We start from the raw sequence: 57,671 nt of genomic DNA on the forward strand, positions 1-57,671 counted from the left end.
ACATGCGGTGAGCGGTCTGCAATCGCAAACGGAGAAGGGAAAACGATGCGTTTGGAAGCCGATGTGATCGTGGTGGGTGGCGGCTTCATGGGCGTCGCCACCGCCTTTTTCCTGCGTCAGCGCGGGCGTTCGGTGATCCTGCTCGAACGTGGGTTGATCGGGCAGCAGGCAAGCGGTGTCAACTTTGGCAACGTGCGTCGTCAAGGACGGTTCCTGCCGCAATTGCCGCTTGCCAATCGCTCGCGCGAGATCTGGGGAAAGATGCCCGAACTCATCGGGCATTCCGCCGAATTCCTGCAATCGGGGCATTGCCGTGTCGGCTACCGACAGGAGCAGGCCGACGCGTTCGAGGTGTACGCGAAAGAGGCCGCGCACTATGGGCTGAAGCTCGATCTTTACACCGGTGACGCGCTGCGTGCCAAATTCCCCTATCTCGGGCGCGAGGTAAGGACGGTGTCGTACTCGGCGATGGACGGCCATGCCAATCCGCGTCTCGCCGCGCCGGCGTTCGGCCGCGCGGCGGCGCGCGCGGGCGCGCAAATCGTCGAGAACACCGAGATCGCCACGGTCGAAAAAGACGGTCGCGAGTTTCGCGCGACCAGCACCGACGGTCGTGTGTTTTGCGCGCCGAATATGGTGATCACTGCCGGCGCCTGGGGCAATCAGCTCAGCACGCAGTTCGGCGAACCCGTGCCGATCGCTGTGCATGGTCCGCAGATGGCGGTGACCGAGCCGGTCCCTTACCGGATACGCGAGGTGGTCGGCGTGTCGTCGCCGATGATGGAAGAGGTGCTTTATTTCCGTCAGGTGGAGCGCGGCAATATCGTGATCGGCGGTTGTGCGCGGGTTCAGGCCTATCTGGACGAGCGACGGGCCAAGGTGCTTCCCGAGAACACGCTGCTGCAATTTCGTCAGATGGCGAGGCTCGCGCCTGCGTTGTCGCGCTTCAACATCATTAGGGTGTGGAGCGGCGTAGAGGGCTATATGCCCGATGAACGCCCGATCATGGGGCCGAGCGCGAAGGTGGACGGTCTGTACTACGCGTTCGGCTTTTGCGGGGCGGGCTTCCAGCTTGGACCGGGCGTCGGCGACGTGATGGCCGAACTGATCGACATCGGCACCACGAGCACGCCCATCGAACCGTTCTCGATCAGTCGTTTCGCGTCCACGGCCGACGCGAGCATTGCACGCGCGGCGGCCTGAAGACGTCGCGAAGCCCGTGGCGCTTCGCGAGGCCGCACGTGTGAGCGGCCGATCTGCCATCCCTTCCTGTCTGTTTTCTCTCTGAAAGGCGCCCGACCGGGCGCCTTGACTCCTGCTTAATACATCGCCTGATTGACGATCGCGAACTGCCTGACGCGCGTGTCGGCCTGAGGTGCCGTTGGTGCATTGCGCACCATCTTCAGCGGCGTATCGACGTGCGCCATTCCCAGCGCGACGAGCCATTCGGCGAGCCCGCATTCCGCCGGAATATCGATGCGCATGAACTCGTCCGGCATGGCCGCGAGCCAGTGATGCACCAGCGCCTTCACCCCACTCAGATCGCCGGGCTCGGCAGCCACGACCGGGCCGATCACATGACCCCGGCCGAAGCGTCGCAGGATCGAAAAGCCGATCAGTTCGCCGTCACGTTCGAGCCCGATTCCCTGCGCGACTTCCAGCAACGCCGGCAAAACCGCACTGCGGTCCAGACCGCTCGCACGAGACGCGAGTTCGATCACGCGGGGCAGATCTTCCGCGCTGAGCGGGCGCAGGCGCTCGCCGTCCGGCAGCGCGGCGAGCGGCGGCGGCGAGATCGTGCCCTGGTGCTGCTGCGTCCAGCCGAATGCCTCGAAACCGAGCTTTTCGTAGAGCGGCTTGCCGGCGGGCGTTGCGTGCAGGAATGTGATCCGCCCGGCGGTTTGTTCGAGCAGCAGTTCCATCAGCTTGCGCCCGATGCCGTGTCCCTGATAGTCGGGCGAGACGATTACCATCCCGAGCGACGCGCGATCCGCGCCGAATGCCCAGAACAGCGCGGTGCCGATCACGACGCCGTCCAGCTCGGCGACAAAGCCCGCGCCTGCCTCCAGCGCAAAGCGCCAGTCTTCGGCGCGATGCGGCCAGCGTACGGCGATGGAAAGACCGTGCGCCGCGTCGATATCGGTCACCGTGAACGCCCGGTAGCTAATGTGCAGTGTTTCTTTCGAAGCGGACATCGGGTCCTTCTCCATCGTTGATTGAGCTTGAGGCTTACTTTCACACCGCGCGTCACGCGTTGATAGGACATTCCTGTTGCGTGACGCGCGGCGCGGCTTGCGCCGGTTCGATGAGTCAGAAAATCACGTAGATCTTGCGCATTGCTTCGCGCACTTCCCACAATCCTTGGGTATTGGCTTCGAAGAACAACGTGTCGCCGCTGGCGAAATGCACCGTCTCTTCACCGTCCGGCGTGAACGAACCCGAACCGGCAATGAAATGCATCACTTCGGCCTCTTTCACGACGCGTCGATAGGTGCCGGCCGAGCATTCGAACACGCCGGTATCGACGGCTTCGAGGCCCGGAATCACGACCTGACGACCGGTCACGCGTGACGGCTCGGTGCCGGGCAAACCGGCCGTGCCCCAATCCTCCGGCAATTCGCAGTGGACGGCTTGCCTGATCTGCTGAACCTTCATCGATCTTTCCTTTTACGTAGTTGGCGCGAGCGATCGACCGCCCGCCTGATTCACTGTCGCCCGCTGGCGGATTGTTCGACGCGTTGCTCGATCTTCCCGAGCCGCACGACGGTCACGCCGGGGCGCAACTGACGCAGCGACGGCATCACCAGCATGCAATCGTCGTAGGGCGTGACGACCGGCTTGCCGTCCGACCAGCCAATCACCGAACCGGCCTTGTCGAAGACTTCGAGGCCCGTGTACGGTCCAGCGAAACGAAAATCCATGCTCTGCGCGACGACCGGCTCGGTGACCCGAACCACGTGCATCGTGGCCGGTAACGGCGCTATCCAGTCTGGCGGAAGGTCTTCCTGATCGACCACGCCGGCGAGCAGCAGGAAGCGCGCAGTGCTGTCGCGCGCCACGGTCACCGCGCTTGTTTCCCAGTGCTGACCGCATTCGATCAGCAGTGCATTGCGCGCACTGTTCTCGCGACCGAAGTCCTCGTAATCGCGCATCCGGCGGCCTTCCGGATGGCCTTCATCGCAGATGACGGTGGCGGGCGTGCCGAGTTGCAGCGACAACGCGATGCCTTTTTTCAGCGGACCGGCGACGATCAGCGGTGCGCTTTTTTCGTGCATCGAATGCAGATCGAGCAAGGTATCGACGGTATCGATTACCGGGCGCATCTGACGGGCGCGGCTGAGTTCGCTCGATGTGCGTGAGAGGTCGTCGAGCACGGCCGTCGTCCACACCCGGTTGAAATCCTGATCGACGAAACGCGCGGCGTCGGGACGTTTGGGATCGAAGCGCGCATACGCATCGACGTTCGCGAATGCGAGTGTCAGCGTGCCGCGTCGGGGTCGCAGACCGGCGCGCAGCAAGTCGTCGACGACAATCGCGCCGCACACTTCGTTGCCGTGCGTCAGCGCGTTGATCATCACGTGCGGGCCGGGCACGCCGGAGTCGAACGTATGCACGTAGGGAATGCCGGTATTGCCGTCGGCGTGCGCCGAAATGTCGGGGAATTCGATCTCGACCGGATACGGTTCGATGTTGTTGGGGTCCAACGCGTCGGCGTTCATTCGAGTCCTCCCTGGCACAGGTATTTGATCGACAGATAGTCGTCCAGTCCGTACTTCGAGCCTTCGCGACCGTAGCCGGATTCTTTCACGCCGCCGAACGGAGCCGCTTCCGACGACAACCCGCCTTCGTTGATTCCGACGATGCCCGCCTCGAGTGCGCGTGACACCCGCTCGATCCGTCGCAGATCCTGGCTGTAGAAGTATGCGGCGAGCCCGAACGGTGTGTCGTTCGCGGCTTCGACGGCCTGTTGTTCCGAATCGAAACGAAACAGCGGCACGACCGGACCGAAGGTTTCCTCCGCGCATAACGCCATCGTCGCGTTCGCATCGCCGAGCACGGTCGGCGCGTAGTAATGCGCGCCGAGCGCGGACAGACGACTGCCGCCAGTCAGAACGGTGGCGCCATGTTGCAGCGCATCGTCGACATGACGCGCGATCTTGTCGACCGCGCGAAGATTGATCATCGGGCCGATCTGCGATGCGTCGTCCGACGCGGGACCGACGCGCAATGCCGCGACGCGCGTGGACAGCAACGCCGCGAAGCGCTCGTACACGCCCGCCTGCACATACACCCGATTCGGGCACACGCAGGTCTGTCCGCCGTTGCGGAATTTTGCGGCAAGCAAACCTTCCACCGCCGCGTCGAGATCGGCGTCGTCGAACACGATAAACGGCGCATTGCCGCCCAGTTCGAGCGACAGTTTCTTGAGCGTCCCCGCCGATTCGCGCGCCAGATATTTGCCCACCGGCGTCGATCCGGTGAACGTGATCTTGCGCACGCGGCTGTCGGCGAGCCAGTCGGCGACGGTTTCGACGGCCATCTCGCGCGAGCTGGTGATCAGGTTGAGCACACCGGGCGGCACGCCCGCTTCGTGCGCAAGCTGAACCAGCGCAAGCGCCGTCAACGGCGTATCTTCAGCCGGTTTGCCGACGACCGTGCAACCCGCCGCGAGCGCCGGCGCGATCTTGCGCGCGATCATCGCGAGCGGGAAATTCCACGGTGTAATGGCCGCGACGACACCGACCGGCTCTTTCACCGCACTCATTTTCTTGCCGCGTTGCTGTGCCGGAATCAGGTCGCCGTAGATCCGGGTCGCTTCGTCCGCGAACCACGCAACATACGACGCGCCATAGGCGACCTCGCCACGACCTTCCGCGAGCGGCTTGCCTTGCTCAAGCGAGATCAGCGCGCCGAGCGCGTCCTGATTTGCCAGAATCAGCGCGTGCCAGCGACGCAGCACGGCCGCCCGCTCTGCCGGCAGCCGCGCGCGCCAGTGCGGCAGCGCACGCGCGGCGGCATCGGTGGCGGCGCGCGCGTCGGCGGCGGAACTGTCCGCGACCAGAGCGATGCGTTCGCCGGTCGCGGGATTCGTCACGGCGAACTGCCGGTTACGCTGCGCCGGAACCCAGCGGCCATCGATGAAGTTGTCCGTGCGAATAAGCGGACCCGCTTGCTGTTCGAGTGTCATGCGCGAATCCTTGATGAATCGTCGGGCATTCCGGCGATGCGGGCGGCGACGGCCTTGCCGACTTCGGCCGTGTTGGCGTTGCCGCCGAGGTCGCCGGTGTGCGGACCTTCTTTCAGCACGCTTTCGATGGCCGACAGGATCGCGTCGTGTGCTTCACGCTCGACGCCTTTGCCGTGGCCGAGGAAGTCGAGCATCATCGCCGCCGACCAGATCATCGCGACCGGATTGGCGATGTGCTTGCCGGCGATGTCAGGCGCCGAGCCGTGAACTGGTTCGAACAGCGACGGGAAATTGCGCTCGGGATTCAGGTTGCCCGACGGCGCAATGCCGATCGTGCCGGTGCAGGCCGGGCCGAGATCCGACAGGATGTCGCCGAACAGGTTGGAGGCGACGACCACGTCGAAGCGGTCCGGGTTCAGCACGAAGCGCGCGCACAGAATGTCGATGTGCTGCTTGTCCCACGAGATCTCCGGATAGCGCGCGGCCATTTCGGCGGCGCGCGCGTCCCACCACGGCATGCTGATCGAGATGCCGTTGCTCTTGGTCGCGACGGTGATTTTTTTCTCGCGACGCTGCGCGAGTTCGAACGCGAACTTCAGCACGCGCTCGGTGCCGTGACGCGTGAAAATGGCCTGCTGCATCACCACTTCGCGCTCGGTGCCTTCGAACATCGTGCCGCCCACCGACGAATATTCGCCTTCGGTGTTTTCGCGGACGATCATGAAATCGATATCGCCTGCCTTGCGTCCTGCGAGCGGTGACGGCACGCCTTCGAACAGGCGCGCGGGGCGCAGATTGATGTACTGGTCGAACTCGCGGCGGAACTTCAGCAGCGAACCCCACAGCGAGATATGGTCCGGCACGCGATCGGGCCAGCCGACCGCGCCGAACAGGATCGCATCGCAATCCTGCAACTGCGCTTTCCAGTCGTCGGGCATCATCTGACCGTGCTGCTCGTAGTAGTCGCAGCTCGCCCATTCGATGTGGCGGAAATCGAACTGGATGCCGAAGCGCTGACTGATAGCTTCGAGTGCGCGCAAACCTTCGGGCATCACTTCGACGCCGATGCCGTCGCCGGGAATCACCGCGATCCGGTAAGTGCTGCTCATAACGACTCTCTCCTCATGGGCTCGCCTGCAGGCGCGAGCGTGAACGGTGAGACTCATTCTATGCGGGCGGCCACAGCATAAAAAATCGCATTTGAAGCGCAGACGCAGCGGACGTTCCGAAAAAAGCGCGCGAACGGAACGCGCGTCGCAGGATGGCGGCGCGGTGTGCTGTTGAAAGAGAAGGGGATTGGATGACGCGACACTGAAACCGGACGCGGTGAAAACACCCGCTATGAAAACCGCGTCCGTCGATCAGTTGTGGTTCTGCGAAAACAGTGTTTCGAGCGGGTAATGCGTCTTGATGAACGGCGTCTTGATGATGACGTAGCTGAAGTACTTTTCAATGCCGATATCGCGTTCGAGCAGTCCTTCGATGATGCTCTGATAATGGCTCACGCTGCGCGTGACGAACTTCAGCAGATAGTCGTAGCCGCCGCTCGCCAGATGGCATTCGACGATCTCGTCCACATCGCGGATCGCCGCGACGAACTTGATGAAGTCTTCGCGGCGATGGTCGGCAAGCGTCACTTCGGTAAAGACGATCTGCACATCGCCGAGTTTTTCGAGCTGGATCTGCGCGCCGTAGCCGACGATATAGCCGGCCTTTTCCAGACGCTTCACGCGGATCAGGCACGGACTCGGCGAAAGGCCGACTGCATCGGCAAGCTCGACATTCGTAATGCGGCCTTTCTTCTGCAATTGCGAAAGAATGCGCAGGTCAATCCGGTCCAGCTTGCAGTCGCTACTCATGTCGTGGTTCGGTCTAACGATCGAAAATTGTGCAGTAAAGCCAACCGATGTTATCACGCCATTATGCAGCCGCGCGGCTGGTTCCGTGCGATCCGCCGTGGGATGAACCCTTAAGCGCGGCGCGCACGTCGGCCTCGTCGAGGACGTCGTCGAGCGTGCGTTTCAGGCGCGTGAACAGCAGGTCGAATTCGGCCTCCGTGTAGCACAGCGCGGGAGCAAAGCCGAGGATGTTGTCGCCGAATGCGCGGAACACCAGCTGATTGCGATACGCCGACGCCGAGATCCGCTCGGACAGCTTCAGCGACGGATCGAAGCCTTGCTTGCTGCGCTTGTCCGACACCAGTTCCAGTGCACCGACCAGCCCGCGATGACGCGAATCGCCGACCAGCGGATGATCGAGCAACGCGTCGAGACCCGCGGCGAAGCGCGGCGCTTGCGCTTGACCGTTCGCGAGCAGGCCGCCTTCATGATAGAGCCGCAGCACTTCGAGACCGATTGCCGCGCTGACCGGATGCGCCGAATACGTGTGGCCATGACCGACGATCGCCGTATCGCTCGACGCACCGGCAATCCCCTGATAAATAGCGTCCGACATCAACACCGCGCCCATCGGCGCATATCCGGCCGTCAAACCTTTCGCGACCGTCATCAGGTCCGGCTCGACCTGTTCGCCTTCGCAGGCGAACAGCGGGCCGGTGCGGCCGAACCCCGTAATCACTTCGTCGGCGACGAACAGGATGTCGAGACGGCGGCACGCGTCGCGCATCGCTTTCAGCCAGCCGACCGGCGGCACCACCACGCCGCCCGAACCTTGAATCGGCTCGCAGAAGAACGCGGCGACATTCTCCGCACCGAGTTCGGCGACCTTCGCTTCGAGCGCGGCGACCGACGAGGCGATCAACGCGGCCGCATCGACGCCATCCGGCGCGCGATACAGATACGGCGACGGCAGATGATGCTGGCTCGGCAGCGGCAGATCGAAGTTGCGATGGAACGCGGGCAGCGCCGTCAGCCCCGCACCGATCGACGACGAGCCGTGATAGCCGCGTTGCAGCGCGATCATGTGCTTCTTCGCCGGACGACCGGTTGCGTTGTAGTAGTGGGTGATGAAGCGGATCGCGGAATCGACCGCGTCCGACCCGCCGAGCGTGAAGTACACGTGTTGCAGCGACGCCGGCGCATACGACACCAGCTTCTCCGCGAGTTCGATCGCCGGTTCGGAACCGAAGTGGAAGTAACCGGTCGCGTAGGGCAGGCGAGCCATCTGCTCGGCGGCGACCTTGACGATGCTGTCCTGGCCATAGCCGACGTTCACGCACCAGAGGCCCGAGAACGCGTCGAGCAGTTCGTTGCCGTCGCGGTCGCGCAGATACGCGCCGTGGCCGGATTCGAGCACGGTGACGCCGCGGGCTTCGTGCGCGCGGTAATTGATGACCGGATGAATCAGGTGTTTGCGGTCGGCTTCGATAAGCGATTGATTCGGCATGTTGGGTTCTCGTCGCGGGATGGTGCGGAAGTGACTGTTGACCGATCCATACTAACGATTGCCGGCTACCTGTCGTGCCGCCAAAAATATTGCCAAAAAGCGTAGCCGCCGCGTTTTGCACCCAGTGCGCAGCATTTTCTGCCGCGCCCGCTTAATTGCGGGCTTTCACCGCGCGAATCAGTAACCGCGTTCCCGGTTTATCGCGCCATGCATCGGCTCGCCGGCACGGTGGCGGCGCAGATTGTCCAGCACGGCGTCGACGGCGCCTTCGGGCCGCGTCGCGCTGGCGATATGCGGCGTGAGCCTGACACGGGGCTGTGACCACAGACGGTGATCGACGGGCAACGGTTCGGGGTCGGTGACGTCGAGCACTGCGCTGTGCAGATGTCCGGCGTCCATCGCGTCGAGCAGGTCGGCGGTGTTCAGTTGCGGCCCGCGTCCGACGTGAATCAGCGATGCGCCTGCCGGCAACGCATCGAACACGCGTCGCGACAGCAGACCGCGGGTGGCGTCGGTGAGCGGCAGCAAACACACGAGCACATCGGTTCTGCCGAGAAACGTATCGAACGACGCGTCACCGGCATGACACTCGACGCCGTCGATCGTATGCGGCGAGCGGCTCCATCCCGCGCAAGCAAAGCCGAACAGTTTCAAACGCTCGAGCACTGCCGTGCCGAGCATGCCGAGCCCGAGCACACCGACGCGCCGCGACGCCGCAGCGCGGACCGGCCGCGCTTTCCATACGCGCGCCTGCTGTTGCGCGGCATAGTCGAACAGGTCGCGGTGCACGGCGAGGACGGCTTCGGTCACGTATTCGACCATGCCTTCGACGATCCCCGGTTCGATCATCCGGACGACCGGCAGATGCGGCGGGACGCGCGACAGATCGAACTGATCGACACCCGCACCGACCGAAAACACCACTTCGAGATTAGGCAGCGTTTCGGCGAGATCGTCGGGCGACCAGGCGGCCAGATAGCGGATATCGGCGGGATTGCCGATATCGGGCCACACGCGAAACGGCAGGTCGGGGGCGAGTTGTGCGAAACGCGCGGCCCATTGCGCGCCGCGCGCCGGGTCGGCTTTATAGAGGAAGGTCACGGCGCCGGTTCGCGCTCAGGCCATCGCCTGATTGATGATGCCGAACTGGCGGACCAGCGGGTCGGGCGGCCCCTCGTGGCTGGCCGGATCGCTATTGCGGACCATCTTCACGACGAGATCGACACGCGGCAGGCCCAGCCCGATCAGCCAGTCCGTCAGACCGCTGCCGGACGGCACATCGATCCGCACGAACGCACCCTCGTTCAGTGCCAGCCAATGACGGATCAGCGCCTTCGCGCGGCTGTGGTCCGCGGAGTCGGGGGCGACCACCGGACCGATTGCGTAACCCCGCCCAAAGCGCCGGAATAGCGCGAACCCGAGCAGTTCGCCATCGCGAGCGAGCGCGATGCCGTCGGCGTTTTGCAACAGTGCGGGCAGTACCTCGCTACGGTCGAGACCGCATGCGCGCGACGCGAGTTCGATCAGTTGCGGCGTATCGTTGATGCCCAGCGGACGGAGCCGTTCACCTGCGGGCAACGACACGAGCGGCGGCTGAAACACCGCGCCCTGATGCTGTTCGAGCGAGCCGCACACCCGGAAGCCGAGCTTTTCGTAAAGCGGCCGGCCGGCTTCGGTCGCGTGCAGAAAGGTCACGCGATCGCCGGTTTCCTGCAGCACCAGGTTCATCAGCTTGCCGCCGATTCCGCGCCCCTGATAGTCCGGCGACACGATCACCATGCCGAGCGTCGCGCGGTCCGCGCCGAACTTCCAGAACAGCGCGGTGCCGATCACGTTTCCCGCATCCTCGACGGCGAAACCGCTTCCGGCTTCGGCCGCGAAGCGCCAGTCTTCGGCACGATGCGGCCAGCTGACCGCCATCGTCAGGCCGTGCGCGGCCGCGATGTCGTCGGGGGTGAAGCGTCGATAGACAAGCGTTTCATTTTCTGGCGATCCGGACACAGCTCACTCCTTGATGACGTCACACTTGCCTCCGACTTTCGCATTTTGGCTGCAGGCTTGATAGGACGATCTTTCTATCTCGGGCGGCCACGCCCTCTTTCGATGCAACTCGATGCAAAACACGCGGTCGGGCGCATCGGAACGCGTCGAATGTGCTGAATCGGCATTTTTGTCGGCGGCATATATCAGTCGTGTGACTTTACGATTTCTGTCGGTTGCAGCGTTGTCCGCCGCGTTGCTCGCCACTGTGTCGCGATGCAGCCGCTGCCCCCGCGCAGTAAGGCACGCAGCGATAGCGTCGCAAGCGGCACCGCAAATCGTGCTGTGCAGGCCACCCAAAACGGCCGATTCGAATGGTCGGGACCGCCCGATCGCGATAACCGGCAGTTTTTTGGGGTGCTTAAATCGTCTCAGGGCAGTGATCACCCGGGTTGTCGCCTGACGGGCACCACCGGCAGGCAGCACCTGCAAAGGCCGCGCAACACCGCAACCGCACCACACCAAAGCCGGATAAGCAGAATCAACCTTCTCATTGTTAGGAGCAGTTCGCATGAACGACGACGAAATCAAAAATGGTGGTTTCAGCCGCCGCGACATGATGCGTGTGATGGCTGCGGGAAGCATGCTGGCAACTGGCGCAGGCGGACTGCTGGGCGGAGCGCGTTCGGCATTCGGCGCGCCCGCGCCGAAGAAGGGCGGCAAGATCCGGGTCGCGTACGACGCCGGCTCGACGGCCGATACGATGGACCCGGCGAAGGGTTCGGCTGGCTGCGACTACATCCGCTTCTTCATGTTCTATAGCGGCCTGACGCAACTCGACGCCAGTCTCACGCCGCAGATGAATATCGCGGAAGCGCTCGACACCACCGACGCAAAAACCTGGGTCATCAAGCTGCGCAAGGGCGTCACGTTCCACGACGGCAAGGCGCTCGCACCGGCCGACGTCGTCTACTCGCTGTCGCGTCACAAGAACCCGGCGACTGCGTCGAAGGTGAAGTCGCTGGCCGACCAGTTCGTCGATGTGAAGGCCACTGGACCGAACGAAGTGACGCTGACGCTCGCGTCGGCCAACGCCGATCTCCCGGTGATTCTCGCGACGCCGCAATTCGTGATCGTCAAGGACGGCACCACCGATTTCAACGCCGGCATCGGCACCGGCCCGTACAAGGTCAAGACGTTCAAGCCGGGCGTCAGCACGGTAGGCGTGCGCAACGACAGCTACTGGAAGCCGGGCATGCCGTATCTGGACCAGATCGAACTGATCGGCATCAGCGACAACGCCGCGCGTGTGAACGCGCTGCTCTCGGGCGACGTGCACCTGATCAACTCGGTCGATCCGCGTTCGACGCAGCGCATCGCATCGACGCCGGGTTATGCGGTGCTCGAAACCAAGTCGGGCCTGTATACCGACCTGATCATGCGTCGCGATAATCCGCTGGTCGGCAATCCGGATTTCGTCAACGGTATGAAGTATCTGTTCGATCGCGAGCAGATCCGCACGGCCGTGTTCCGGGGCTATGCTGTGATCGGCAACGATCAGCCGATTCCGCCGGGCCATCGTTACTTCAACGCGTCGCTGCCGCAACGCAAGGTCGATCTGGACAAGGCCAAGTTCTACTTCCAGAAGGCCGGCGCGATCGGCACGACGCTGCCGCCGATCTACGCCACGCCGGATGCGAACGGTTCGGTCGAAATCGCCGAACTGATGCAGCAGACCGGCGCGAAGATCGGCATGAACATCACGGTGAATCGCGTGCCTGCCGACGGCTACTGGTCGAATCACTGGATGAAGCATCCGCTCGGGTTCGGCAGTGTCAACCCGCGCTCCAGCGCCGACGTGCTGTTCACGCAGTTCTTCAAGTCGGATGCGGCTTGGAACGAGTCGGGCTGGAACAATCCGAAGTTCGATCAGCTGCTGCTGGCCGCCCGCTCGGAAACCGACGACGCGAAGCGCAAGCAGATGTACGGCGACATGCAGGTGATCGTTTCGGAGCAGGGCGGGATCGGCATTCCGTCGTTCATCAGCCTGATCGATGCAAGCGACAAGCGTCTGCAAGGTTTCGGCTCGATTCCCAGCGGCGCGATGATGGGCTTCTCGTTTGCCGAGCACGTGTGGTGGAACGCCTGACAGTACGCAGTTGAAGCAACCCGCATGAGCGGCGCGCGTCCCCACGCGCCGTTCATGCGGATGTCACTTTCAGGAGATCTGGACGATGAACCAGAACATAGTCGAACTGATAGGCCGGCGCGTCGCTGTGACCGCGCTGACGCTGCTGATCGTCTCGATCATCATTTTCACGATCACCAACCTGTTGCCCGGCGACGCCGCGCAGGCAGCGCTCGGCCAGTCGGCGACGCCGGAAACGGTGGCCGCGCTGCGTTTGCAGTTCGGTCTCGATCAACCGGCTTACCTGCGCTATCTGAACTGGCTCATCGGTCTGGTGCATGGCAACTTCGGCCTGTCGCTGTCGAACAATATGCCGGTGTCCGAGTTGATCGAAGGACGCCTGCCGAACTCGCTAACGCTCGCTGCGATCACGACGGCGGTATCAGTGCCGATCGCGGTGTCGTGCGGGATTCTGGCCGCCGTGAAGCGCGATTCGCTGGTTGACCGGATCGTCAGTCTCGGCACGCTGTCGCTGGTCGCGACGCCCGAATTCCTGATCGCGACGGTTGCCGTGCTGGTGCTGGCGGTGAAGCTGCACTGGCTGTCCGCACTGTCGTACAGCGGCGAAATCGACACCTTCGATCAGTTTCTGCGGGCGTACGCGATGCCGGTGCTGACACTGTGTGCGGTCGTGATCGCGCAGATGGCACGGATGACGCGCGCCGCGGTGATCGAACAACTCGGCTCGTCCTACGTCGAAATGGCGATACTGAAAGGCGCGAGCCCGGCGCGGGTGGTGCTTCGCCACGCGCTGCCGAACGCGATCGGCCCGATCGCGAATGCGATTGCGCTGAGTCTGTCGTATCTGCTGGGCGGCGTGATCGTCGTCGAGACGATCTTCAATTATCCGGGGCTTGCGCGTCTGATGGTGGACGCGGTCGCCAACCGCGACTTCCCGCTGGTCCAGGCGTGCACGCTGCTGTTCTGTCTCGGCTATCTGCTGCTGGTGCTGCTCGCCGACCTGTGCGCGATCATCTCGAATCCGAGGTTGCGCACATGAGCCCGGACCGTCCGTACCCGAACCCCAAAGAGGTGCCGCCGATGCACAACGCCGACCTGGTTCAACGCAGCAGTGCGCTGCCGCCTGGCGCGGATCGTCCGCCGCCGCCGTCGCAACCGTTCGGCGGCACCCCGCTGCCGCCCGCCGCGCCACGTCGTAAACGCCGTTCGCTGGCTTCGCGGATGGGCTTGTCGAAAGGTGGCTGGATCGGCTTAGGCATGGTCAGCGTCGCGCTGTTCGTGGCGGTTTTCGCGCCGTGGATCGCACCGCATCAGGTCGGCACGATCCTGACGCCGGACGTGTTTTCGCCGTTCAGTGCGAAGCTGCCGCTCGGCTCCGACTATCTTGGCCGGGACATGCTGAGCCGGATCATCTACGGCACGCGGCTGACGGTGCTGTTGTCGCTGGCGTCGGCGCTGCTCGCAGCGGTGACCGGCACGACACTCGGGCTGCTCGCCGCAGTCGCCGGCCGCGCGGTCGATGAAACGATGAGCCGTCTGCTCGACGCGGTCACGTCGATTCCATCGAAGATGTTCGCGCTGATGATCGTCGCCGCGTTCGGCTCGTCGCTGACCCTTCTGATCCTGACAGCGGCCATCAGCTATATGCCTGGCTCGTACCGGATCGCACGCTCGCTCGCGGTCAATATCAGCCAGCTCGAATACGTGCAGGTGGCGCGCGCGCGCGGTGAAAGCTCGATCTATATCGCGTGCGTCGAAATGCTGCCCAACATGCTCCATCCGATGCTGACCGACACGGGCTTGCGTTTCACCTTCGTCGTGTTGCTACTGAGCGGCCTGAGCTTCCTCGGTCTCGGCGTGCAACCGCCGTTTGCCGATCTCGGCTCGCTGGTTCGCGAAAACATCAGCGGTCTCGGCGACGGCGCACCGGTCGTCATCATGCCGGCGCTGGCGATCGCGATCCTGACGGTCGGCGTCAATCTGCTGATCGACGGTTTGCCGCATCGCGGCCGCCGCAAAACGTCGGCTCGTGCCGTTGGAGGTCATTGAATGAACAGCGCTCAACCTGGTAGCAACCTGGTCGAAGTCCGCGGCTTGCGCGTGATCGGCAGCCGTCCGGGCGAACCGGACACCACCATCGTTCATGACGTGGATTTCGACGTCGCGCGCGGCGAAGTGCTTGCGCTGATCGGCGAATCCGGCTCGGGCAAGACGACGATCGCGCTGTCGCTGATGGGTCATGCGCGCAGCGGTTGCCGGATTTCCGGCGGCACGATCCACGTCGGCGGGACCGACGTGCGGTCGCTGTCGGCAAAAGGACTCGCTTCGCTGCGCGGTCGCAAGGTCGCCTATATTGCGCAAAGCGCGGCGGCTGCGTTCAATCCGTCGCGCACGATTCTCGATCAGGTGATCGAAAGCGCGCTGATTCACGGCACGCTGTCGAAAGCCGCTGCGCAAGCGAAAGCGCTCGAGCTGTTCCGCGCACTCGCGTTGCCGGAACCGGACACGATCGGCAAGCGTTATCCGCATCAGGTATCGGGCGGCCAATTGCAACGTCTGATGGCCGCAATGGCGTTGATCACCGATCCCGAACTGGTGATTCTCGACGAGCCGACCACCGCGCTCGACGTGACGACGCAGATCGACGTATTGCTCGCTTTCAAGCGCGTGATCCAGGAATTCGGCATGACCGCCGTGTACGTGTCGCACGATCTGGCGGTCGTCGCGCAGATGGCCGACCGGATTCTCGTGCTGAGCGACGGACAGGTTCGCGAAGCCGGCGAAACGGCGCAGATTCTGCATGCGCCGACCCATCCTTACACACAAAGCCTGATCGCCGCCGTCACGCCCGATAGCGTTGCATGCCGGACCGACCAGCCCGCGCCGCTGTCCGGCCAGTCGCCGCAGGCCAGGCGTTCGTCGGATGTTCCGCTGCTCGAAGTGCGTCGCGTCGTGGCCGGGTATGGGCGCAAAGATGCAAAAGGATGGCCCGCGAAGATCATCCTGAACGACGTCGATCTGCGTATCGGACGTGGCCAGACCGTGGGGGTGATCGGTGAATCCGGGTCGGGCAAGACGACGCTCGCGAAGGTGATCGCGGGTCTCGTGCCGTCGTCGGGCGGCAGTCTGTTGCTGGATGGCGAGCCGCTGGCCGGCGACCTGAACAAACGCACGAAAGAACAGTTTCGCCGTATCCAGATCGTGTTTCAGAACGCGGATACCGCGCTCAATCCGGTGCACACGGTCGAGCGCACGCTCGCGCGACCGTTGGCGTTTTATCACGGCATCAAAGGCGCCAAAGCCCGCGCGCGTGTCGCGGAACTGCTGGAACTGGTGAAACTGCCGGCGTCGGTTGCATCGCGTTCGACGGCGGAACTGTCGGGCGGCCAGAAACAGCGGGTCAATCTTGCGCGCGCGCTTGCCGCCGAGCCTGACATGATTTTGTGCGACGAAGTCACGTCGGCGCTCGATACGGTCGTCGGCGCGGCGATTCTCGATCTGCTGCGCGACTTGCAACGCAAGCTAGGCGTGTCGTACGTATTCATCACGCACGATATCGCGAAAGTCCGCGCAATCAGCGACGACATCGTCGTGCTGTACGCGGGGCATCGCGTCGAAACCGGCAATCGGGAAGCGTTGTGCGCACCGCCGTTCCATCCGTATTCGCATCTGCTGGTGTCGTCCGCGCCCGAGTTGCGCCCGGGCTGGCTTGCCGAAGCGGGCGAACGCTGTCATCAGACCTTGTCGCCGATCGGGCCGTCCGCCGATAACCCCGAGTTGTGCACATTCCTCGACCGTTGCGCGATGCGCATCGACGGCGTGTGCAACCAGGCGGCGCCGTCGATCCGCACGCTCGAAAACGGCGCGCAGGTGTTGTGCCATCGCAGCGAAGCGGATTTGCTGAGCTTCCAGCTTCCGCTCGAAACCGAACCGCTGGCGGTCCGCCTGTAGCGCCGCCTCACGCAGTCTAACCGTCGAATTTGCGCAGGCGCCCGAGCGAAACCTCGGCGTCGTGTTTCCGGTCGTCCGGAGGAGGGCGCTCGTTCAGCCTTTCTGGACTAACGTCAAAGGACTTTTCATGGGCATGAGAATAGGGGTGGATATCGGCGGCTCGTTTGCCGATTTTGCCGTACTGAACGACGCCACGGGCGAGCTGAAAACACTGAAGGTGTTTTCCCGGCCCGACAGCCCCGGCAGCGAAGTGCTGCGGGGGATGGAGCAACTCGGCGAACGCTACGGTATCGCGCCTCGCGACGTCGACTACTTCACCCACGGCACGACCGTCGGCGTCAATGCGGTCGTGCAGCGCAAAGGCTTGCGACTCGGTCTGATCACGACGCGCCACTTCGAGGACGTGCTGGATATTGCGCGTCTGAAAGGCCCCGACATGTACAACCTGCTGTCGAAGCGGCCGGTGCCGCTGGTGCCGCGCGAACGCGTATTCGGCGTGGTGGAGCGGATGACGGCGGACGGCACGGTCGAAACCCCGGTGGACGAGGCGAGCGTGCTGAAAGCATGCGACGCGCTGCGGCGTGCGGGCTGCGAGGGCGTGGTCGTATCGTTGCTGCATGCGTATCGCAACAGCGCCCACGAGCATCAGGTCAAGGCGATCATCGAAGCGGCGATGCCGGGTCTGTTCGTGTCGTGTTCGAGCGACGTATGGCCGATCATCCGCGAATACGAACGCACGTCCACGGCGGTGATCGGCGGCTACGTGCAGCCGAAAGTCTCACACTATCTGACGTCGTTGCAACGCGCGCTGATCGAGACCGGCATCACCGCCGATATGAAAGTCACGAAGTCGAACGGCGGTGTGATGAGCGCCGAAGCAGGCAAAACCAACTGCGTGCAGATGATTCTGTCAGGCACGGCGTCCGGTGTGATCGGCGCTGCGTATGTCGCGCGACAAAGTGGTCTGAAGCGGTGCATGAGCCTCGATATCGGCGGCACGACAGCCGACGTCGCGCTGATCGTCGACGGCGAGCCGCAATACGCGAGCGGCGAATATATCGGCGATTTCCAGATTCATATCCCGTCGGTGTCGGTGTCGTCGATTGGTGACGGCGGCGGCTCGATTGCGTGGCTGGACGACTTCGGCGTGTTGAAAGTCGGCCCGGAAAGCGCCGGTTCGAATCCCGGCCCGGTCTGCTACGGACGCGGCGGCACGCGCGCCACCATCACCGACGCATTCGTCGTGCTCGGCGTGATCGGCAATGCGAGCCTCGGCTATAACTCGGTGAAGGTGGATCACGACGCCGCGCATCGCGCGCTCGAAGTCCTCGCGCACCGGCTGGGCTCGGACGTCTACAAAACCGCCGAAGCAATCGTCAACGTCGCCGTGTCGGGGATGTACGCAGGCGTCAGCCGGATCGTGTCGCGCTTCGGCATCGATCCGCGTACCTTCTCGCTGCTACCGTTCGGCGGCGCGGGCCCGATGCTCGCGTGCTACTTCGCGCGCGCGATCGGCATGGAAGAAATCCTGGTGCCGATGGCGCCCGGCGTGTTGAGCGCGCTCGGCGGTCTGATCGCGGATACGCGCAACGACTTCGTCAAGACCACGTATTACGACCTCGACGCGGCGTCGCTGGCGACCCTCGGCGACGATGTGCGCGCGCTCGACCATGCCGCGCAAGAATGGATGACCGGCCAGATCGGCGACGCATCGAGCGCCACGGTCGCGATTTCAGCGGACATGCGCTACAAGGGCCAGTCGTTCGAAATCGACACGCCGCTGCACTTCGACTGGCTGACCGGCGACGACCTGACGCCGCTCAAGGAGGCGTTTCATCGCGAGCACGAACGGCTGTACGGTCATCGCGACGCGTCCGCAAAAATTCAGGTCGTCGCGCTACGTCTCGTGATCACCGCCGCGACGCCGAAGCCCGCGTTGCAAATGGTCGAAGCCAGCGCGCAGCCGCCCGTTCCCACCGGCACGATCCGCGTTTTCATGGACGGCGAATTCCACGATGCCGCGCTGTATCACCGCTCGGCACTGAAAGCGGGGCAGCAACTCGACGGCCCGGCCGTGATCGCACAGGACGATTGCACGACCAGCGTGCTGCCGCATTATCGCGGTCGCGTCGACGCTTACGGCAACCTCGTGTTCACGCACATCAACTGATTCGCACGGAGCATCGCAATGCAATTCGACAAGGCAGTGTTGCAGATTTTCGCGAACTATTGCGTGGCCGCAGCGGAGAGCATGGCGTACACGCTGGTGCGCACCGCGCATTCCACCTTCGTGAAGGAAACCGAAGACTTCTCGTGCGCGATCATGACGCCGGAAGGACTCACGTTCGCGTCGCCGAAAACGCTCGGCGCGACGTGGTACGTCGGGCTGGATTACAGCCCCGTGATCGCGATGATCGATCACTACGAACCCGGCGACGTGTGCATGACCAACGACGCGTACAGCGGTTTCGTCGCCACGCATACGCCGGACATCCTGATCTGGAAACCGGTCTTCCATCAGGACGAGATTGTCTGTTTCGTCGGCGGGCACATTCATAACACCGACATGGGCGGCGCGGTCCCTGCGTCGCTGTCGCGCACGCTCACCGAGATCGAGCAGGAAGGCATTCGCTTCCCGCCGTGCAAGATCGTCAAGGCGGGCGTGGTCGACGACGCGATCCTGAAGATCATGGCGACCAACGTGCGCGTGCCCGATCAGAACATCGGCGACTTCAACGCGCAACTGGCGTCGTTGCACACCGGCGAGCGGCGTGTGCTGGAAATCATCGAGCGCTTCGGCATCGACGGTTTCAAGGCGGGCATGGGCGCGTTGCTCGATTATTCGGAAGAACAGGCGCGCACGGTGTTGCGCAGCATTCCGGAAGGCGAGTACTTCTTCGCCGAATATGCGGACGAAGACTCGGTACGCGGCAAGCCGATGCGCGTCGCGCTGACGGTTCGCATCAAGGACGGCTCGGTCGAGATGGATTACACCGGCAGCGATCCGCAATTGCAGTCGTCGCTGAACATTCCGACCGGCGGACGCGAACGGCATGCACTCGCGCTGGTCGGTCTCGTCTATGTGCTGTACACGCTGAATCCGGACATTCTGCTGAACACCGGGATGTTGCGTGTGGCGCGGTGCATCTTGCCGGAAGGCACGGTCGTCAATGCCGTCAAACCGGCTGCGGTCGGCATGCGCAGTCTGACCTGCAAGCTGCTGCATTTGCTGACGTTCGGTGCTTTTTCGCAAGCGGTGCCCGACCGCCTGGCCGCGTGTCCGGCCGGTGGTCTGTCCATCCTGAGCGTCAAGACGATGAACGCGGAGGGCGCGACCGTGATGGCGTCGATCGGCCCGATCGGTGGCGGCGCGGGCGGCAGTCCGTCGGATGACGGCGAGGACGGTTCCGGCGCGAACAATGCGTTTCTGCGCAATACGCCGGTCGAAATCAACGAAGCCGAAGTGCCGATCCGCATCACCCGCTATGGCGTTGCGCCGGGTTCGGGCGGCGCGGGTCAGTATCGCGGCGGACAGGGTCTGGTGATGGAGTTCAAGGTGTTTTCGCCGAATACCCTGGTGACGGCGCGCAATCGCGACCGCACGCGTTTTGCATCGTGGGGCGTGCGCGGCGGTCATGCCGGTGCGAACGCGCGCTTTACGCGCAATCCCGGGATGCCCAACGCCGAGGAACTCGATAACAACGATCTCGTCGTCTGCATTCCCGGCGACGTGATTCGCCTCGTCGGTGCGGGCGCGGGCGGATATGGCCGGCCGATCGACCGCGACGCGGCGAAGGTGCGTGAGGACGTATTGCGTGGTTACGTGACGGTGGAAGAAGCGCGCGACGTGTACGGCGTCTCGCTGCAAGGCGATGAGCTGACGCTCGACGACGCGCAGACCGGACGTCTGCGTGACGAAGCGCGAACCCGGCTCGCCGGTATCGACGCGCCCGCGTTCTCGTTCGGGCCGTATCGCGAGGCGTTCGAGGCGAAGTGGACCCGCGAGCGATATGCCGCGTTGACGAGCCTGCTCGCGGGCGTGCCCGTGCAATGGCGTTATTTCCTGAAACACCGGATTTTCGATGCACTGGACGCGCGCATCGCGGACGATCCGCAGCCATTCGCGGACGGCCGCGCGGAGATCGTGCATGCGTTGTTCGCGGAGCTGGTCGCCGCTTATCCGCAGTTGAACGCAGCGGCGTGACGCGACCCCGTCCATTTTCAACCCTTGCCCTTTGAGACGACCATGATCAACAGCTTCGACCCTTCTCACGTGAGCGTGCGCAGTGCGCATTTCATCGGTGGACGGTATCTGGACGGCGCGGGCGTCATCGACGTTGCGCGGCCATCGGACGGCGTGATTTACGCGTCGCTGCCGGTGGCTGACGCGTCGCTGGTCGATCAGGCGGTGGAGGATGCGTGGCGCGCGTTCAAGACCAGCGACTGGGCGCGTCGTGCGCCGCGCGAACGGGCGCGGGTGATGCGTCGCTGGGCCGAACTGATCGAAGCCGACGTCGAGACGCTGGCGCCGCTCGAAGCGCTCGGCTCGACACGTCCTATCGCCGACGCCGCGCGTTGGGACGTGCCGTTCACTGCGGAAGGCATCCGTTTTTATAGCGAGTACGCGGACCGGATCGGCGGCGAAGTAGCCGCGACCCGGCCCGATCATCTGGGCATGACTGTCGCTGAGCCGTATGGCGTGATCGCTGCGATCGCACCGTGGAATTTTCCATTGGTGATGGCATCGTGGAAGGTTGCCCCGGCATTGGCGGCAGGTAATGCAGTCGTACTCAAACCGTCGGAAATGACGCCGTTTTCGGTGCTGCGGCTGGCGGAGCTGGCGATCCAGGCGGGCATGCCGCCCGGCATCTTCAATGTCGTACAAGGTGACGGACGCACGACCGGCGACGCATTGTGCCGCCACCCGAAAATCTCGAAGGTGACATTCACCGGCTCCAGTCAAACCGGTGCCGCGATCATGACCGCGTGCGCGCAGACCGGCACGAAACCCGTGACGCTGGAACTGGGCGGGAAAAGCCCGCAACTGGTATTCGCGGATGCGCCCGATCTCGACCGTGTCGCGCGTCGGGTGGCGGCCGCCATCGCGGGCAACGCGGGGCAAGTCTGCGTGGCGGGTTCGCGGCTGATCGTCGAGCGTGGCGCGGCGGCGCGATTGATCGATGGCATTTCGACCGCGTTTGCCGCGCTGAAACCGGGCGCGACGTGGGCGGCGGGCACCACCTTGCCGCCGATCATCTCGATGCCGCAACTGCAACGCATCGACGGCATCGTCAGGCGCACGCTCGAAAGCGGCGCGCAAGCGGCGACCGGCGGCGAGCGCATCGCGCTGGGCGGCGAACACCACGGCGCGTTCTACATGCCGACCATCCTGACCGGCGTGACGCCGTCGTCCGAAGCTGTTCGCGAAGAGATTTTCGGCCCTGTGCTGACCGTCCAGACCTTCGACGACGAAGACGAAGCGCTCGCGCTCGCGTCGCACGAAAAGTACGGACTCGCGGCAGGCGTTCACACCGCGGACCTGAGCCGTGCGTTGCGGATGATGCGCGGGATCGAAGCGGGCACCGTGTGGATCAACCGCTACGGCCGGACCGCCGACTTCGTGATCCCGACCGGCGGCTACAAAAGCTCGGGCATCGGCAAGGATCTGGGGCGCGCGGCCTACGAGGCGAATCTACGTTTCAAGAGCGTGCTGATCGACATCACCGACGGCGCATAAGCGGTCCATAACACGGCGCATAACACGACCATTCATCGCGCATCGCACACCCATCTCCGATACAGAGCGGCCAGCCATGCCGTTCCAGCCCGCACGGCCGCGTCATCGCAGACGCGGCCGTGTGCTTTTTCAGCCTTCAAAACGCAGCCGGAAAGCCGCTGAAAACGCGCCGCATGTTCTGCTGCGCGACGTGCAAAAAACGGTGGATTCTGTGCCGTGGGCGCGCCAATACAAGGCAATCCGGTTTTTTTAAGGTGATTTAATTCATCTCAGCAGACGCGGTTGCGCAACTCGATACCGCGCCGGTTTGCAGGCCCGCTCGCTCCTCGTTGACTACAGGATAAAGACATGATGACCCGCTTCAAGCCCAAATACATTACTTTCGACTGTTACGGCACGCTGACGCGTTTCCGGATGGGCGATCTGGCGCGCGATCTGTTTGCCGATCGCGTCCCCGCCGATCAGATGGAACAGTTCGTCCAGGACTTCGCCGCGTATCGTCTGGACGAAGTGCTTGGCGCATGGAAGCCGTATCAGGACGTCGTGAAGAACTCGGTACGCCGCACGCTGAAGCGCTGGAACATCGAATACAACGACGCCGAAGCACAGAAATTCTACGATGCCGTGCCGACCTGGGGTCCGCATGCGGACGTGCCGGAAGGTCTCGCGAAAGTGGCGAAGGAAATTCCGCTGGTGATTCTGTCGAACGCGTCGAACGATCAGATCCAGAGCAACGTCGACAAGCTCGGCGCGCCGTTCCACCGCGTGTTCACCGCGCAGATGGCGCAGGCGTACAAGCCGCGTCTGCAGGCGTTCGAATATATGCTGGACAACCTCGGCTGCGGTCCGGAAGAGATTCTGCACGTCTCGTCGAGCCTGCGTTACGACCTGATGTCGGCGCACGATATCGGCATCAAGAACAAGGTGTTCGTCTCGCGCGGTCACGAGCCGTCGACGCCGTACTACAACTACACCGAGATCAAGGACATCGGCGGGCTGCCCGGCGTCGTCGGTCTGTAAGTCTGCCGGTCTGCGCGGACAGGCTGCCATTCGCTGCGTCGTGCTTGCCGCATCAACGTGACTCTTGCAGAAAGGATCTGATGAAGCTCGAATCGTACTGGCTGGGCACACGGCCCGCCTTCCGCGATGGCTGTGAAGGGCCGGTGGAAGGGCGCGCCGATGTGGTCGTGATCGGCGGCGGCTTTACGGGCCTGTCGGCGGCGCTCGAACTGGCGTCGCGCGGCGTGCAGGTGGTCGTGCTCGAAGCCGGTCAGGTGGCGAGCGAAGCGTCGGGACGCAACGGTGGTCAATGCAATACCGGTCTCGCGCACGATTACGCGTCGCTGGCGGCAAAGATCGGCGCGCCGCAAGCGAAGGCGTTTTACCGCGCGTACGAAAGTGCGGTCGCGACGGTCGAATCCGTCGTCACCACACACGGCATCGACTGCGATTTCGTGCGGACCGGCAAGCTCAAACTGGCGGCGAAGCCGCAACACTTCGCGGGGCTCGAAAAGACCTATGAAGTGCTGCATCGCGAGGTGGATCAGGATATCGAGCTGATCACGCCCGACCGGATTCGTGACGAAATCGGCTCCGACGGTTTCTTCGGCGGGCTCGTGCAGCGTAACGGCGCGCAGATGCATATGGGCAAGTTCGGTGTCGGACTCGCCCGGGCGGCGGTCGGTGCCGGCGCGCGGATTTTCGAACACGCGGCCGTCACGCAACTGACCCAACTCGATGGCGAGCGCTACGAAATCACGTCGGCGCGCGGCACGATTCGCGCGGACCGCGTGCTGGTCGCGACCGGTGCGTCGCAGCTCGGACCGTTCCAATGGTTCCGCCGACGGATTGCGCCGGTCGGCAGTTTTATCGTCGTCACCGAGCCGTTGCCGAAAGAGCAGCTCGACCGTCTGTTCCCGACGCGCCGCGCATATGTGACCACGCGGCATATCGGCAACTATTTCAGGGTGACGCCGGATGACCGTTTGCTGTTCGGCGGACGCGCGCGTTTTGCGATGTCCAGTCCGACTTCCGACGAAAAAAGCGGTGAGGTTCTGCGCGCGGGCATGGCGAGTTATTTCCCGGAACTGGCGAAGGTGCGCCTCGATTACTGCTGGGGCGGACTGGTCGATATCACGGCGGATCGCTTGCCGCGCGCCGGCAAGCATGAGGGCCTGTTTTATTCGATGGGATATAGCGGACACGGTGTGCAGATGTCGGTCCATATGGGTCGCGTGATGGCCGACGTGCTGTACGGCGCGGCCGCGATGAATCCGTGGCGTGATCTCGAATGGCCCGCGATACCGGGGCATTTCGGCCATGCGTGGTTCTTGCCGCTGGTCGGTGCCTATTACCGTATGCAGGACATCCTGCATTGATGAACGCATTTTGTGCAGTCGTACGACAGGAGTCATGCGCATGAAGTCGAGATTCGTCCGACTCGCGGAAACCGGGCGTCGAGCCGTGTCGTTCCGGCTCGACGGCGAAGTGATCGCGGGTCTCGAGGGCGACACGCTGCTGGTCGCGATGCTGTGTCACACCGATCACGTTCGCCAGTCGGAGTTCGGTCCTGAAACGCGCGCCGGATTCTGCATGATGGGTGCGTGCCAGGACTGCTGGGTCTGGACCGCCGACGGTCAGCGCGTGCGCGCGTGCACGACCGTTGTTAGCGAAGCACTGGATATCGTCACGCGTCAACCGGAGGTGTCATGGCCGAACCTCGCGTAATCGTTGTCGGTGCTGGACCTGCGGGCGTGCGATGCGCCGAAACGCTGGTGGCGGCCGGCATTCGTCCGCTGATCGTCGATGAAGGGCGACGCGATGGCGGCCAGATTTATCGCCGTCAGCCGGAGCAGTTCGGGCGGCCGTACAGCAAGCTGTACGGCACCGAAGCGGCGCGCGCGAAGGGTTTGCACGACAGCTTCGAATCGCTTCGCCCGCAGGCCGACTATCTGCCGGAAACGCTCGCCTGGAATGTCTCGGGCGGCAAGCTCCACACCGCGCGCGACGGTGTGGCGTCGCATCACGCGTACGACGCGTTGATCCTCTGCCCCGGTGCAACCGATCGTCTGATGCCCGTCAAAGGCTGGCAGTTTGCCGGCACTTATAGCCTCGGCGCAGCGCAGATCTCGTTGAAATCGCAAGCCTGTGCGATCGGCAGCGAGGTGGTTTTCATGGGTTCGGGACCGTTGCTTTACCTGGTCGCGAGCCAGTATCTGGCGGCGGGCGCGAAGGTCGCGGCGGTGCTCGACACGTCGCCGTTCGGCAAGCGGCTTCGTGCATTGCCGAAGCTGCTCGCGCGGCCGGACGTATTGCGCAAGGGCGCGGCATTGGTGAAGTCGCTAAAGAAAGGTGGCGTCAAGATCGTCAGCGGCATCGAGCCGCTGGAAATTCACGGCGACGATCTGCGCGGTGTCGAAGGCGTCAGTTATCGCGATTCGAGCGGCGCGGTCGGGCGCATCGGATGCGATGCGGTCGCGCTCGGTTATCACTTGCGTCCGGAGACGCAGCTTGCCGATCTGGCGGGTTGCGCATTCGCATTCGATGCGCCGACGCACCAATGGTTGCCGCAACTCGACGCGATGGGTCGTAGCTCCGTGAAGAACGTCTATCTGGCCGGCGACGGCGTGCGCGTGCTCGGCGCGGACGGCGCGGAAGCGGCTGGTGCATTGGCCGCGTTGGCGGTGTTGCAGGACCTGGGCCGCAGCGTCGATGCGTCGCGCGTCGCAGCGTTGAGCCGTGAGCGGACGAAGATGGACCGCTTTCGTGCAGGTCTTGCCGAGGCGTTCCCGTGGCCCGCGCAACAGGCCGCGCGTCTGTCCGACGACACCATCGTGTGCCGTTGCGAGGGCATCAGCGCGGGTGAGCTGCGTCGCGTCACCAACGACGAGGGCGCGTGCGAGGCCAATCGCGCGAAAGCGTTCAGCCGTGTCGGCATGGGGCGTTGTCAGGGCCGGTACTGCGGCCATGCGGCGGCGGAAGTGATTGCAGCGGCGGCTCACGTACCGCTCGAACAGGTGGGCCGTTTGCGAGGTCAGGCACCCGTCAAACCGTTCGCGATGTCGACGGTGACGGCCACGGCGGCGCAAAACAAAGGTCGCGGAAACCGAAGCCGCGACGACGCAGGAGGACGTATGAACCGGAGAGATGCGGATGTCGTGATCGTCGGTGGCGGCTATATGGGCGCAGCAGCCGCGTTTTTCCTGCGGCAGCGCGGCCGCTCGGTAGTGGTGCTGGAGCGCGGTCTGGTCGGACAGCAGGCGAGCGGCACGAACTTTGGCAACGTGCGTCGTCAAGGGCGCTTACTGGCGCAATTGCCGCTGGCCAACCGTTCGCGCGAAATCTGGGGCAAGTTGCCTGAACTGATCGGCCATAGCGCCGAGTTTTTGATGTCGGGACATATTCGCGTGTGTTACCGGCAGGAACAGGACGACGCGTTCGAAATCTACGCGCGTGAAGCGGCGCACTATGGGCTGAAGCTCGATCTGTATCGCGGTGCCGCGATGCACGCGAAGTTTCCGTTTCTCGGCAAGGACGTGTTGTCCGCGTCGCATTCGACGATGGATGGCCATGCGAATCCGCGTCTCGCGGCGCCGGCGTTTGGACGCGCTGCGGTTCGCGCGGGCGCGCGCATCGAAGAAAACACCGAGATCGCGAGCGTCGAAAAAGACGGCGATCTGTTTCGCGCAACCAGCACCGATGGCCGCGTATTCTGCGCGCCGAATCTGTTGATCACGGCCGGTGCGTGGGGCAGCCAGTTGAGTGCGCAATTCGGCGAAGCGGTGCCGATCGCAATTCACGGTCCGCAGATGGCGGTGACTGAACCGGTGCCGTATGCAATCCGGCCGGTCGTCGGCGTGTCGTCGCCGTTGCTCGAAGAGATCGTGTATTTCCGTCAGGTGGAGCGCGGCAATATCGTGATCGGAGGATGCGCGCGCGGCCCGGCGTATCTCGACGCGCGACGCGCGAAAGTGCTGCCGGAGAGCACGTTATTGCAGTTCACGCAGCTTGCGCGTGTGGCGCCTGCCGTCGCGAAGCTGAACATCATTCGCGTATGGAGCGGCGTCGAAGGCTATATGCCTGACGATCGTCCGGTCATGGGCCGTAGCGGCAAGGTCGATGGACTGTATTACGCGTTCGGCTTTTGCGGTCACGGCTTTCAGTTAGGACCGGGTGTCGGCGACGTGATGGCCGAACTGATCGATACGGGCGCGACCAGTACGCCGATCGAACCCTTCGCGATCCAGCGTTTTGCGACGTCGAGCGTCGCGACGCCGCTGGCCGCGTAGCCGCACGGAACGCCACGCATGACACTCAGACTCGACGATCTTGATCCGGACGCAGCGATGCGTGGGACGCCGGACGCGCCACGCACGTTATCGCGCGCAATCGAACTAACGGTCGCGTTTATCGAAACCTACTTTGCGCAACCGGTGAGTCTCGCGACGCTGGCTGCAACCGCCGGCTTGAGCGTGTCGCGCTTCGCCACGCTGTTCCGGCTCGAAACGGGAATTCCACCGCATAAATACGTGTGCCTCGTGCGCATCCGTCATGCGCAGCGACTGCTGCGTCACGGGATGCCGCCGTCGGTGGTGGCGACGGAGGTCGGCTTCTTCGATCAAAGTCATCTCGGGCGTCACTTCAGACGGACCGTCGGTGTGACGCCCGGCGATTACCTGATGCGACCGGGCTCGTACTAGCGCGCTTTCATCGATGCGGTGGCACGGACATGCCGGGCCGGTCACGCGCGCGGCAGGTGAGCGGCTTCGTCTTGCTATCGGGGAAGGTCAAACGCAGTCGGCATCGAGCTGGACTGCTTCTCCCGACCACGCATCGAAGCGTCGCCTCGGCACTTTCACGCGGACCACGGCACTGTCCGACGACGCGCTCAGTCCGGCGATGTCATACGTGCCGAGCCGCCGTGTCTGTTCCGTCGACAGCGCCGCTCTGACCTCACTGCCGGACGGCGACGCCCATCGTTCTGTCTCGAGGATATCGACGCGGGTGTCGCCGCGTCGTAACACCATGGTCGTCTGATCGAGGTGGGATGGCACCCTCACCGGCAATACGTCGAGCACGAACGGCGCGTGCGTGCCGGCGGGGTCGCGCTGCTGAGTCGGTGCGACCAGCGTGTGGTAGTGAACCGGTAGGGCGCGTTTGCCGGCCGTTATTTGCGAGAGGTCGAGCGTGCGCTGGCCGCGTATCTGGCTGCGGTCGAAGCGGCGGTGGCGTCGCGGTGATGCTGCGAGTGGGCGCAATTTTTGGCGAAACCGTGGCGAACGGTTGACGATCGCCACGGGCTCATGCGGTGTCTCAGGCACGATGGCATTCATCCATGCGTGCCATTTAATTCGGTCTCCGATGCGCAAACGTTTGCCTTGATACGGCAACCGGCGAGCACGCTTTTCATACCGTCAAGCGACGACCTCGACGGTTGCATCCTGACAACATTCGACACCCGCGTTCCACGCCATTGACGCGAACCCGACACGTTCCGCAACGCAGCGGGCAGCCCACGCGCGATCAATAAAACACCGTGCCGAACGCGAGGCTACGCACGCCGCGCATCGATCAGCAAACGCGTTGCGCCGGGCGTAATAAAGCGTTCCACATCGGACGCGCGCCGCGAAACCGGTTCACCAAACCTACCGTCACACGCATCCGTTTTCTAAGCGTGACTAAACACATCCCGATCCTTGCGAACGTGCGCTTGCGCGCATTTCAAAAACAAAATCCTGTCGGAATCCGCCGCCGTTCGTCGGAACCTGACATTTCAATGGCTCGCTCTCTGGCGAATCGCAAGGATGCGTCCGGAAAAATGTAGGCGCTTTGTGTTGTCGATCGGAAAGAACGACATGGATTGTTTGCCGGCGCAGTGCAATCTGGCGAATCAGGACAGGATTCTGGCCAATACCGACCAACCGGCGGACGACTGGATTGGATGCGACATCGGCACGAAGAAGCCCCTCCGTCGACGCAACGCGACGAGCGGCACCGCCCGCGTGCAACGTCGGCAGGTGGCTGATTGTTAAAGGCTTTCCGCCGCCATTGACGGTCTATGTAAATGCGATAACCAAACATTACATAGTCTGGCAACTATCATTTTAAAACATTACAAATCGGGTGGTGCGTGAGGCATCTATAATATCCGGTATTTAAAAACAGATTCGGAAGCATGAACTGCCGAATGATCTGGAAATATTCGGTAAATAAAAACAGACCGCATTATTAATTGGAAAACAAAAATAGCGGTAAAGATCGCGATTCAGATTATATTATTCTGGATGAATATATAAAAACAAGATTATATGATTCGACAATAGATTGCAAAAAATAATCGACAAGTAAACAATCGATTACCCAACCAAACCTTAACAAAAATTCCAACCGGCCCGAAAAGCCCAGCACACGGGCGTTTTGACCGGATGCCAGAAAAATGTGCGTGAATAAATCTACGGGTAACTCCTGATTCCAGATGCATGAATAACCACCCGGCGCGGAACTCGCAAAAAATCGAACGCACGTGCCGCGGCAGTACCGAACTCATTGTTCGGCAGAGCGGGACGATTTCCGTTTCACTCGACTCAAGCTCAAAAAACTTAAGGTTTTTCACAAAAAAATAATCTCTTCCTTTTCGAAGATTTCGCATTAGAATTGCGTCGCCTGCTCAAACAACAGGCAGAAGCGTTAGTAACAAGTTGTAAGTTTGGCTTAGCACATTCAAAAAGTAGTCGCAATACACAGGACCAGAGCAGTACCGCAGCACGCGCATTACGCAGCACAGAAAACGGCCCGGAAGGGCGCAGCCGTACCCGGGAATCGGGCGGAACACCCATCGGGGTGTCCGACGGTTCCGGAACGATCAGGTTGTCGTAAGCCGATGCGCAACGGGGGTTGTCGTCGGTTTACTGGCGGTGTCCCGCGTATACCCGACCAGCCGCGAGGCGTTGTCCGGGGCCCTTGCGCGTGGCACGGTCTGCAGGACGTGACCGCTCCTGCGCAGCGTTAAAAAACCAATCCCCAATGCACTTGGCCGCATCCGTGTTCACACGGGCGCGCGCTGGCGGCTGTCTTGTTCAAATGTAATTTGGGATCTCTTCATCTCGGGGAAGTTCATGTCGAATAGTTTGCAGAAATGGGTCGGCCGTAATCGTCCGCCTCGCGTTCAGATCACGTACGACGTCGAGCTCGGCGGCGCGATCGAAAAGCGTGAATTGCCGATGGTCGTCGGTCTGATGGCCGACCTGTCGGGTCAACCGGCTCAACCGTTGCCTAAGCTCAAGGAGCGTCGTTTCGTCGATATCGACCGTGACAACTTCGACGAAATCATGGGCAAGATCCAGCCGCGTCTGGACCTGTCGGTGCCGGATACGCTGAAAGGCGAAGGCAACCTGAAAGTCGAACTGAAGTTCGACCAGTTTTCCGATTTCCATCCGGAAAGCCTCGTGGGTCAGATCCCGCGTCTCGCGAAGCTGCTCGAAGCACGTCAGCAACTGCGCGACCTGCTCTCGAAGCTCGACGGCAACGACGAGCTGGATTCGATGCTCGAGAAGATCGTCCAGAGTTCGGAAGAGCTGAAGAAGCTGCAAAGTCAGGCGCACGCCGGCGACGCAGCGGCCCCGGCTGCGCACGCAGCGCCCGCGACGGAAGACACGCCGTCCGAGTGACGGCCCCATTTCAGCGTCGCTGATGCGACCTATCCTCAGGATTGATCCAGATGGAAACGAATACCTCCGCTGAAACGCTGGCCGCCGGCGCGACCACGCAAGCAAGCGAACTGAGCCTGCTCGATCGCATCGTGCAGGAAGGCAACATGGCCGTCGAGCCGTCGCAAGGCAGCTACGCGAAGAAACTGCTGGGCCAGCTCGCCTCGCAGATTCTCGACGAAGGCATGCGCACGAGCCCGGACAAGAGCGTCGTGGCGATGATCAACGAGCGCGTCGCCGAAATCGACCGCCTGCTGACCGACCAGCTGAACGCGGTTATGCACGACGCGCAGTTCCAGGCGCTCGAAGCATCGTGGCGCGGTCTGCACGACATGGTGTACGGCACCGAGACCGGTACCAACCTGAAGCTGCGTCTGCTCAACGTCACGAAGAAGGAACTGCATAAGGACCTCGAGACGGCTGTCGATCACGACATGAGCACGCTGTTCAAGAAGATCTACGAAGAAGAATTCGGTACGTTCGGTGGTCATCCGTTCTCGCTGCTGATCGGCGATTACGCGTTCGGCCGTCATCCGCAGGACATCGCGCTGCTCGAACGCGTGTCGCGCGTGGCCGCTGCCGCGCATGCGCCGTTCGTCGCCGCTGCCGCACCGAGCCTGTTCGACCTGAAGTCGTACACGGAACTGGGCGTTGCACGCGATCTGTCGAAGACCTTCGAAAGCGCTGAACTCGCCGCATGGCGCAGCTTCCGCGAATCCGAAGATTCGCGCTACGTGTCGCTCGTGCTGCCGAACTACGCGGCGCGTCTGCCGTACGGTGCGAAGACCAACCCGGTCGAATCGTTCAGCTTCGAGGAAGACGTCGACGGCGCCGACCACAGCAAGTATCTGTGGGCGAACTCCGCGTATCAGCTCGGCCTGCGTATCACCGACGCGTTCGCGAAGTACAGCTGGGCGACCGCGATTCGCGGCGTCGAAGGCGGCGGCAAGGTCGACGGTATCGCGGCGCACGCGTACAAGACCGACGAAGGCGATATCACGCTGAAGTGCCCGACCGAAGTGACGATCACCGATCGTCGCGAAAAGGAACTGAGCGACCTCGGTTTCATCGCGCTGGTGAACGCGAAGGGTTCGAACTACGCGACGTTCTTCGGCGGCCAGACGGTCAACAAGCCGAAGGTCTACAACAAGGACGAAGCCAACGCGAACGCGCAACTGTCCGCGCGTCTGCCGTTCGTGCTCGCCGCGTCGCGTTTCGCGCATTACATCAAGGTGATCATGCGCGACAAGGTGGGTAGCTTCCAGACCCGCGCGGATGTCGAGAACTACCTGAACAACTGGATCGCGGGCTACGTGCTGATCAATGCTTCGGCATCGCACGAGCAGAAGGCGCGTTATCCGTTGGGCCAGGCGCGCGTGGACGTGACGGAAGTGCCGGGCAAGCCGGGCGCATACCGCGCGACCTGCTTCCTGAAGCCGCACTTCCAGATGGAAGAACTGACCGCTTCGATCCGCCTCGTCGCGGATCTGCCGGGCGCGGCTGCCTGAGTTCAGGCGCACGCGGCAACGCGTGCGCGCCAGTTGCGCGACGCCGGCTTCGCAGCCGCGTCGCGCCGCGATCAACCTTTATCTGATTCGAGCAAGTCATGGATACCATCATCCTTCAATTCAAGGAAATCAAGGGCAACTCGCTGATCGACGGCTACAAGGAGGGCATCCAGCTGATGTCGTTCTCGCATGGCGTCGTGTTGCCGATGAGCTTCGATACGGCGAACACCGAGCGCACCATGGGTCGTCCGTCGTTTTCGGAATTCAACCTGTCCAAGCTGACCGACCAGTCGACGCCCGCGCTGTACGCCGCGTGCGCGGCCGGCACGAAGCTGGGCGACGCGACGATCTCGATCGGCCGTAACGAAGGCGGCAAGTTCATGCTGCAAATGAAGTACGTGATGAGCAACGCGATGATCGCGTCGATCAGCACGAGCGGCGGCGGCTCCGACATGATGGACTCGCTGTCGATCAACTTCTCGGCACTGACCTCGCAATACACGCAACAGAACCCGGATTCGACGCTGGCCGGTACGGCACCGTTCGGCTGGGATCTGTCGACGAACAAGGCCGCCACGCCGGCCGCCTGACCGTTCGTTCTGTATTGCATCGGCTGTATCCGTAGTATCGCCCGCCATGTGGCGGGCGATTTTCACCGGTTCCGTTTCCTGTCAATTTGACGTATGTCGGTCATCGCCAACGGTTATCCGCTTCCCCTGTTCGAGCGCCTCGTCGAAGATGCAGACGCGTGGCTGCAAGGCGTCGACGCGCTCCGGCAATCGGTCGCGCGCGAACTGTCGCGCCTGCTGAATGCCCGCTCGCGGCTGACGATGGATGCGTTCGCGCGTAGCGAAGGCACCGTGATCGACTATGGCCTGCCCGATTTCTCCGATCTGTCGTTGCGTTCCGCACCGGATCGCGAGGCAATCGTCGCAGCCGTCGGCCGCGCGATTACGCTGTTCGAACCGCGGCTCACCGACGTCAAGGTGACCTTCACGTTTCCTCCCGGCAGCGAACAGCGCGCCGTGCTGGCGATCAACGGCACGATGCGCGTGAACCGTTCGGTCGAACATGTCTTTTTCGAGCTGCGTCCCCGTAACGACGGTACGGCCGACGCGCGCTGGGCGGATGCCGACTGACATGGCCGCCGAAGACATCCTCCATTACTACAAGCGCGAACTCTCGTACCTGCGCAAGCAGGGCGCGGATTTCGCCGAACGCTATCCGACGGTCGCGTCGCGTCTCGCGCTGCACGGCACCGAATCGCTCGATCCGCACACCGAACGGCTGATCGAAGCCACCGCGTTTCTGGCGGCGCGCGTGCATCGCGATCTCGATCAGGCCGCGCCGCAGATTGCCAGCGCGTTGCTCGAAAACGTCTGCCCTTCGCTGGTTCAGACCATTCCGTCGATGACGATCGCGCAGTTCGACCTCGATCCGACGCGCGGCAAGGTCACGGCGGGGTATCGCGTGCCGCGTCATACGGGCGTGACCGCGCTGACCGAAGCCGGCGAGTCGTGCCGTTTCCGCACCGCGTGGGACACCGTGTTGTGGCCGGTGCGCGTGAGCCGCGCCGTCTTCGGCGACGATGCGACGCTGCGCCTGACGCTCGAATGCGAAACCGGCGTCGATTTCTCCGAACTCGAACTCACGCAGTTGCGGTTCCACCTGGCGGGTGACTGGACTGTCACGATGCCGCTCTACGAACTGCTGGTGGCTGGCGTGGCGGGCGTCTCGGTGCGTCCGCAGCAGGGCGCGCTGAAATTCCTGCCGGGCAACCCGTGGCGCGAAGTCGGTTTCGCGCCCGAAGACAGCGTGTTGCCGCAACCCGCGCATGCGCATCCGGCGTACAGCCTGATGCAGGAATATTTCGCATTCCCGCGCAAGTTTCATTTCTTCGATCTGCATGTGCCCGCCGGTGCATTCGGCACGGGCCGCAGCGCGGAGATCGTGTTTCATCTCGACCGTGCGCCGCGCGGACTCGGCATGCTCGGCGCGGCGCATTTCCGGCTCGGCTGCACGCCGATCGTCAACCTGTTCGCACAAACCAGCGAACCGTTGCTGATCGACCAGCGGCACTACGAATATCGCCTTGTCGCCGATCAGAAGCGCGAGGCCATCACCGAAATCCATTCGATCGTCTCCGTGATCGCGTCGGACCCGGCGCAGGATCGCGCGGTGAGCCTGCCCAGTTTCACCGCCGCCGATCGTGCCGACGTGCCGCGCGACAGCATGTTCTGGTCGGTGCGCCGCGAGCAGAGCGTGCGCAGCCAGGCGCCGGGCGTCGATATGTATCTGGGTTTCGTCGATGCCGGCAATGTCGCCGGGCAGCCGCAGGCGCCGGTCGTCTACGCGAACGTGCTGTGCACCAACCGGCGGCTCGCCGAACAGGTGCCGGTCGGCGCGCGGATGCTGGTCGAACGCGTGTCGCAGAACACGCGCGTGCGCTGTCTGTACGAACCCAGCGCGCAGCGCAATCCGCCGCTCGACAGCGCGACGTTGTGGCGCCTCGTATCGCTGCTGACGCGCAACTATCACTCGCTGGTCGGCGGTGCGACGGGCCGCCGCGAGCTGCAGGAAATGCTGCGGCTGTTCGCGTCGGACGGCCCGCGCGGAGAGGAACAGATTCGCGGTATCCGGCGTATCGACGCGCGCAGCGTGACCGCGCACGTCGGTCGCGAGGCATGGCGCGGCTATTGCCAGGGCACCGAGGTCGGCATCGAATTCGACGCCGATATGTTCGTCGGCGGATCGCCGCTGATGATGGGCGCCGTGCTCGCGCGCTTCTTTGCGATGTACACGTCGGTCAATTCATTCGTGCGGCTGAAGGTCTGCCGTGGAGACGAAACATGGAAGCAATGGGAGCCGATGACCGGTTGCCAGCAAACGCTTTGATCGCCCGTCTTCTCGCACAGCCGCAGGGCTTCGATCTGTTCCAGGCGATCCATCTGCTCGAACGCGCGCAGCCGGGTTCGAGCCCGCTCGGCCGTGGCGACGGCACGGGCGAAGCGGTGCGTCTGAAGGGGCACGTCGCGCTCGCGTTCGATCCGAGCGATGTGCGCAGCATCGACGCGCCGGCATCCGCTGGCGATTCGCCGCAACACCCGGCCTACACGCTGAGCACCGCGGTGATGACGCTCGCGGGCGCGAACGGTCCGTTGCCGATGGCCTTCACGGAAATGGTGCTGGGCCGCCGCGCCGCGCGCGAGACGGCGATGGCGGATCTGCTCGACATCTTCAATCACCGGTTTCTGTCGTTCCTGTACCGCAGCCGTCAAAAGCATGCGCCGGGTTTGCAGGGCGGCGCACCGGACGACGCCGCGCTGATCGCGTGTCTCGATGCGCTCGGCAATCTCGGTGTGACCGGCGACGATCGCGCCACCGCGCCGCGTGGTCCACGCGGCGAACGCTTGTGGCTGCGTCACGCCGGCCTGCTCGGCGGCGCGCCGCGTTCGATGAGCGGTCTGCTCGCATTGCTGACCGATCGGCTCGGCGTCGAAGTGCGCGGCGCGCAGTTCGTCGGCGGCTGGCGCACCGTCGATGCCGCCGACACGCTACGGCTGACACGGGCCGGCACGCGCGCGCCGCGACTCGGCGGTGTCGCCGTGTTGGGACGCCGCGTCTGGGATCAGGCGGCCGGTCTGCGGCTCGAATTTTTCGGTCTGTCGGACACGCTGTTCGATGCGCTGCTGCCGGGCGGCGACGCACATGTGCTCGCGGCGTGGCTGGTGCGCTGCTATCTGCAACAGGACCACGTCGTCACCTTCGTGCTGCATCGCAGCCGACCGGTGTCGGCATGCGCGCTCGGCGGTGCGGGTGCGGCGCGGCTCGGCTGGACCTCGTGGATCGGCGGCCGGGGCAACCCGCAATCCGCGCACGACGCACCCGTTGCACCCGTCGCGCGCTCGATGCGGCCCGCTCGCCCCGTCAGCGTCACGATGCGCGCACCGCGCGACGACGCCGCTGAATCCGCGCCGGGAACGGTCGCGACACAACCTAGCCAGGCAGAAGGTCACTGAGACATATGGACATCGATATCCGCACGCTGCTGGGCCGTCTGAATCCGGTCTGCAAATACGCGATGGAGCAGGCCGCGCAACTGTGCGTGCGCAATACGCATTACAACGTCGACGTCGAGCATTTGCTGCTGCAACTGCTCGAATCCGACGCGCCCGATCTGAAAGCGATCTTCAGCCGCTTCGACGTATCGTCGGCGGAACTGGGCGCGCAACTGCAAAAAGCGGTCGATCACTTCAAGCGCGGCAATGGCCGCACGCCTGCGTTGTCGCCGAATTTTTCGACGCTGTTCCAGGAAGCGTGGCTGCTCAGTTCGATGCTGCTCGGCGAGCAACAGATCCGGTCGGGCACGGTGCTGCTGGCGTTGCTCGAAGTGGGCAGTCTGCGCGCGATGCTGCTCGAATCCGCGCCGGTGCTGCTGAAGATCGCACGCGCGAGCTTGCGCGACGCATTGCCCGAAGTGCTGGCCGGTTCCGCCGAAGACGGCGGCGGTGCGGTGACGCTTCCCGACGCGCACGCCGCGTCCGCAGGCGCGACCGCCCGGCCGACCGCGATGCCGTCGTTCGATGGCAATGCGAACGGTCAGGGCCGACCGTCCGCGCTGGCGCAATACACGGTGGATCTGACCGCGCAGGCGCGCGAAGGCCGCATCGATCCGATCTACGGCCGCGACGCGGAAATCCGTCAACTGGTCGATGTATTGCTGCGTCGTCGTCAGAACAACCCGATCCTGACCGGCGAAGCGGGCGTCGGCAAGACCGCGGTGGTCGAAGGTTTCGCGCAACGCATCGTCGCGGGACAGGTGCCGCCCGCGCTGGCCAACGTATCGGTGCGCTCGCTCGATCTGGCGTTGCTGCAGGCCGGTGCGGGCGTCAAGGGCGAATTCGAAAACCGGCTCAAGTCCGTGATCAGCGAAGTGAAGGCATCGCCGACGCCGGTGATCCTGTTTATCGACGAGGCGCATCAACTGATCGGCGCGGGTGGCAGCGAAGGTCAGGGCGATGCGGCGAACCTGCTGAAGCCGGCGCTCGCACGCGGCGAGTTGCGCACCATCGCGGCGACGACTTGGGCGGAGTACAAAAAGTATGTCGAGCGCGATCCCGCGCTCGCGCGCCGTTTCCAGGTGGTCAAGGTCGAGGAGCCGGTCGAGGCGGTCGCCATTGAAATGCTGCGCGGCATGGTCGCGAAGCTGTCCGCGCATCACGGCGTGGAGATTCTGGACGAAGCGGTGCGCGACGCGGTGAAACTGTCGCAGCGCTACATCTCGGGACGCCAGTTGCCGGACAAGGCGATCAGCGTGCTCGACACGGCATGCGCGCGGGTCGCGATCGGCCAGGCGGGCATGCCCGAAGAGATCGAAGCGCTGGGCCGCGAGATCGACGCGGCGGACAACCAGATGCGCATCCTGCGCCACGAAGCGGCAACCGGCGCGGATCGCGCCGACGCGATCGCGGCGTTGTCGCGCCAGTTGCAGGACCAGCGCGCGCAGTACGCGCGAATGAACGACAAGCTCGGCACCGAGCGTCACGCCGTCGGTGAAATTCTGGCGTGGCGTCGCAAGATCGCGCAGCACGTCGCCGGCACGGAAGCGGCGACGGACGACGACGACAACGCGTCGCTCGCGGCGAATCTCGCGCGGCTCGAAAAAGGCCTCGAAGCGGTACGCAGCGACGAGCCGATGGTGCCCGTGTGCGTCGATTCGGAAATGGTCGCGAAAGTGATCTCGGGCTGGACCGGCATTCCGGTGGGCAACATGCTCGCCGACGAGTTGCACACGGTGCTCTATCTGCACGAAAAGCTCGCCGCGCGGGTGGTCGGACAGGACGAAGCGCTGGACGCGATCGCGCGCCGGGTACGGACGTTCCGCGCCGATCTCGACGATCCGACCAAACCAGTCGGCGTGTTCCTGCTGATCGGCCCGAGCGGCGTCGGCAAGACCGAAACCGCGGCAGCGCTTGCCGACATGCTGTACGGCGGCGAACGCAACATGATCACCGTGAACATGTCGGAGTTTCAGGAAGCGCACAGCGTCTCCGGACTCAAAGGTGCGCCGCCCGGTTACGTGGGTTACGGGCGCGGCGGCGTGCTGACCGAAGCGGTGCGGCGTCGTCCGTATAGCGTGGTGCTGCTCGACGAGATGGAGAAGGCGCACCCGGACGTGCTCGAACTGTTTTTCCAGGTGTTCGACAAGGGCGTGATGGAAGACGGCGAGGGGGTTGCGATCGATTTTCGCAACACGCTGATCCTGCTGACGTCGAATGCCGCGCAGGACGTGATTACGCAGGCCTGCCAGAACGGCCGCCGGCCGTCGCCGGAAGAACTCGTCGCGTTGCTGCGCCCGGCTTTGCTGCGCCAGTTCAGCCCGGCATTCCTCGGACGTCTGACGCTGGTGCCGTACTACCACCTGGGCGACGCGCAGATCACGTCGATCGTCGATCTGAAAATCAAGCGCATCGCCGCGCGTTTCGAGCGCAATCACCATGCGCCGCTGACGTGGGACGACGCGTTTGCGCGCACGATCACCGAGCGCTGCAAGGAAGTGGACAGCGGCGCGCGCAACGTGGATCACATCCTGACGCAATCGGTGTTGCCGGAACTCGCCCGCGAAGTGCTCGAACGGATTTCCGTCAGCGAGAGCTTCGGCGGCGTGCATCTCGGCGTGGACAGCGCGGGCGGCGTGACCTTCCGTTTCGCGCCGCGCGTGGAGCCGTAACGTGACCGTATCGACGACCCCGCTGGGCAGCACCGCGAACCCGACTGTGGCGACCACGCAGACGGGCTGTCTGCTGTCGATCGCGACGCCGTTCGGCGACGATGTGCTGCTGCTCGACGGGTTCGGCGGCAGCGAGGCGATCTCGACGCCATTTCGTTTCGATCTGCGCATGCGCTCGACGCAGACCGCGCTCGCCGCGAGCACGATCGTCGGCAAGAACGCCACGGTGACGCTGACCGGCCCGTCCGGCACGACGCGTTACTTCAACGGCATCGTCACGCGGTTCGCGCAGGTGGGCGCGACCGCGACGGACGGCTATTACTCAGCGGAACTCGCGCCGCGGCTGTGGCTGCTGTCGCTCGGCCGCGACCGCGCGATCTATCAGAACCTCAGCGCGCCGGACATCATCGAGCAGGTGTTGTCGAGCTTCAACGTCGTGTTCGATGCGAAGATCGGCGGGACTTACGCGGTGCGCGAATACTGCGTGCAGTTCGACGAAAGCGCGTTGCAGTTCATCACGCGTCTGATGGAAGAAGAAGGGATCTTCTACTTCTTCACGTTCGCGAACGGCGCGCACACGATGGTGCTCGCCGACAGCGCCACCGCGCATGCTGCGGGCGACGTCGCAACCTTGCGCTTTTCCGGCGATTCGCTGATGCACGCGGCCAGCGAGCGCGTGAGCCGCTTCGAAATGTCCACCGGCCTCGTTGCCGCCGAGTTCATCTCCGGCGATTACGACTACCAGAGCGCGAACACGTTGAGCGCGTCCTCGACGGCGGCCGCGAACGGCGCAACCGGTATCCGCTACGAATTCCCCGGACGTTATGCGAACGCGTCGGACGGCGCGCGCGCGGCGACGGTGCAACTCGCCGCGCAGCAGGTCGATCAGCAGACCGGTCACGCCGCCAGCGCCTGTTTCGCGTTGTGCGCCGGGACCAAGGTCACGCTCGCCGGACACGGCAACAGCGCGTTCAACGTCGCTTACGTGGTGCGTCGCGTCGAGCATCGCGCGTCGAACGACCAGTACGACAACGACTTCGACGTATTCCCCGCCACCGTCGCATTCCGTCCGCCGCGCACGACGGCGCGCCCGTTGGTGGCCGGCACGCATACGGCGGTCGTGACGGGCTCGTCCGGCGAAGAAATCTGGACCGATTCGCTGGGCCGCATCAAGGTCAAGTTCCATTGGGACCGCACCAGTGCCGCCGACGAAAACGCGTCGTGCTGGGTGCGCGTCGCGCAGGCGTCGGCGGGCGCGGGATGGGGGCATCTGTTCCTGCCGCGCGTCGGTCAGGAAGTGGTGGTCAGCTACATCGACGGCGATCCCGACCGGCCGCTCGTCACCGGCAGCGTCTACAACGGGCAGATGTCGCCGCCCGTGACGTTGCCGGGTTCGCAGACGCAAAGCGTGATGCGCTCGCGCTCGTCGAAAAACGGCTCGGCCGGCAACGAGATCCGCATGGAGGACAAGCTCAACAGCGAGGAGCTGTATTTCCATGCGCAAAAAGACATGAACGTGGAGATCGAAAACGCGCTCACGACGACGGTGATCGCCGGCGACGATTCGCATACCGTGAAGAAAGGCAATCGCACGTTGACGGTTTCGACCGGCAACGAGACGCACACGGTCAAGGGCACCCGCGCGGTGGACGTGACCGGCGACGAAACGCACACCAGTCACGCGGCGTTCAGCCATACCACGACGGGCGATTACACGCTGAAGGTCAGCGGCAATCTGGTGATCGACGTCAGCGGTTCCATCACGCTGAAGGCTGGAACCACGCTCACGGCGCAGTCCGGCACGACGCTGACGAACAAGGCCGGCACCACGCTGACGAATCAGGGCGTCGAGATCCAGAGCAAGGCGTCGGCGACCCAGACCGTGGACGGGGGCGCGATGCTCACGCTCAAGGGCGGCCTCGTCAAACTGAACTGATTACGCCGACATCATGACCCCTGCTCTGTCCAGCCTCGCTTCCAACCCCGCCGCCGTCGCCGACGACAGCGCGCGGGTGGTCGTGATCGACGAACACAACGCGGCCGGCGAACTCGTCGCGCGCACGTCGATGCTGAACGGCGTGCCGCACGGCGACACGTTGCGCTTCGGCGCGGGCGGCGTACGCCTGCTGCATGCGCATTACGTCGCCGGAAAATTGTCGGGTCCGTCGCGGATGTACGACGAACACGGCGTGCCGTTGCAGGAGTCGCATTACGAAGCGGGTGTGCTGCACGGTCCGACCACGACGTATCAGGACGGCCAAATCGCCGCGCGCCGTCATTACGCGCTCGGCGTGCTGAACGGCGAGGCGACGTCTTACGCGCGTTCCGGCCTGATGACGTCGCGGACGTTTTACGCAGCGGGCAAGTTGCAGCGCGAGGCGGTCTATCTGCACGACGGCGCCGTGGTGCGGCGTGCGAATTACCTCGACGGCATGCTCGAAGGCGAAACCCGCGAATTCGCCGCCGATGGCGCGCTGGTGCTGAGCGCGCCGTACCGTCGCGATCTGCTGCACGGCACCGTGCGCCGCTTCGGTGCGGACGGTCAGGTGGTCAGCGAACGGCGCTACGCGAACGGCAAGCCGCTCGGCGCATGGCAAACCCCGGTCACGACGGCGACGAACGCGGCGGACAACGGCCCGCCGAAGATGGTTCGTCAGCTCGAAAAATGGATGAGGGGATAAGCATGGGATTGCAGGTGACAGCCGGCTCGATGCTCCAGTGCACCTTCGGCGTCGCGCCTTCGTCGCTGACGGTGCTGCCGACGCCCGGCGTGATGGCCGGCGCACCCGCCGCGACCGTGATGGACTACGTACCGATGCTCAACGTGATGCCGTTCGGCATGTGCTCGTGCACCGGCAATCCGATGGTGATCGCCGCGACCGCCGCCGCTTTGGGCGCACTGACGCCGATGGCGTGCATCCCGGCAACGGCCGCGCCGTGGGCACCCGGCTCGCCCACTGTGCTGATCGGCAACCTGCCGGCGCTGAACAACGATTCGAAACTGATGTGCATGTGGGGCGGCGTGATTTCGATCACCACGCCCGCGCAATTCACGACCCAGATTCCCTGAGGTAATGCAGATGCAATACGTTTTTACGATGACTTCGCGGATGGTAACGATCGCGATCGGCTGCGCGGTGCTGTTATGCGCGCTGCTGTTTCTGCTCGGCTTCGAGATCGGCGCGCGCTTCGTCGCGCCGCATCAGGCCGACGTGGCAAGCGGCTCGACGTCATCCGCCGCCGCGCTCGCCACCGATACCACCGCAATTGCCCCTGCGCTTCCCGCCGCGTCTGCCGATAACCAGATGAGCGGCGCATCTCTCGCGTCGCCTGCATCGTCGGCGTCCGACTCTTCCAACTACTGATATCGGTCCTCCAGATGTTGTCTCTTTCCACGTCCTCTCTCCTGTTCAAGCGACGCCTCGCGCGCTGGACTGCGGCGCTCGCCGCCACCGTTGCCTTCGCCTGTGGCGCGGCCTTCGTCAGTGCGCCGGCCTGCGCGGCATCGGCCGTGCCTGGCGCGACCGTGGCGCCTGCCGCTGCCGCACCGGCGGCCACGCCCGACGCGGCGACGTCGATCGCGTCGTTCCCGACCACCGCGACCGGCCTCGTCAAGATGCCCGACGGCCGCATGCTGACGCCGGAATTCGCGCGCATCGCGGCGCGCGGCGAACTGGTCGTCGCCGTGCTGGGTGTCGATCAGCCGCCGTTTTTCCAGGAGGTCAACGGAAAGCTGACCGGCATCGATATCGACATCGCGAAGGAACTCGCCGCGAAACTCGGCGTGAAGGTGCGCTTCAATCGCGACGCCCGCAGCTTCGACGGCGTGGTCACGCTGCTCGCCAACGGCGGCGCGGACCTCGCGATCAGCAAGCTGTCGCGCACGCTGTCGCGCGCCGAAGTGGTCAGTTTCAGCGCGCCGTATATCCGCCTGCATCGCGCGTTGCTGCTGAACCGGGTCAAGTTCGCGGAACTCGCGCACGGCCGTCCGGCGCCCGACGTGGTGCGTAACTACGACGGCACGATCGGCGTGGTGCTCAATTCGTCGTACGCGAGCTACGTGGTGAGCAATTTCCCGCACGCGAAAGTGGTCAGCTTCCCGAGCTGGGATGCGCTGCTCAAGGGCCTGTCCGCCGGTGAAGTGACCGCCGCGTATCGCGACGAATTCGAAGTCAAGCACGTGCTGAAAGTCGATCCGACCGCGTCGCTGCGCCTGCGCGTCATTACGCTCGAAGACCTCGACGACACCATCTCGATCGGTGTGAACGTCTGCGCGCCTGCGTTGCTCGCATACGTCAACCAGTTCCTCGCCGAGCGGACCGGCAAGATCGACGTGATGACCCTGCTGCAAGCCTCCAACGACTAACCGGTTCCAGGTAGATCCATGAATTCGAACAAGATTTACGCACTGGCCGTGAACCCGTGGGCGGTGATCGGCAGCCTCGCGATCGGTGGCGCATTCGGCCTGTTGTGGCCGGAACTGTCGCAACGTTTCTCGATCGTCGGCGACATCTACGTGAACCTGCTGAAAATGACCACGCTGCCGTTCATGGTGTCGGCGGTGATTTTCAGTCTGCAACGGCTGTTCCGCGACGGCGGCACGTCGCGTCTGCTGCTGCGCGTGCTGAGCGTGTTCGTCGGCGCGTCGCTGACGGTGGCGGTGATCGGCGCGCTGGTGTTGCTGGTGATGCGCCCCGGCACGAACCTGTCGGCCGCGACGATGCACACCTTCGGGATGATGGTCGGCAACGACGCAACGTCGAACGAAACGGTGATGAACCTGTACGGCACGGATGCGCCGGTCAAGGGCGTGAGCCTGTACGACGTGCTGACCAGCCTCGTGCCGACCAACATCTTCGCCGCGCTCGCCAACGGCGAGGCGCTGAAGGCGCTGGTGTTCGCGCTGCTGTTCGGCCTCGCGGTCGGCCGCGTGCCGGAACGGATTTCGGTGGGCCTGAGCCAGGCGCTCGAAACCATTTATCAGGCGTGCCAGAAGCTGATGCACTGGCTCAGCTATCCGTTGCCGCTGATCCTCTTCTGCATGAGCGCTGCGCAACTGGGCAAATCGGGCGTCGGTCCGCTGCACGCGATGCTGCAATTCGTGATCGCGTTCTTCGTCGTGTCGCTGGTGCTGCTCACGCTCGCCGCGATCGTGATCTGGAAGCGCTCCAGCCACTCGCTCGGCAAGACCCTCGACGCACTGCGCGCGCCGTTTGCGCTCGCGCTCGCCACCCGTAACAGCGCGGCCTGCATGCCGAGCATGATCGAAAGTCTCGTCGACGATCTCGGCTTCGCCCGTGCGCGCGTCGAACTGATGGTGCCGCTGACCGTGTCGCTGCTGCGCGTCGGCCCGATGGTGTACTACGTGTGCGCGACGCTGTTCATCGCGCAACTGTACGGACATACGCTCGGCTTCGTCGAAGTCTGCACGGTGCTGCTCGCGTCGGTGCTGGCGGGCTTTGCTTCGGCGGGTATGACCGGGCTTGTCACGGTGTCGCTGATCGGCATGACCTGCGTGTATCTGAGCCTGCCGTTCGAAGCCGCGTTCATTCTGTTCCTCGCTGTCGATCCTCTGTGCGACATGCTGCGCACGCTGATCCTCGTGATCGGCAATACGGCGGCGGTCACGATCATCTGCCCGCGTCCGCTGAAGATCTGAGGAGACATCCGCATGACGATGATTGGCATTCTCGGTGGGATGGGTCCGCTTGCGACGGTCGATTTCTTCGAACGCGTCATCCAGTTGACGAGTCACGCCGGCGCGTCGCGCGATCAGGATCATCTGCCGATGCTGGTCGCGAACCTGCCGCATATTCCTGACCGCTCGAAAGCGATGCTGATGGCGGGCGAAGACCCGTTGCCCGCGCTGCTCGACGGAATCGACATCCTCAATCGCAACCGGGTCGGGCTGATCGCGATTCCGTGCAATTCGGCGCACTACTGGTACGACGCGTTGCGCGAGCGCAGCGAGGCGCCGATCCTGCACATCGCCGAGGCATGCGTCGCGGCCATTCCGCAAGGCGTGCAGCGCGTCGCCGTGCTGGCGACGGGCGGCACGCTGCGTTCCGGCCTGTATCAACGGATTTTGCGCCGTAGCGAGATCGAACCGGTCGTCCCGGACGACGACGCGCAGGCGCAGATCGACGCCTGCATTCACGCGGTGAAAGCGGGCGATCTCGACGCATCGGCGCGAGCGCTGGAGACCGCGTTACGCTATTTCGCGGAGCACGGCGCGGGCGCGGCGGTGATGGGTTGCACCGAGATTCCGCTCGCCGCGCGACGCATCGCGTCGCCGCCGATGCAACTCATCGACAGCACGCTCGAACTCGCGCGCGCGACCGTCTCGTACGGTCTGGCGCGGGGCTGGAATACGCGCCAATGATCGCTCTGAAGCGCTTCTCGAACAGCACGCTGGGGTTGCTGCTGTGCTTTGCGCTCGGCGCGCTGGCGGGTGCGTTCGCGCCGCCGGTGGGCGGTTTCGGTTTTTTTGTCGGTCAGTTGTATCTGTCGCTGGTCAATATGGCGGCTGTGCCGCTGCTGGTGGTCGCGATGTTTTTCGGGCTGCGCCAGTTGTTGCTGCTGTCGCATCCGGGTTTGCGGATCGGCACGATGGTGATGCTGGCGGCGGCCGTGGTGGTGGTGTGCGCGGCGGGCGGCACGGTGATTGGCGCGCTGGTTGCGCCTGGCCAGCATCTGTCCGATGCGGCGCACCGGCAACTCGGGCGGCTCGTGCTGCAAAGCGCGAGCGACGCCGAAGAATTGCGCGTCACGCTGTTCGGCGTTAACCACACGGCGGCATCGGCGACCGGACTGACGCTGCGCGATGTCGTGCCCGACAACTTTTATCAGGTGCTGGCGAGCGGCAATGTGCTCGGCATCCTGATCGGCACGATCCTGTTCGGGATGGCGTTCGCCACGCTGTCCGGCGAGCGCACGCGCGTGCTGCACAGCGTCTTCGAAAGCATTTATCGCAGTCTCGAAGCGCTGATCGAATACGCGAATCTGCTGCTGCCGGTGCTGGCCTTCGGCACCGCCGCGCATATCGCGGCGCAGACCGAACCGGCGACCCTCGCGGCGATGAGCGATTTTCTCGTCACCTTTCTGGGCGGCGCGGCGCTGCTGTGCGCGGTCACGTTCGCGGTGATCGGCGCGCGCGCGCGCGTGTCGCCGGGCCGTCTGATCGCGGCGATGAAGCCGCCGCTGCTGGTCGCGTTGACCTCGGGCAGCGCGACCGCGCCGATCCCGCACACGATCGAAGCGATGAGCACGCGGCTGGGCTTCAGCCGCGGCATCGCGGAACTGATGGTGCCGTTCGGCAGCGTCTTCGTGCGCGCGGGATCGGCGTTGTATTTCTCGCTGGCCACGGCCTTTATCGCGAACCTGTATGACCGGCCGCTGAGCGTCGGCGAGCTGCTGATGACGGTCGTGCTGGCGTCGGTGGCCGCGTTGGTGTCGGCGGGACGCAGCGGCGTCGCGGGCATTGCGTGCGTCGGCATCGTGATGTCGGCGCTGCAACTGCCGGTCGAAGCCGCGGGCGTGCTGCTGCTCGCCATCGATCCGATCTGCGAAGGTCCGCGCAACGTGGTGAGCGTGCTGTCGGTGTGCGCGGTGGTGGCGCTGGTGTCGGCCGGCCTGCCGGCCGAGCGCGCGCCGCTGGTGGATGCGGGTGCGCGCGGCGATGCGGCCGCGGTGTTGCGCTTTGCGTTCACGCGCGCGCAACTGGCTGTCGCGAGCGGCTGCGTGATGCTCGCGGCGGCGCTGATTGTCTTGATGGGTGTAGGGGTAGGGGCGAAATGACGAAGCGGCAAGCGTTTCTGAAGAACACACAGGCGCACGGAGCCCGCGCGGCGGCGGTCGCATATGTACGAACGGCGCTGCTGGTGGGCTGCATGGCCGGCGTCGCGATGCTGTCGAGCGGCTGTGCGTCGATCGGCTTCAAGGGCGACAAGGTGGCGTGGGATCACATCACGCTGGTGGCCTCCGACGACGTGAACAACAACAGCCCGGTCGCTATCGACGTGGTGTTTATCACCGACGAAACAATGGTCGCGCGGATCGCGGAATTGCCCGCGTCGAAGTGGTTCGCGGCGCGCGACGATCTGGTGAGCACGTTCCCGAAGTCGTTGCAGGTCAAAAGCTGGGAACTGGTGCCTGGACAACGCGTCGAGCTGACCGGCAAGAGCTTCGACCGGCCGCGTGTGTCGGCCGCGTTCCTGTTTGCGAATTATGCGGATTCGGGCGCGCATCGCGTGCGTATCCAACAGTTCAACGGCGATATCGCCGTGACGCTGAATACCAATACGTTCGCCGTTTCGGCGGTGAAATGACAGTGGCGGGACATCCCATGAATATGAACAGCACGGCGCCGGATGGCGCGGCATTTTTGCGGAGCGGCGTCGATGTCTGAGCGGATGACGCCGGTGGTGGACCGGATCGAATGGCATGAAGGGCTGCTGCTTTCGCCCCAGCATTTTCAGCTGATGAGCGGACGCATGGATTCGCTCGTCGCATGGCAGACGCTGGCCGCCGCGCCGTTCAGTTGGGGCGTGCAGCGCCTCGTGCTGGACAGCGGCCTGTTGCCTGCGGGGATGATCCGCGTGCTCGCGCTCGACGCGATCATGCCCGACGGCACGGCCGTGTCGTACGCCGCCGAAGCGGGTTCGCACGGCCGTCTGGAACTCGCGCTCGAGCCTTACGCCGACGCGCTCGCAAAAGGCCCGGTGGATTTTTACGTGACCTTGCCGGTTGCGTCGGCGATGCGTCGCGACGGCGAACTGCGCCGTTTCCGTTCGACCCAGGGCGCGCCGGTGGACGACGAAGTGTCGGACGCGCCGCCCGCCGATATCCCGCGTCTGCTGCCGAATCTCGCGCTCGCCGCGGGCGATCTGCCGCCCGCGATGTTCGTGACGCTGCGCCTCGGTACCGTGTATCGGGACAACGAAGTGGTGCGTCTCGCGGACCGTCTGCCGCCGATGCTCGAAGTGTCGCGCGACACGCCGCTGTGGGCGAACGTGGCGACGCTGCTTGGCCAGTTGCGCGGCAAGGCGGCCTTCGTCGCGCGTCAGACGGCGAATCCGTCGTCGAAAGTCGACGACCGGCTGACCCAGCTCGAACTGAAGGACCGTTTGCGCAGCCTGCTCGCCGCGCTGCCGTTCGCGGAAGCCGTGCTGCGCACGCCGCATCTGCATCCGCTCGCGCTGTATCACGCGCTCGCGGCGTTGAGCGGCTCGCTGGCGATGCTGGTGCCGGGCGGTCTGCCGCCCGTGCCGCCCGATTACGACCATGCCGATCCACTTGCGGTGTTCACGCCGTTGCTGCGCACCTTGCGCGAGGCGGTGTCGGAAGTCGGCGAGGGCTATCGCGAGCATAAATTCGAGTTCCGTCACGGTGCGTTCGAAATGCCGTTGCTGCCGGAATGGCTCGGCGAACGCGTCGTGGTGGGTCTGCGCGGGCAATCCGACCGCGATCTGCTGGCGTGGATGGACGGCGCCGTGATCGGCTCGCAATCGGTGTATGCATCGTTGCGCAGCCGTCGTGTGCCGGGCGCGATGCGCCGCGCGGTGGATTACGCCGAAGAACTGGGCATCCGTTCCGGTTCCGGCTATCTGCTGTTCGAGATTCAGGTGGACCCGTCATTGATCGTCGCCAGCGAGGCGCTCGTGATCAGCAATCCGAATGAGGGCGCGAGTGCGCAACGGCCGCAGGAAATGCTGCTGTTCGTCAAGGGCTAACGCCAGAAAAAGGTAGCCGGTATGGCACGCAATCGAATCGAATCCGAAGAAAACGACCTGGTGATGACGCAGTTTCGCGCGTTCCTGGACGAACTGGTCCGGGCGCAAAAGCGCTTCTCCGAAGCCCCCGAAGCCGACGCCGATCTCGCCGCGCAAGGCTTGAGCCGTCATCTGCTGAATCTGCTCGAAGTGCAGACCTTGCAGTCGCATCGCGACAGCACGCGCTTCGATATGGAAAACCTTGCCGACGCGCGCTATCTGAAAGCGGTGCTGGCCGATGAAATCCTGCTGAATACCGCGTGGACCGGCCGTGAACGCTGGACCGCGTATCTGCTCGAATCGACGCTGTTTCGGACCAATATTGCCGGCGATCTGGTGTTTCGCAAGATCGAACAGCTGCTGTCCGATCGCGAGCCGTCGCGCCGCGATATTGCACGGCTGTGCCTGTTCACGCTCGCGATGGGCTTTCAGGGCCGCTATCGCGGTGCCGACAATGTGGACCGGTTGCGCAGCTATCGCGAGGAACTGTACGAGTTCGTCTATCAGCGCCGCGCGTATCTCGGTGGGCGCGACCGCGTGATCGCGGAAGAAGCGTACGGCAACACCATTTCGCATATCGCGCCGCGCAAGCTGCCGACCGTCAGCCGCTGGACCGTCATCGGTCTGCTCGCGCTCGCCGGTCTGCTGGCGGTTTCGGAGATGCTGTGGTTGTGGCAGTCGTGGCCGGTGCGCGCCGCGCTGCATGGCGACCCGGTGGTGGGAGTCGGCTCATGAGCGGCGCCTTGCAAATTAACGGCACGCGCAGCGTGCGGTGCCGGATGGTCGAAGCAGCGAACGGGCTGAATACGCCGTGTCACGGAGTGTGCCCATGCTGACCAGTAGTCTGTTCCTGTTGTCGCTCGCGCTGCTGATCATCGTCGTGTGCGCGGTGCTCGGCGTGGTCTTCTATTTCGCGCTGCACGGTGCGCAAGCGAAGCCGAATGCGGAGCGCAAGATCGTGCGTCTGCGTACCGATTCGTTGCGCAGCGCGTTTCGCCAGGCGGTCGAACTCATCGAAGGCAATATCGCGTCGCGCGCGGAGCGTTACAACGTGCCGTGGGTGCTGGTGCTGAACGAAGGCGGCCAGGGCGACGATGCCCGCGCGTTGCCGATCGCGCAGTCCGGCGTGGCCAGTGTGCTGAGCGCCGAAGCCGCCAGCCCGGCTGCAACCCAGGGCATTTCGTGGCAGTTCTTCGATCGCGGCATCGTCGTCGATATTCAGGCGGCGTATCTCGGTTCGCCGGAAGAAGATGGCGACGAGAAGCCGTGGGACGAATTCCTGAGCCTGTGCCGCAATTACCGCCCGCAACGTCCGTTCGATTCCGTGGTGATCACGGTCCCGGCGTCGATGTTGCTGGCCGATCACACCGACTCGCGCCTCGAACTCGTGCGTCATGCGAAGCTTGCGCATCGTCGCCTGTGGCTGGCGCAAAACCGCTTTGCGATGCGCTTCGCGGTCTATGTCGTGATTACCGGTTGCGAGGCTTTGCCGGGCTTTGCCGCGTTCGCGCGCGCGCTGCCCGAGCCGCTGCGCGCGAGCATGCTGGGCTGGTCGTCGCCGTTCGATCTGTCGGTCACGTATCAGTCCGAATGGGTCGCGACCGCGATGAGCAGCATCGAGCGTGCGGTGTCGGATGCGGGTGCCGAACTCTTCACCGTGGATACCGGCGATCTCGACGCGCGCGAATGCCTGTTGCTGCCGACCCGCATCGCCGCGATGCGCGCGCAACTGCAACTGTATGTGGACGAACTGCTGCGTCCGAGCGCCTATCACGAGCCGTTCTTTTTCCGCGGCATCTATCTGACCGGCGATAGCAGCGAACTCGCGCAACGCAGCGTCGCGTCGGCGGCGATTGCGGATCGTGCCGCCGCACGCGCGTTCGCCGAACCGGCGTTCGACGGCTATGACGGTCACGATCCGTACGAACCCGGCGCCGAACCCACGTTCGACGCGCAGGCCGGCACTGCGCTGGTCGTCGCGGACGAGCGCGGCGGCGAGATGGTCGAGGCCGGCCAGCGCGGCGCGGGCGCAGCGCGCGGTCTGCACGATGGCGGATTCGATACCGTCGCCGGTAGCGCCGTCAGCGATCTGATGCTGAAGCCCGCGTTTCTGCGCGATCTGTTCGACCGCAAGATTTTCCTCGAATACGGTCTGACCCGGCCGTCGCGTTCGCAGCATCTGACGCGTCCGGCGTTGCATCGCGCGCTGCGCTGGGGCGGCATTGCGGTGATCGGCGTGTGGGGCCTCGGGCTGGTGGTCGCGACCGTGCAACTGAATCACCGTAACGCGGCGCTGGTCGGCGCGCTCGACGAACTGCGCGGTGACGGCCAGGAACGCGCAGCCGCCGAACAGGGTGGCGTGCCGCTTCCGGCCGACTGGTATCGGCGCAAGGCGCTTGCGATGATCGGTCTGAACGACCGCTTGCAGACGCGCAGCGCATGGACCGTGTTTATGCCCGGCTCGTGGGGCGTGGTCGACGATCTGAACGAGCGCGTGCGCGATCGTTTCGAACAGGAGTTCGGCGCGATTGCGGTCACCGCGCTCGAACGCGAAATGCTGGCGCACGTCGGCCAGCTGACGGGCGTGGCGCGCGATCCGGGCACCGGCCAGCTGATCGTCGGCGAAGACTGTACCGCGCCGGCTACGACCGGCGCCGACCTGCCTGCGACGCCCGGCCTCGGGCCGGAAGACCAGCCCGCGATGCGCGCGCTGCAACGCTATGTCGGCTCGGTCGATCAGCTCGACGCCGCGTTGCAGGCGATGCAACGGCTGCAACAGCCGTCGCAAGGCAACGCCGACGCGCTGCGGCTCGCGGTGCGCTATGCGTTCGGCGTCGAACTGCAGGGCAATGTTGCCGCGAGCCTGCCGTATTTCTATCGCAATGCGCGGCATGGCGGCGCGTATGCAGCCGACGGCACCGGCGGCATCAATTTGCAGACCGTGCAGCAGGCGCTGCGCTGTTCGTTCGACAAGGGCGCGCAGCAGGTTGACGACGCGCTGTTCAACGCGAATCCGTTGCTTGCCGCCGAGCATTCGGTGACCTCGCATCTGAATGCGCTGTCGGTGGCCGACGCGGGGTCGATGGACTTCGCGACGGTCAGCGGCAACCTGCGCGGGATCGTCGCCGCGATCGGCACCCAACAGGATCTGCTGGCGTCGGGCAAGGGCGGCTGGATGCGTCAGTCGCAGTTCGTGCCGGGCCCGTTCTACGACCGCGCATTCGCGCATGCCGCGCAGAGCCGTCTGCTTGGACCGGATGCGGCCGGGCACGCTCGCGAGCGTGCCAACAGCGGCTTCCAGGCGTTGCGCAGCCAGCTTGCGATGAGCTTTGGCGGCGCGGGCAGCGGCATCGTCTGGAACGACAAGGGCGCGCGCTACGACGTTGCGCCGGAACGGGTCGCATTGCGCGACGGCCTGACGAAGCTGCTGAACCAGCCGTTCATGGTCGCGCCGCGCGGTCTTAGTCTGCCGGCCTTGCCCGACGGCTCGATCGTCGTGTGGGACCGTGCGCAGCTGGATCAGGCGCTCGCGCTCGGCGACGTGCGCAAGCGCTTTATGACCGACGGTCTCGTGAGCTTGCCGGAGGCGATCCAGCCGTCGGTCGAGCAAGCCGTGGACGTGCAGTTCGCACGCCTCGTCACGGATCTGGTCGCGTCGGCGGCGACAGTCGCGCCTGCGCAGGGCAATCTCGACAACGCGGCGTTCGACGCAGCACGGATGCGTCTCGTGAAGGTGCGCGCTGCGCTCACCGACATGGGCGCAGGCACGCAGATCGACGATCTCGATACGCTGGTGTCGCGCGATGCGCTCGCGCACCTGGCGCTGGTCGATGACGCGTTGTCGCGCTCGGAACTGTATTCGGTGCGTCAGGCGCCGCTCTCGCCGAATGGCGCGCGCGGCTCGATGCTGGCCGCGTTCGGTATCGCCGATGCCGGTTCGCTCGGCGCCTATCTCGACCAGCAGGCCACGCGCGCGACGGCGCTGGGCCGCCAGGCATCCACCTATCTGGCCGCGCTCGATGCAACCGATGCGAGTTCGCCGCTGGCGATGCGCTGGCAGTCGATCGTGCGCGACCTGGATCGCTATCAGTTGAAGAATCCGAACAGCAGTCTGTTCGCGCTCGAGCAGTTCGTGCAGACGGTCGCGACCGATCCCGGCACGAACGGGTGTCTGGGCCGGTTCCCGCCGCGTCCGAACGGCCTCGCGTCGGGCGACTACTTCAGCGCGTTGCAAGCGCGTGTCTACGACGCGTTGCTGGCGCGATGCAGCCAGACCTACGTCGATGATCTGCGCGTGCAATGGAACGGCTTCTCGTCCGCGTTCAATCAGGGCGTGGCCGGTCATCTGCCGTTCGCGCCGGCGACCCGCACCACATGTCGTCGATGCGAATACGGTGGACTTCACCGAACTCGGCCAGGCGCTGCGCCATTACGAGCAGGTGTCGCGCGTGTATCAGCAGGCGCGTAACGGCGCGGGCGAGCGGGTCATGGGCAATAGCGGCGCGGTGCGCCAGTTCGTCGACAACTTCGATCAGGTCGATGCGCTGCTGGGGCCGCTCTATCCGGCCGCCGACGGCGCGCCGACCGGCCTCGACATCAACGTGGATTTCCGCGCGAACCGTACCGGCGAGATCGCGGCGAACCAGGTGATCGACTGGACCTTGCGGGTCGGCGACCAGAACATGTCGCTGCGCGATCCGCAGCACGCGCTGCACTGGGAGTACGGCATGCCGGTGTCGCTGACGCTGCGCTTCGCGAAGGATTCGCCGCTCGACGCCAGCGCCGATCCGCAGCAGCGCGCGTATTCGACCGACGGCCGCACGCTGACATGGCAGTTCAGCGATCCGTGGGCACTGATTTCGTTCGTGTCGCGTCAGCGTGTCGCCGATGCGGGCGCGCGGCCGGGCGGCACGTCGCAATTGCTGAAGTTCGATTTTCCGCTGGGCGTCGTGAACGTGGCCGACGAAGCGCTGCTGCCCAGGCAGTCGCGCGGCCAGGTGTTCCTGCGCCTCGTGCTGAGCCCCGCGGGCAAGAAGACCGCACTGGCGTGGCCGGGCAGTTTCCCGAGCCGCGCCCCTGACTGGACTGCGCTATGAACATGTCATATCTGGCCGAAACCGTCGCTGACGATGAAGCCGCCGAGGCCACCGGCGCGAACGCGAACTACGCGGCGCTCGGCGAGCCGTTCGACGCGCTGCTCGCGCCGCTCGCGGATCACGACGGTTCGGGCCGCGACACCGGCATCTCGTTACGCGACGACCCGGTGTTTCACAAGATCCGCGAAGCGCGCCGGCAGGACGATCCAAGCCTGCCGATGCGCGAATGGGAGCGGCCGCTCGTCAAGGCCGACTGGAAAGGCGTCGCGGCGCTCTCCGCCGACGCGATCCGCACGCGCAGCAAAGACCTGCAACTCGCGGCATGGTTATGCGAGGCGTGGACGCATGAGCGCGGGATGCCGGGCTATGTCGATGGAATCCGGTTGCTGCATGCGCTGGTCGAACGTTTCTGGGAACACGCGTGGCCCCAACTCGAAGCCGACGACAGCGACGCGCGCGCCGCGCCGTTCGTGTGGATCAACCACACCGTATCGCTGGTGCTGAAGCTGCATATTCCGCTGCTGTCGCTGAGCGTCGAGCCGGGGTCGATCAATCTCGACGGCTGGTCGCGCATTGCAGGACGTTCGCCTGAACGTAGCGGCGACGACGTCGTGACCCGCGAGTTTCTCGATATGGAAGTCGGCAAGGGCACGAATCTCGCCGAACTCGTCAGCCTCGAGCGGGCGCTTGGTGAAGCGCTCGATATGACCGCTGCGCTCGAGCACAGCCTCAACATGAGATTGGGACGCGACGCGCCGGGATTCTCGCGCGTGATGGAGGTATTGATGGATTTGCAGCGTGCAGCACGGTCACTGCGTGGTGACCGTCCGTTCGACGTGCCGCGCGCCGAAAGCGCGGCCGCGCAGAGCGCAATCGCCGATGAAACACGCGACGCCGCTCATTTCGACGCTGCCGGCACGACGCCCGGCAACGGTTCGCCCGCGTACGAGATTGCCGCGGAAGTGGTGGGCGCAGGTCACGCTCCGGGGCCCGGCGCACATCCGCTGATCCGCGATCGCGACCACGCGTACCGGATGCTTCAGGACATCGCGCAGTACCTGTCGGTTCAGGAGCCGCATAGTCCCACGCCGTATCTGCTGCGTCGCGCGGTGACATGGGGCGAACTGCCGTTGCCCGAACTGATGCGCGAAATCATGATCCAGGAAGGCGACCTCGGACGCTACCTGGCCATGCTCGGCGTGACGTGATGCTGGTCAGGTGACGCCCACGAATTGCAGCAGCGTTTTTTAAACAAGCCTATCCCACAGATTGACCCGTTGACGGAAAAAGAGACATGAGCAATGTTTTCAGCGCGATGAAGAAGGGCGAAGTGGGACACGCACGCCGCGTGTTCCATTCGGCCACGAACTATGTACGCAGCATCGACCGGTCGAGCTTCTCGTTCGGCAATGCAAGCTCCCAGATCGGCAATGCCGCCGGCACGTTCGCAGGGACGGCCGGCGGGGTCGCCGGCGTCATCTCGATGACGGTGACGGGCGCCGTCGTCGGCGCGGGATTCCTTGCCGCGGTATCCGGACCGCAGGTGGCGATCACGGGCGCGGTCCTCGGCCTGGCGTTGCTGGCCAAGGGCGCGTATTCGAACCGCGATTCGGCGCACACGGCGCTGGCGCAGTACGTGTGGAACATGGTCGATAGCGATGCGCCGGAAAAGCGTGGCCCCTACACCAAAGCCGACCTCGAAGACGCCGCCGACGCCGCGATGACGCTGATGGAAGACGGCAAAAGCCAGGTCAAGCTGATGGGCACGAAGATGGCCGCCGCGCAAACCAAGTTCGAGAAGGTGAACCGCGACGTGAAGGATCTGCACGATACCTTCATGCGCCTGAAGGCGGTGCCACCGATGCAGCGCAATGCGCAGCAGGAAAATGCGAACAATCAGGAGATCAAGCGCACTCAGGAGAAGTTGCAGGCATTGTGGGAGAAGGAGTCGAAGTCGGGCGGCGCGATTTTCGAGTACGTGCGCCGCTGCATGCACACTGGAAACTACATCCAGGCACCTTACGTGATCGCGATGGCCATGTCGGCGAAGTTCCAGAGTCCGTCTGCGGATAGCGCCGCCAAGATCATGGAGAGCTCGACGGATTATTTCGCGGGGATGGAGCGCGTCGAAGCGTTGCGCAGGACGTTTTCGCAACTGAGCGACTTCTATCGCGCGGTAATGCCGGCGCAACCCTGATTGCGGCATTCCTCATAAGTAAACGACCGGTCGCGTCGGAAATTAAATCGGGCATCCCCTTGCCAGCCGATAACGGGTTTGTTATCGGTAGAGTGGCTTCGCGCTATTCGCAGGCTGTTTAGCGCGAAAGTCGCCAGTGGCGCCACTCACGCACGCGAAGAGGCAAGCATGCGAATGGTTTGGGGATTTGCAGTTTGCGCGTTCGTCGCGACGAGCGTTGCCAGCATGCCGGTCGTGCAGGCGCAGACCGTGTTGCCGCCCGCTGCGCAGCCGTTCAAAGGCAAGATCGAACTGCGCGCGCAGGATTCGAAGGTGGATTTTCCACATCAACCGCAAGCGCCCGACGGCGCGCCCAACGTGCTGCTGGTGCTGCTCGACGATGTCGGGTTCGGTGCGGCCAGCACGTTCGGCGGTCCCGTGGATACACCCACGCTGGAGCGGCTCGCGCAGCACGGGCTGCGCTACAACGAATTCCACACCACGGCGATGTGCTCGCCGACGCGCGCCGCGCTGCTGTCCGGGCGTAATCACCATTCGGTGCATACCGGCCAGATCATGGAAATGGCCACCGGTTATCCCGGCTACGATTCGCTGGTCGGCAAGGACACGGCGGGTATCGGTGAACTCTTGCGGCAGAACGGCTGGAACACGGCCTGGTTCGGCAAGGATCACAACGTGCCGGACTGGGAAACGAGCCAGGCCGGACCGTTCGACCGCTGGCCGACCGGGCTCGGCTTCGAGAAGTTCTACGGCTTCGTCGGCGGCGACATGAACCAGTGGCGGGCGCTGCTGTTCGACAACACCACGCCGATCGAACCGTACGTCGGCAAGCCCGACTACAACCTCGATTACGACCTTGCCGATCAGGCGATCCAGTACATCCAGACCCAGCACTCGATGGCGCCGGACAAGCCGTTCTTCGTCTACTACGCGCCGGGCGCGACGCACGCGCCGCATCATCCGCGCAAGGAATGGGTCGATAAATACTGGGGCAAATTCGATCAGGGTTGGGACGTGCTGCGCGAGCAGACGCTGGCGCGGCAAAAGCAGCTCGGCATCGTGCCGGCCGACACCGACCTCACCGCGCGCTCGCCCGGCATTCCCGCGTGGAGCAGTCTCAACGACGACCAGCGCAGGCTCTACGCGCGGATGATGGAGATCTACGCGGGCTATCTGGAGCAGACCGACTACAACGTCGGCCGGGTGTTGAAGACGCTCGACACCCTGGGCATCGCCGATAACACGCTCGTGATCTATATCGTCGGCGACAACGGTGCGAGCGCCGAAGGCGGTCCCGGCGGTTCGACCAATCTTG

47 protein-coding genes and 1 pseudogene (1 of these 48 cut by a window edge) are annotated in these 57,671 nt (G+C 64.2%); 37 read left to right on the top strand and 11 right to left on the bottom strand.

All coding sequences use genetic code 11. The features are described 5' to 3' along the window. Positions 1–45: 45 nt before the first annotated feature. Positions 46–1,203: an FAD-binding oxidoreductase gene (locus PW947_RS10395; protein ID WP_299631415.1), complete on the top strand. Its 1,158-nt coding sequence runs from the start codon at positions 46–48 to the stop codon at positions 1,201–1,203. Between the two features lie 116 nt (positions 1,204–1,319). On the opposite strand, the gene PW947_RS10400 is transcribed toward PW947_RS10395, so the two are convergent. The 10 genes from PW947_RS10400 to PW947_RS10445 form a co-directional block, all read right to left on the bottom strand. Then, on the bottom strand, positions 1,320–2,195 hold the full coding sequence (locus tag PW947_RS10400) for a GNAT family N-acetyltransferase (protein WP_299631417.1): 876 nt from the start codon (positions 2,193–2,195) through the stop codon (positions 1,320–1,322). Positions 2,196–2,310: 115 nt separating this feature from the next. Next, positions 2,311–2,655 carry a cupin domain-containing protein gene (locus PW947_RS10405; protein WP_299631418.1) on the bottom strand — a complete coding sequence of 115 codons (345 nt, stop codon included), beginning with the start codon at positions 2,653–2,655 and terminating at the stop codon, positions 2,311–2,313. Positions 2,656–2,705: 50 nt separating this feature from the next. Then, entirely contained in the window at positions 2,706–3,689 is a 984-nt protein-coding gene (locus PW947_RS10410; protein ID WP_366146110.1) for a M14 family metallopeptidase, read from the bottom strand. Positions 3,690–3,715: 26 nt separating this feature from the next. Next, positions 3,716–5,188 (bottom strand): NAD-dependent succinate-semialdehyde dehydrogenase, encoded by a 1,473-nt coding sequence (locus tag PW947_RS10415; protein WP_299631420.1) that lies wholly within the window; start codon positions 5,186–5,188, stop codon positions 3,716–3,718. Then, positions 5,185–6,297 (bottom strand): tartrate dehydrogenase, encoded by a 1,113-nt coding sequence (locus PW947_RS10420; protein ID WP_299631421.1) that lies wholly within the window; start codon positions 6,295–6,297, stop codon positions 5,185–5,187. Before PW947_RS10420 ends, PW947_RS10415 begins: the two co-directional genes overlap by 4 nt. A gap of 252 nt (positions 6,298–6,549) precedes the next feature. Beyond that, entirely contained in the window at positions 6,550–7,047 is a 498-nt protein-coding gene (locus PW947_RS10425; RefSeq protein ID WP_299631422.1) for a winged helix-turn-helix transcriptional regulator, read from the bottom strand. 61 nt (positions 7,048–7,108) lie between these two features. After that, the gene (locus PW947_RS10430) at positions 7,109–8,533 is read right to left on the bottom strand and encodes an aspartate aminotransferase family protein (protein ID WP_299631423.1); all 1,425 of its coding nucleotides are present in this window, start codon (positions 8,531–8,533) and stop codon (positions 7,109–7,111) included. Positions 8,534–8,710: 177 nt separating this feature from the next. Beyond that, the gene (locus PW947_RS10435) at positions 8,711–9,634 is read right to left on the bottom strand and encodes a glyoxylate/hydroxypyruvate reductase A (protein ID WP_299631424.1); all 924 of its coding nucleotides are present in this window, start codon (positions 9,632–9,634) and stop codon (positions 8,711–8,713) included. Between the two features lie 15 nt (positions 9,635–9,649). Continuing rightward, entirely contained in the window at positions 9,650–10,534 is an 885-nt protein-coding gene (locus PW947_RS10440; RefSeq protein ID WP_299631425.1) for a GNAT family N-acetyltransferase, read from the bottom strand. A gap of 3 nt (positions 10,535–10,537) precedes the next feature. After that, positions 10,538–11,086, bottom strand: a complete 549-nt coding sequence (locus PW947_RS10445) for a hypothetical protein (protein ID WP_299631427.1) — start codon at positions 11,084–11,086, stop codon at positions 10,538–10,540. On the opposite strand from PW947_RS10445, the gene PW947_RS10450 reads away from it, so the two are divergent. The 13 genes and pseudogenes from PW947_RS10450 (at position 11,085) to PW947_RS10510 (ending at position 28,049) form a co-directional block, all read left to right on the top strand. Continuing rightward, positions 11,085–12,662, top strand: a complete 1,578-nt coding sequence (locus tag PW947_RS10450) for an ABC transporter substrate-binding protein (RefSeq protein ID WP_299631428.1) — start codon at positions 11,085–11,087, stop codon at positions 12,660–12,662. The two genes, PW947_RS10445 and PW947_RS10450, sit on opposite strands and share 2 nt — an antisense overlap. 85 nt (positions 12,663–12,747) lie before the next feature. Next, positions 12,748–13,701, top strand: coding sequence for an ABC transporter permease (locus PW947_RS10455; protein WP_299631430.1), 954 nt, complete (start codon positions 12,748–12,750; stop codon positions 13,699–13,701). A 41-nt stretch (positions 13,702–13,742) separates the two neighbouring features. After that, positions 13,743–14,711, top strand: coding sequence for an ABC transporter permease (locus tag PW947_RS10460; RefSeq protein WP_299631602.1), 969 nt, complete (start codon positions 13,743–13,745; stop codon positions 14,709–14,711). Further along, positions 14,712–16,613: an ABC transporter ATP-binding protein gene (locus PW947_RS10465; RefSeq protein ID WP_299631432.1), complete on the top strand. Its 1,902-nt coding sequence runs from the start codon at positions 14,712–14,714 to the stop codon at positions 16,611–16,613. 127 nt (positions 16,614–16,740) lie between these two features. After that, the gene (locus tag PW947_RS10470; RefSeq protein ID WP_299631434.1) at positions 16,741–18,783 is read left to right on the top strand and encodes a hydantoinase/oxoprolinase family protein; all 2,043 of its coding nucleotides are present in this window, start codon (positions 16,741–16,743) and stop codon (positions 18,781–18,783) included. An 18-nt stretch (positions 18,784–18,801) separates the two neighbouring features. Next, complete coding sequence (locus PW947_RS10475; RefSeq protein WP_299631436.1) at positions 18,802–20,817, top strand: hydantoinase B/oxoprolinase family protein; 2,016 nt, start codon at positions 18,802–18,804, stop codon at positions 20,815–20,817. 45 nt (positions 20,818–20,862) lie between these two features. Next, positions 20,863–22,350 carry an aldehyde dehydrogenase family protein gene (locus PW947_RS10480; RefSeq protein WP_299631603.1) on the top strand — a complete coding sequence of 496 codons (1,488 nt, stop codon included), beginning with the start codon at positions 20,863–20,865 and terminating at the stop codon, positions 22,348–22,350. Positions 22,351–22,701: 351 nt separating this feature from the next. Continuing rightward, positions 22,702–23,370: a haloacid dehalogenase type II gene (locus PW947_RS10485; RefSeq protein WP_299631604.1), complete on the top strand. Its 669-nt coding sequence runs from the start codon at positions 22,702–22,704 to the stop codon at positions 23,368–23,370. An 80-nt stretch (positions 23,371–23,450) separates the two neighbouring features. After that, entirely contained in the window at positions 23,451–24,728 is a 1,278-nt protein-coding gene (locus PW947_RS10490) for an FAD-binding oxidoreductase (protein ID WP_299631438.1), read from the top strand. 40 nt (positions 24,729–24,768) lie between these two features. Beyond that, a complete protein-coding gene (locus PW947_RS10495) occupies positions 24,769–25,077 on the top strand; it encodes a (2Fe-2S)-binding protein (RefSeq protein WP_299631440.1) in 309 nt (102 codons plus the stop codon). Continuing rightward, positions 25,059–26,420, top strand: a pseudogene (locus PW947_RS10500) (FAD/NAD(P)-binding oxidoreductase); the annotation flags it as partial. The gene PW947_RS10495 and the pseudogene PW947_RS10500, both read left to right, overlap by 19 nt. Before the next feature lie 63 nt (positions 26,421–26,483). Then, complete coding sequence (locus PW947_RS10505; protein ID WP_299631606.1) at positions 26,484–27,638, top strand: FAD-binding oxidoreductase; 1,155 nt, start codon at positions 26,484–26,486, stop codon at positions 27,636–27,638. Positions 27,639–27,695: 57 nt separating this feature from the next. Next, positions 27,696–28,049: an AraC family transcriptional regulator gene (locus PW947_RS10510; RefSeq protein WP_299631607.1), complete on the top strand. Its 354-nt coding sequence runs from the start codon at positions 27,696–27,698 to the stop codon at positions 28,047–28,049. A gap of 87 nt (positions 28,050–28,136) precedes the next feature. Here PW947_RS10510 and PW947_RS10515 read toward each other — a convergent pair whose 3' ends face one another. Then, positions 28,137–28,682: an ABC-type transport auxiliary lipoprotein family protein gene (locus tag PW947_RS10515; protein ID WP_299631442.1), complete on the bottom strand. Its 546-nt coding sequence runs from the start codon at positions 28,680–28,682 to the stop codon at positions 28,137–28,139. Between the two features lie 1,782 nt (positions 28,683–30,464). Here PW947_RS10515 and tssB point away from each other — a divergent pair. The 23 genes from tssB to PW947_RS10630 form a co-directional block, all read left to right on the top strand. Beyond that, positions 30,465–31,016, top strand: a complete 552-nt coding sequence (gene tssB / locus PW947_RS10520) for a type VI secretion system contractile sheath small subunit (RefSeq protein ID WP_299631443.1) — start codon at positions 30,465–30,467, stop codon at positions 31,014–31,016. A gap of 50 nt (positions 31,017–31,066) precedes the next feature. After that, on the top strand, positions 31,067–32,563 hold the full coding sequence (gene tssC, locus PW947_RS10525) for a type VI secretion system contractile sheath large subunit (RefSeq protein WP_299631445.1): 1,497 nt from the start codon (positions 31,067–31,069) through the stop codon (positions 32,561–32,563). A 98-nt stretch (positions 32,564–32,661) separates the two neighbouring features. Further along, positions 32,662–33,153, top strand: coding sequence for a type VI secretion system tube protein Hcp (locus PW947_RS10530; protein ID WP_299631447.1), 492 nt, complete (start codon positions 32,662–32,664; stop codon positions 33,151–33,153). 93 nt (positions 33,154–33,246) lie between these two features. Then, a complete protein-coding gene (gene tssE / locus PW947_RS10535; protein WP_299631448.1) occupies positions 33,247–33,702 on the top strand; it encodes a type VI secretion system baseplate subunit TssE in 456 nt (151 codons plus the stop codon). A gap of 1 nt (position 33,703) precedes the next feature. Next, positions 33,704–35,458 (top strand): type VI secretion system baseplate subunit TssF, encoded by a 1,755-nt coding sequence (gene tssF / locus PW947_RS10540; protein WP_299631450.1) that lies wholly within the window; start codon positions 33,704–33,706, stop codon positions 35,456–35,458. Then, positions 35,455–36,582: a type VI secretion system baseplate subunit TssG gene (gene tssG, locus PW947_RS10545; RefSeq protein ID WP_366146107.1), complete on the top strand. Its 1,128-nt coding sequence runs from the start codon at positions 35,455–35,457 to the stop codon at positions 36,580–36,582. Before tssF ends, tssG begins: the two co-directional genes overlap by 4 nt. A gap of 5 nt (positions 36,583–36,587) precedes the next feature. Then, entirely contained in the window at positions 36,588–39,293 is a 2,706-nt protein-coding gene (tssH, locus tag PW947_RS10550; RefSeq protein WP_299631452.1) for a type VI secretion system ATPase TssH, read from the top strand. Between the two features lie 46 nt (positions 39,294–39,339). Next, positions 39,340–41,229 carry a type VI secretion system tip protein TssI/VgrG gene (tssI, locus tag PW947_RS10555; RefSeq protein WP_299631608.1) on the top strand — a complete coding sequence of 630 codons (1,890 nt, stop codon included), beginning with the start codon at positions 39,340–39,342 and terminating at the stop codon, positions 41,227–41,229. 13 nt (positions 41,230–41,242) lie between these two features. Continuing rightward, positions 41,243–41,974 carry a toxin-antitoxin system YwqK family antitoxin gene (locus tag PW947_RS10560; RefSeq protein ID WP_299631453.1) on the top strand — a complete coding sequence of 244 codons (732 nt, stop codon included), beginning with the start codon at positions 41,243–41,245 and terminating at the stop codon, positions 41,972–41,974. 2 nt (positions 41,975–41,976) lie between these two features. Further along, positions 41,977–42,363, top strand: a complete 387-nt coding sequence (locus PW947_RS10565; protein ID WP_299631455.1) for a DUF4280 domain-containing protein — start codon at positions 41,977–41,979, stop codon at positions 42,361–42,363. A 10-nt stretch (positions 42,364–42,373) separates the two neighbouring features. Continuing rightward, positions 42,374–42,658, top strand: coding sequence for a hypothetical protein (locus PW947_RS10570; RefSeq protein ID WP_299631456.1), 285 nt, complete (start codon positions 42,374–42,376; stop codon positions 42,656–42,658). Between the two features lie 14 nt (positions 42,659–42,672). After that, a complete protein-coding gene (locus PW947_RS10575) occupies positions 42,673–43,659 on the top strand; it encodes an ABC transporter substrate-binding protein (RefSeq protein WP_299631457.1) in 987 nt (328 codons plus the stop codon). Positions 43,660–43,677: 18 nt separating this feature from the next. Beyond that, the gene (locus PW947_RS10580) at positions 43,678–44,952 is read left to right on the top strand and encodes a cation:dicarboxylase symporter family transporter (RefSeq protein WP_299631458.1); all 1,275 of its coding nucleotides are present in this window, start codon (positions 43,678–43,680) and stop codon (positions 44,950–44,952) included. Between the two features lie 12 nt (positions 44,953–44,964). Further along, a complete protein-coding gene (locus PW947_RS10585; RefSeq protein ID WP_299631459.1) occupies positions 44,965–45,675 on the top strand; it encodes an amino acid racemase in 711 nt (236 codons plus the stop codon). Further along, the gene (locus PW947_RS10590) at positions 45,672–47,090 is read left to right on the top strand and encodes a cation:dicarboxylase symporter family transporter (RefSeq protein WP_299631461.1); all 1,419 of its coding nucleotides are present in this window, start codon (positions 45,672–45,674) and stop codon (positions 47,088–47,090) included. The genes PW947_RS10585 and PW947_RS10590 overlap by 4 nt, the downstream gene beginning before the upstream one ends. Then, positions 47,087–47,620 carry a hypothetical protein gene (locus tag PW947_RS10595; protein WP_299631462.1) on the top strand — a complete coding sequence of 178 codons (534 nt, stop codon included), beginning with the start codon at positions 47,087–47,089 and terminating at the stop codon, positions 47,618–47,620. The genes PW947_RS10590 and PW947_RS10595 overlap by 4 nt, the downstream gene beginning before the upstream one ends. Before the next feature lie 72 nt (positions 47,621–47,692). Next, the gene (gene tssK / locus PW947_RS10600) at positions 47,693–49,024 is read left to right on the top strand and encodes a type VI secretion system baseplate subunit TssK (RefSeq protein WP_299631463.1); all 1,332 of its coding nucleotides are present in this window, start codon (positions 47,693–47,695) and stop codon (positions 49,022–49,024) included. A gap of 21 nt (positions 49,025–49,045) precedes the next feature. Then, positions 49,046–49,798 (top strand): DotU family type IV/VI secretion system protein, encoded by a 753-nt coding sequence (locus PW947_RS10605; protein ID WP_299631464.1) that lies wholly within the window; start codon positions 49,046–49,048, stop codon positions 49,796–49,798. Positions 49,799–49,892: 94 nt separating this feature from the next. After that, complete coding sequence (locus tag PW947_RS10610) at positions 49,893–53,531, top strand: type VI secretion system protein (RefSeq protein ID WP_299631465.1); 3,639 nt, start codon at positions 49,893–49,895, stop codon at positions 53,529–53,531. Beyond that, positions 53,458–54,159 carry a hypothetical protein gene (locus PW947_RS10615; protein ID WP_299631467.1) on the top strand — a complete coding sequence of 234 codons (702 nt, stop codon included), beginning with the start codon at positions 53,458–53,460 and terminating at the stop codon, positions 54,157–54,159. Before PW947_RS10610 ends, PW947_RS10615 begins: the two co-directional genes overlap by 74 nt. Then, on the top strand, positions 54,156–55,367 hold the full coding sequence (gene tssA / locus PW947_RS10620) for a type VI secretion system protein TssA (protein ID WP_299631468.1): 1,212 nt from the start codon (positions 54,156–54,158) through the stop codon (positions 55,365–55,367). Before PW947_RS10615 ends, tssA begins: the two co-directional genes overlap by 4 nt. Before the next feature lie 86 nt (positions 55,368–55,453). Further along, entirely contained in the window at positions 55,454–56,356 is a 903-nt protein-coding gene (locus tag PW947_RS10625) for a hypothetical protein (protein WP_299631469.1), read from the top strand. A gap of 168 nt (positions 56,357–56,524) precedes the next feature. Beyond that, positions 56,525–57,671 carry the 5' portion of an arylsulfatase gene (locus PW947_RS10630; protein ID WP_299631470.1) on the top strand. Its footprint extends 1,268 nt past the window's final position, so 1,147 of the gene's 2,415 nt are visible here — the first part of the coding sequence; its start codon is at positions 56,525–56,527; the stop codon falls past the right edge of the window.

Origin of the sequence: Paraburkholderia sp., from assembly GCF_028283785.1 — a bacterium.
Classification (GTDB): Bacteria; Pseudomonadota; Gammaproteobacteria; order Burkholderiales; family Burkholderiaceae; genus Paraburkholderia.

What these genes read in the sequence shown, in the direction of transcription:
- PW947_RS10490 (WP_299631438.1), top strand. Translation starts at nt 23,451, where the DNA reads ATGAAGCTCGAATCGTACTGGCTGGGCACACGGCCCGCCTTCCGCGAT.
- tssB (WP_299631443.1), top strand. Translation starts at nt 30,465, where the DNA reads ATGTCGAATAGTTTGCAGAAATGGGTCGGCCGTAATCGTCCGCCTCGC.
- PW947_RS10470 (WP_299631434.1), top strand. Translation starts at nt 16,741, where the DNA reads ATGGGCATGAGAATAGGGGTGGATATCGGCGGCTCGTTTGCCGATTTT.
- PW947_RS10415 (WP_299631420.1), bottom strand. Translation starts at nt 5,188, where the DNA reads ATGACACTCGAACAGCAAGCGGGTCCGCTTATTCGCACGGACAACTTC.
- PW947_RS10400 (WP_299631417.1), bottom strand. Translation starts at nt 2,195, where the DNA reads ATGTCCGCTTCGAAAGAAACACTGCACATTAGCTACCGGGCGTTCACG.
- PW947_RS10455 (WP_299631430.1), top strand. Translation starts at nt 12,748, where the DNA reads ATGAACCAGAACATAGTCGAACTGATAGGCCGGCGCGTCGCTGTGACC.
- PW947_RS10590 (WP_299631461.1), top strand. Translation starts at nt 45,672, where the DNA reads ATGATCGCTCTGAAGCGCTTCTCGAACAGCACGCTGGGGTTGCTGCTG.
- PW947_RS10605 (WP_299631464.1), top strand. Translation starts at nt 49,046, where the DNA reads ATGGCACGCAATCGAATCGAATCCGAAGAAAACGACCTGGTGATGACG.
- PW947_RS10565 (WP_299631455.1), top strand. Translation starts at nt 41,977, where the DNA reads ATGGGATTGCAGGTGACAGCCGGCTCGATGCTCCAGTGCACCTTCGGC.
- PW947_RS10585 (WP_299631459.1), top strand. Translation starts at nt 44,965, where the DNA reads ATGACGATGATTGGCATTCTCGGTGGGATGGGTCCGCTTGCGACGGTC.
- PW947_RS10495 (WP_299631440.1), top strand. Translation starts at nt 24,769, where the DNA reads ATGAAGTCGAGATTCGTCCGACTCGCGGAAACCGGGCGTCGAGCCGTG.
- PW947_RS10430 (WP_299631423.1), bottom strand. Translation starts at nt 8,533, where the DNA reads ATGCCGAATCAATCGCTTATCGAAGCCGACCGCAAACACCTGATTCAT.
- PW947_RS10560 (WP_299631453.1), top strand. Translation starts at nt 41,243, where the DNA reads ATGACCCCTGCTCTGTCCAGCCTCGCTTCCAACCCCGCCGCCGTCGCC.
- tssE (WP_299631448.1), top strand. Translation starts at nt 33,247, where the DNA reads ATGTCGGTCATCGCCAACGGTTATCCGCTTCCCCTGTTCGAGCGCCTC.
- PW947_RS10505 (WP_299631606.1), top strand. Translation starts at nt 26,484, where the DNA reads ATGAACCGGAGAGATGCGGATGTCGTGATCGTCGGTGGCGGCTATATG.
- tssF (WP_299631450.1), top strand. Translation starts at nt 33,704, where the DNA reads ATGGCCGCCGAAGACATCCTCCATTACTACAAGCGCGAACTCTCGTAC.
- PW947_RS10450 (WP_299631428.1), top strand. Translation starts at nt 11,085, where the DNA reads ATGAACGACGACGAAATCAAAAATGGTGGTTTCAGCCGCCGCGACATG.
- PW947_RS10475 (WP_299631436.1), top strand. Translation starts at nt 18,802, where the DNA reads ATGCAATTCGACAAGGCAGTGTTGCAGATTTTCGCGAACTATTGCGTG.
- PW947_RS10460 (WP_299631602.1), top strand. Translation starts at nt 13,743, where the DNA reads ATGCACAACGCCGACCTGGTTCAACGCAGCAGTGCGCTGCCGCCTGGC.
- tssC (WP_299631445.1), top strand. Translation starts at nt 31,067, where the DNA reads ATGGAAACGAATACCTCCGCTGAAACGCTGGCCGCCGGCGCGACCACG.
- PW947_RS10570 (WP_299631456.1), top strand. Translation starts at nt 42,374, where the DNA reads ATGCAATACGTTTTTACGATGACTTCGCGGATGGTAACGATCGCGATC.
- PW947_RS10610 (WP_299631465.1), top strand. Translation starts at nt 49,893, where the DNA reads ATGCTGACCAGTAGTCTGTTCCTGTTGTCGCTCGCGCTGCTGATCATC.
- tssA (WP_299631468.1), top strand. Translation starts at nt 54,156, where the DNA reads ATGAACATGTCATATCTGGCCGAAACCGTCGCTGACGATGAAGCCGCC.
- PW947_RS10595 (WP_299631462.1), top strand. Translation starts at nt 47,087, where the DNA reads ATGACGAAGCGGCAAGCGTTTCTGAAGAACACACAGGCGCACGGAGCC.
- PW947_RS10405 (WP_299631418.1), bottom strand. Translation starts at nt 2,655, where the DNA reads ATGAAGGTTCAGCAGATCAGGCAAGCCGTCCACTGCGAATTGCCGGAG.
- PW947_RS10625 (WP_299631469.1), top strand. Translation starts at nt 55,454, where the DNA reads ATGAGCAATGTTTTCAGCGCGATGAAGAAGGGCGAAGTGGGACACGCA.
- PW947_RS10395 (WP_299631415.1), top strand. Translation starts at nt 46, where the DNA reads ATGCGTTTGGAAGCCGATGTGATCGTGGTGGGTGGCGGCTTCATGGGC.
- PW947_RS10510 (WP_299631607.1), top strand. Translation starts at nt 27,696, where the DNA reads ATGCGTGGGACGCCGGACGCGCCACGCACGTTATCGCGCGCAATCGAA.
- PW947_RS10465 (WP_299631432.1), top strand. Translation starts at nt 14,712, where the DNA reads ATGAACAGCGCTCAACCTGGTAGCAACCTGGTCGAAGTCCGCGGCTTG.
- PW947_RS10420 (WP_299631421.1), bottom strand. Translation starts at nt 6,297, where the DNA reads ATGAGCAGCACTTACCGGATCGCGGTGATTCCCGGCGACGGCATCGGC.
- PW947_RS10485 (WP_299631604.1), top strand. Translation starts at nt 22,702, where the DNA reads ATGACCCGCTTCAAGCCCAAATACATTACTTTCGACTGTTACGGCACG.
- PW947_RS10580 (WP_299631458.1), top strand. Translation starts at nt 43,678, where the DNA reads ATGAATTCGAACAAGATTTACGCACTGGCCGTGAACCCGTGGGCGGTG.
- PW947_RS10445 (WP_299631427.1), bottom strand. Translation starts at nt 11,086, where the DNA reads ATGCGAACTGCTCCTAACAATGAGAAGGTTGATTCTGCTTATCCGGCT.
- PW947_RS10530 (WP_299631447.1), top strand. Translation starts at nt 32,662, where the DNA reads ATGGATACCATCATCCTTCAATTCAAGGAAATCAAGGGCAACTCGCTG.
- PW947_RS10575 (WP_299631457.1), top strand. Translation starts at nt 42,673, where the DNA reads ATGTTGTCTCTTTCCACGTCCTCTCTCCTGTTCAAGCGACGCCTCGCG.
- tssH (WP_299631452.1), top strand. Translation starts at nt 36,588, where the DNA reads ATGGACATCGATATCCGCACGCTGCTGGGCCGTCTGAATCCGGTCTGC.
- PW947_RS10425 (WP_299631422.1), bottom strand. Translation starts at nt 7,047, where the DNA reads ATGAGTAGCGACTGCAAGCTGGACCGGATTGACCTGCGCATTCTTTCG.
- PW947_RS10515 (WP_299631442.1), bottom strand. Translation starts at nt 28,682, where the DNA reads ATGAATGCCATCGTGCCTGAGACACCGCATGAGCCCGTGGCGATCGTC.
- tssK (WP_299631463.1), top strand. Translation starts at nt 47,693, where the DNA reads ATGTCTGAGCGGATGACGCCGGTGGTGGACCGGATCGAATGGCATGAA.